We start from the raw sequence: 57,671 nt of genomic DNA, 5'->3' as shown, positions 1-57,671 counted from the left end.
TCCGCTCGGGCTCCCCAGCTTCCCGCGGGCTACGCCACGATGGTTGTGCTGGCCGCGATTCCACCGCTGTGGCGCGCGGTCATGGACCACCGGGTCCTCGCCCACTACAACGGCGACACCACCCTCATCAACACCATGCCCCGCAAACGCCGGCTCGTCGTTCCGATCCGGCAACAGCGAGACGACGAGCAGCCGATCCCGTCCGCGGGTGCCGACGAGGAGCACTTCTCGACCGGCGCGGATCGGTAACTGCCGATCGCCGGGTGGACCGGCAGCGCCCGCCACGGTGGAACTGACGCTTTGATCAGTTATGATTCCCGCACTGATGGCGAAGGCGGGGTAGGTCGATGACTGCGGAACCGGTGGTGCGTACTCGGACTGATCGACGCCGGGAGCGCACCCGCAACGCGCTGGTGGCGGCCGCGCGGAAGTTTCTGGCCGAAGGCCGGTCGGCGGTGAGCATTCAGGAGATCACCGATGCCGCCGACGTCGGTTTCGGCTCGTTCTACAACCACTTCCAGAGCAAAGAGCAGTTGTTCGACGAGGCGGTGCGCTCGGCGCTGGAGATCTACGCCCAGATGCGCGACGAGATCGTGCGGCTCTACGACGACCCGGCCGAGGTGTTCGCGGTCAGTTTCCGCATGACCGGGCGGTTGCAGCGGCAGATCCCGGAAATGGTGCGGGTCGTCCTGAATTCGGGAATGCCGGTGCTCTCGCGGGACGACGGCTTGGCTCCGCGGGCACGCCGCGACATCCTCGCCGCGCAGGAGGCGGGCCGGTTCGAGGAGATGGACGTGGAGATGGCGATGATGGCCGCAGGCGGCGCGCTGCTGGGGTTGTTGCAGATGCTCGACACCCGCCCCGATGCCGACGCCGGGGCGCTGTCGGACGAGATGACCTTTCACGTGCTGCGAATGTTCGGCATGCCGAAGCGGGCGGCCCGGAAACTGGTGGCCGGGCAGCTTCCGCCACAGCCGCAGTTGTGAACGTGGCGGTCGCGGACGCCCGTTCGGCGGCCGCGATCACCGACCGGCGCGGTGGGGACGCCGATGACCAGGCGAAACGGTGTCGTCCCCGAGTTCAACGGGTCTGCTCGTACCGCGACGTTCCTTCACCACCGGTGACGAGCTGACCGACCGGCAGTGTCCCGGGGATGTACGGAAACGCCCAACTGCCGCACGAGTTCGGCGATCAACGGCGCGCCTCGCCCGGCCGCGGCGGTGCCGAAGACGAATCGGTCGGGGCGCAGCACGACGACGCCGCCGGTGCGCAGTCCGGCCTTGCCGAACCACCGGGTCAGCGTGCCGGTGTGGTCTTCGACGTCGATGACGTCGTCGCGTCCCTCGCCCGGCTTGCCCTGTGGGCGTCCGCCCAGCGGGTACACGGTGACGAAAGCGGCGTCGAGATTCCGCAGGATCGCCAGTTCTCCGGCTCCGAAGGCCCGGCGGGGATCGACGCCGTAGCCCAAAATCGCGAAGCCGATACCCAGCGCCTCGTCCAAGCGCCGATGACGTCCGTCGTAGTCGCGCACATCCGGCTGCGGGGCCAGGGTTCCCTCGATGCCGCGCAGCCCGCGGCGGGGCAGGCCGAGGTATGCGCCGCGACGGAAACGCGGCCGTGGCTTCATCTTCGCGCCACGGATCCAGCCGCCGAGCCCTGGCACGCGCAGCGCGGTGGTGAGCCCGATGTCCCGGGCCGCCGCGAACACCTTGTTGTCTATCGAGACGAGCTTCTTGTTCAGCACCGACAGATCGATCATCGCCTTGGCGTGCGGCCTCCGCTCGGACTCGTAACTGTCCAGAATCTCCAGCGCCGCACCGTGTTCGATGATCGCGGTCAGCTTCCAGGACAGGTTGTCCGCGTCGCGCACCCCGGAGTTCATGCCTTGACCGATGAACTGTGGCGTCATGTGCGCGGCATCGCCCGCGATGAGGATCCGGCCGTCCCGCCAGCGGTCGGCGACGACGGCGTTGAAGGTGTAGACGAGCTTGCGCAGCACCTGCACCTCGTCCGGGTCGACGAAACGGGCGATGTGGCGGCGCACGGTGTCGGCGTCCTCCATCTCCTCCTTCGTCTGCGTCGGCGTCAGCATGAACTCGAACCGGTGATGCCGGTCCGGCTGCGGGCAGGACACGATCGGCAGTTCGGGATCGCACACGAAGTCGAAGTACGGCAGATGCCGGAAAGCGTCGACGCCGTCACGGGCTTTCAGATCCACCACCAGCCACCGTTCCGGAAAACTGGTGCCGGACATCTCGATGCCGAGCTCGGTGCGCACCACACTGCGGCCACCGTCGCAGCCGACCAGGAACTTCGCCCGCACCCGCTCGGCAGTGCCCAGGTCGGTGTCCGCCGGGAGTCTGCCGTATCCGGTGCCGCGGCACTCGGCGTGCTCGACGCTCACACCGTCGGCATCCTGATCGAAGCCGACGACCTCGCGACCGCGCCGCACCGTGACGTGCGGGTAGCGGTCGAGGGCCCGTTCGAGGGTGTTCTCCAAGTACGGCTGGTACAGGAAATTGACCACCGGCCAGCCCAGCGGCCGATCGATCCGGTGGAACTGCGCGAGCACCGAGCCGTCCCCACGCACCCACTGCACCGTCGAATCGACGTTCATGTCCGCCGCCAATTCGTCTGCCGCACCGGCGGTCTGGAAGATCCGCATGCCCTCGTCATCGGTGTAGACCGCACGGGCCAACCCGTAGTACTCCGGCTCCCGTTCCAGCACCAGCACCCGCACGCCGCGTCTGCCCAGCAGATTGGCCAAGGTCAAACCGGTCGGGCCGAGGCCGACCACCACGACGTCGACATCGAGAACACTCATCGCGACAGCCCTTCCGCCAGTTCCGGAACAGTCGTCTCCGGTGTCCGCACCGACCACAGCGCTCGTCGGAACTGCGCGAACTTGTCCAGTACCGTCTCCCCTACCGTGGTGTGACCCCAGATGCTGATGCCCTGATAGGTACTCGGCTCCCAGGTCGATTCCAGCTCCGGCCCGATCACCACCGGGTTCCACCCCACCTCCAGCTCGAATCCGGACGGCGTCACGCAATAGAACGACAACTCGCGATCATTGGTGTGCTGGCCGACCGACCACGCCATCCGGAAGCCCAGATCGGTGACCCGCCCGAACGCGGCCAGCATGTCGTCCAGGCTCGCCGATTGAATGTTGATGTGCTGCACCCGGGTTCGAATCGGATCGATCTGCACTCCGCGCAGGTTCGCGATCGCGATCGAGTGGTGCCGTTCGTTCACCCGCAGGAAGCGGATCTTCATCGTCAACCCGGCGACGTTCTCATCGATGTAGTCGGTCAACCGCGCGTCGAACACGGTGTCGTAGTAGCCGCGCATCGATTCCGGCTCACGGGAGACGATCGCGACGTGGCCCATCCCCGCCTCCCCGGTGACCCAGCCGGAACTGATCATCCGCAGCGGCTCCGGTGTGGTCACCGGGGTGGTGAAGATCTCCGTGGCGATGCCCTTCGGGCCGGGAAAACGCCACAGCCGCTCCACACCGCGCGATGCCGCCTGCTCGGCGGTGCCTTCCTCGATCGGCACGCCGCGACCGCCGACCCGCGCGAGGATACGGTCGAAGGTCTCGTGGTCGTCGACCTGCCAGCCCAGCGCCGTGACGTCCTCGGCCGTCCCGCGGCGGATCAGGAAGCGGCAGGCACGGTCGTCCATGCGGAAGCGCAGCGCGTCGGTGCCGAGTTCGTCGACGTGTATGCCGATCGCGAGCGCGCCGAACCGGCGCCAGTCGGCCAGCCGACGCGAATGCACCACGACATAACCCAGGTGCACCGCACCGAACACCGACCCGTCGGTGTCCGGCCGGGCGAACCGGCTCATGCCGTCGCTCCCAGGAACGCACCGGCCAGCTCGTTGAACAGCTCCGCGCGCTCCCACTGCACCCAATGGCCGGTCCTGGCCGCCAGGTACAGGTCGCAGTTCGGCATGGTCTCGGCGAGCATGCGCCCACCGGAGGGACGATTGACCTTGTCTTCGGCGCCCCAGATCACCAGCGTCGGGTTGCGCACCCGGGACAGCCGGGGGTCGCGGGTGAAATCCATCCGCCACAGGGTGCGCAACGCCGACCGGCCCGAGGGGCGGCGCAACGGCGGCTCGGCCACCACGTCCGGGTCGAGACTGGCCCGATAACGGTCGTCGATGATCTCTTCGGTGACGGCGCCGGCGTCGTAGACCAGATACTCGCGGAGGAATTCGGCGAGTTTGGCCCGGCTCGGACCGTCGCCACCGTAATAGGACAGCAGCGACTGCAAGCCTTTGGTCGGCAACGCGCGCGTGGTGCCGACACCGCCGGGACCCATGAGAATCAGCTTCCCCACCTTCTCCGGCCGGTCCATCGCCAACCGCAATGCCGCCGCTCCGCCATAGGAGTTGCCGATCAGGTGCGCCGAGCCGATGTCGAGGGCGTCCAGCAGCCCGCCGACCGCCGCGGCCAGGTCGCCGAACGGGTCGGACTGGTCGATGCGTTTGGTCGAGCGCCCGTAGCCCGGCATATCGGGCACGATCACCCGGAACCGCCGCGCCAACGGCTCGACGTTGCGGGCGTAGTTCGACAGGCCGCCGGCGCCGGGCCCACCCCCGTGCAGGAGCACCACGGCCGGACCGGCACCGGTCTCACTGAAGAAGATCTCCCGATCGCCGACCCGGATCACCCGCCCGGTCTCGGCGGCGTTGTCGATGGTCACAGCTACCTCCAGGTTGCTAAACTGATGTAATCATCAGTTATGGGGAAATACTCTGTCAAGCAGAAAATGATGAAAACATCAGAATTGGTTGCATGGCGAGCCGGGGTGCGCCAGAGTTAGGGTTCGGACCTCTTCGGCGTTCATCGAGGCCGATGCGCCCGGCGGAAGGACTGCCCGCAATGAACCGCATCGATGTGCACCAGCACCTCATCCCGCCGGACTATGCCGAGATGCTGCGCGCTCACGGTGTCACCGCCCCGGGCGGGCGTGAGCTGCCCGAATGGAGTCCCGAGGCGGCGCGTGCGCTACTAACGCAGGCCGGGATCGCCTCGGCGGTGCTGTCGGTCTCGACTCCCGGCACCACCTTCCTGTCCGATTCCGCACAGGCGGCCGCACTGGCACGGTCGCTCAACGACTACTCCGCCGCGCTCGCGGACGCCGAACCCGACCGGTTCGGGTTCTTCGCCACCCTTCCCCTGCCCGACGTCGGGGCGGCCGCCGCCGAGGCCCGGCGCGCCCTCGATGACCTGCACGCCGACGGTGTCGTGCTGCTGGGCAACGCGGCGGGCACCTACCTGGGTGAAGAAGGGCAGGACGAACTCTTCCGCGTCCTGGACCAACGCTCGGCCGTCGCGTTCGTCCACCCGGCCGACCTGCCCGCGCCCGCCGTGCCCGGCGTCCCGCCCTTCGCCGCGGATTTCCTGCTCGACACCACCCGGGCGGCGTTTCTGCTGGTGCGCAACGGCATTCGGCGTCGCTACCCCAACATCCGATTCATCCTCGGCCATGCCGGTGGGTTCGTCCCCTACGCCGCCCACCGCATGGCGCTGGCGATCTTCAACGACACCGGGTACAGCCCGCTGGACGTCCTCGACGACTTCGCCGGGTTCTACTTCGACACCGCGCTTTCGGCGAGCGCGGCCACGCTGCCGACCCTGCTCGCGTTCGCCGAACCCGGGCACGTGCTCTACGGCAGCGACTGGCCGTTCGCGCCCGAACCCGCGGTCCACTACTTCAACGCCGGGCTGAACACCTACCCCGGTTGTGACGACGCCACGCGACGAAACATTCAGCGCGACAACGCCTTAGCACTTTTTCCCGAGTTCGGCGAGGCCACACCCACTCCGGAGCCACCGCTGCTCGCCAGGGCACGAGCGAACCTTCGACGGCGGCTGTTCCGCAGCGCGGCGCGGGCGGTCGCCCGGCACTGAATCCGGCCCGGATGATCAGCCAGCGCCGTGCACCGGTGTCAACGGTGTAGTCGCTCGAACTCCGTCGCGCAGTGGGCGGAGAACACCGTCACCTCGTCACCGTTGTCGCGGACGAGTTCCCGTAGCCGCTGCTGGTTCTCGATCCGGGACTGCCGCTGCGTGTCCACATATCGTTGGAAGACTCGCACCCCCAACGGCATCGACGGCTTCTCCTGCATCTGGCCGTGATAGGTGTAGGCGTCGCCGGCGTGCAACAGCCAGCCGTTCCCGGTGTCCACGACGACACCGACGTGACCGCGCGTGTGTCCGGTCAGCGGAACCATGAGTATCTCCGGTGGCAGGCCGCGCAATTCGCGGACCGCCCGGAAACCGAACCAGCGCTCCGCGCGGCTGTCGGACTCGTCGTAGACCGACCATTTCGGCCCGTGTTCGAACTGCACCGATCGATACCGGAAATTTTCGCGACGGCCGTACGGCCCTTCGACGGTGTCCAGCTCCGCCCGGTGAACGTGCACGGTGGCCCGAGGGAAATCGGCGAGCCCACCCGCGTGATCGAGATCGAGGTGCGTCACGACGATGTCCCGGACGTCGGCGCGGGAGAAGCCCAGCGCCTCGACCTGCCGGGCGATCGGCTGGTCTAGAACCGGGTTCGACTGCCGGATGAGTTGCCGTCCCACCCAAATTTCCGGCCGGGTCACAGCCTGCTCGCCGTAACCGGTGTCGACCAGAATCAACCCGGCGGAGTGCTCGAGCAGCAGGCAGTGACACGCTCCGACGGCCTCGCGCCACACGCCCGGCCTGCCGTCGAACAGACGACCTCCGAAAGGACGAGTCCCCCCGGCATCCAAATGATGGACACGCACCAGTCCGCTCCTATCCGCGCCGTCCGGCCAGCCACGCTACACGCCTACACTGCCGAACGCGACCGATCTCGATTGCCGACTGAATCGCAAATCCGTAGTGCGCGAACGCATTCAACTCCGCGCATTGCGCCGTTTGTCAGATCAGCGCTGTGTGCACCGACGCGGAGTTCCGTGGCCGCGGCTACGCTTCGCGTCTGATCCGTGCGGTCGGCGCGGGCATCCGCACGCGCGGTGAGATACCGTTTTTGCATGCGCTCGCCCACAACACGACAGCGATCAGTCTGTACCAGACGCTGGGATTCACATTGCGGGAGCGTTCGAAGTTGACCATCGTGCAGGCGCCTTCCGCACCCGCGAGGGACCTCCGATGACGCGCACGATCGTGGTCACCGGCGGCAGCCGGGGCATCGGGCGCCACGTCGCGCAGCGGTTCGCCGCGGCCGGTGACTTCGTCGTGCTCACCGGCCGGGATCACGACCAGGTCGAACGAACCGCCGACGAACTCGGTGCGACCGGAATTCGCTGCGACGCCACCGATCCCGCCGACGTGCAGCGGCTGGCCGGGCAACTCGGGCCGACGGTGGACGTGCTGGTCAACATGGCCGGTGGAAACACCGACCTCGGGCGGCCGCCCGTGGAATCGCTCGACCAGATCGCGGCGCAGTGGCGGGCCAACCTCGACGCCAACCTCCTCAGCGCGGTGTTGACGACCACCGCGTTGCGGGATCGCCTGCCGGAGGGTGGGGCGGTCATCAACATCGGTTCGATCGGCGCCGAATACGCCGCGAACTCCTACGGTGCGGCCAAGGCGGCTTTGGCTGCGTGGTCGGCAGGGTTGTCGGCCCAGCTGGCGCCGAACGGCGTCACCGTCAACGTGGTGTCTCCCGGCTACATCGCCGAGACCGACTTCTTCCGCGGCGAGCTCACCGATGAACGCCGAGCGACGTTGATCGCGGCGACCCACAACAAAAGGGCAGGCCTGCCCGAGGACGTCGCCGGACTCGTCGAATTCCTCGCATCGCCCCACGCCCGCCACATCACCGGGCAAACCCTTCATCTCAACGGCGGTGCTCACACCACACGCTGACTCGCACGGGGTGGGGCATGCGCATCGTCGGGGCACCGTCCGCAGGCCCCGACGCCCGCTCAGCACGTTGCAATTCTTCCGGCTCGGCACGCGCAGCCGGTAGCCCCTTTCTTCAGCGGAAATTTGCCGACTGGTAAACGACCGATGACCGCCAGGTGTCGTTGACGGAACTGATATGTGACATCGCCCACCTCATCGTTCGACCGAAAAAGGTTGCCGGACAAAGCCGACACCGGTCGGCAGCGTGATCACCGAACCCGAAAGGCAAATCCGGACGCGTCCGAATCCCGCGAATAATTCGACCGGCGATCAGCGGCCGCGCTGTTCACGGCACAAAAACGCACTGCCGCACATCATCTGACTTCGACCCGGGGTTCAGGCATGCGGCAGTCTCGCGTCAGCGCGGACGGTCGGAGCAGCGCCGTCGTGACCGCCGCGTCCAGGGCGCCGCCGGTCCAAATCTTCGCGCTGCGAACGAAGGCGGGGATGCGTATGCTCGCTCACCGTTAGTCGAATTACGCTGCGGTCGAACACTTTTGGCAGACCGGCCGGTAGGACGGCCTGGTTTCGGCCGTGGCGCCAAATGCCGGCGGCGTAAACAGGGGAGTTCAGAAGTGTCGAGGTCGCACCGGGCACAAGGATCGCCAGGATTCACGACCCGCGCAGCAGGCCGACTATTCTCACCCGTCGCGTGTCAGCGGCCTCCCCTCTGCACCTTACCGCAATAGCCGGACCAGCTAATTCCTGCACGGCCGGATCCGCTTGCGCCAGAGAAGCCGTACGGATCCTGTCGTCGACCCTTGCCTTCGCTTTCAGGAGTCTGTTTCGATGATTTCATCGTCTCTTTCGCATGAAACGAGACAACCGTCTCGCCCGTCCGCTCCGCCGCATCGTTACGGTGCCCGCGGGTGAAGCTGTATTCGGAGGAGTTCGCGGCCGACCCGCACGCCACGTACCAGCGATTGCGGAGCGAGCACGGTCCGCTCGTTCCGGTAGAGGTGGCGCCGGGGATACCGGCGACTTTGGTCGTCGATTATCGCACGGCACTGGACATTCTCACCGATCCCGCGCATTTCCCGGCTGATCCGAGCCAATGGCAGCAGAGCGTGCCGACGGAGTGCCCGGTACCGTTGGCGATGCGCTGGCGACCGGACGCGTCGCGGACCACGGGAGACGAACATTCCCGCTACCGGACCGCCGTCACCGGCAGTCTCGATCGGATCGATCTGCACACGCTGCGCGACACGGTGGAACGCACCGCGGTATCCCTGATCAACGGTTTCTGCGCGGCCGGTTCGGCGGATCTGCTCATCGAGTACGCGATCCCGCTCACCATCGGGGTGCTCGAGGAGGTGCTGGGATTCCCGCCGGAGGTCCGCGAGGACGCGTACGCGGCGATGATGAACCTGCGCAACGCCGTCGACGTGGACGCGGCGGAAGCGAGCCGACGCACGCTCGAAGCGGTGATGCTCGAGGTGATCTCGACCAAACGCGCAGCACCGGCACGCGATGCGGCCTCTTGGCTGGTCCAGCATCCGGCACGGCTCAGCGAGGCCGAACTCGTGCATCAGATGACCATGTTGTACACGACCGGCGCCGAACCCACGTGGAATCTGATCGCGGTCACCGTGCTGTTGCTGGCGACCGATGACCGGTTCGGAGGTGAACTGCTCGGCGGAGCGCTGTCCACCCGGGACGCGATCGACGAAGTGCTGTTCACCGACCCGCCGAAGGCGAATTTCTGCTTCAGGTATCCGAGTCAGCCGCAAGTCGTCGGAGACGTCTGGCTGCCGCAGCATCATCCGGTGCTGATCGGTTTGGCGGCGTGCAACAACGACCCCGCGGCAGCGGCCGGTGAGCGCCAGGGCAACCGTTCGCACCTCGCGTGGGGCGCCGGTCCGCACACCTGCCCCGCCCAGTCGGTCGCCATGGTCATCGTCCAGGAAGCGCTCGACCAATTGCTCGACGCCCTACCGGAAATCCGGCTGGCGATCCCCGCCGACGAGGTGACGTGGCTACCGAACTCCTTCCACCGCGCGCCCGCGACCGTCCCGGTGACGTTCCCCTCGTCACCACCCCTTCCCTTGTTCTGAAACCGGAGCCTTCTCACCCAGCACAGCCCGGTTCCGGCCGACACACCCCCGAACCCACCCTGACCAGTCGATTAGCACCGCCCCACCCTCGTGCGGTAATCTCTTCGAGCGCCCGCACAGCGGACGCAACGGGCTGTGGCGCAGTTTGGTAGCGCACTTGACTGGGGGTCAAGTGGTCGCAGGTTCAAATCCTGTCAGCCCGACATAGAAAAATCCCCTCCGACCTGCATCGGAGGGGATTTTTTCCTACGGTACCGCCCGCAGAGTTGGGGCCAATCTGGGGCCAGACTTGCCCCGCAGGTGCCGCGACAGCTGATTGCCGTCCTCCTGCAATGCCGCGATATCCGGGTGTAGGTACCGCTGCGTGATCCTGGGATCAGTGTGCCCGGCGATCCGCTGAAGCCGATGCAGCGGAACCCCGGCATCCGCGAACCATGTCAGCCCGGTATGCCGGAGATCGTGACGCCGCAGATGCTCATATCCGAGCTTCGTCACAACCTCGTCCCAATGGGTCGCATCCCGCAGCACTCCCGTTTGGATGCGACCTCCCCGAGGCCCGACGAACAGCCGAGCATCCAACAGCGCCTCTCGCCGCTGCTTCTCGCTCGCCTCCTCCTGGCCGCGTTCAACGCGGGCGCGCGCCTCGTTGATCCGCCTGAGGATCAGCGGACGAATCTCCTCGATCAACGGAATCGGACGCGACCGCTTGCCCTTCGTGCCCTTGTCTTGCAATCCACCCGGCCCCGGCGTCGTCTGCCGCCGCAACGTCCACACCCACTGCTCGGTGTCGATATCCCGGACCCTGCAACCCGAAACCTCCCCGATCCGGGTCGCCGTGCAGGCCGCGAACATCACCACATCGCCCCAGCCGCGAAATCGGCCGGCCGATGCTTCCGTGAGCGCCGTCATCAACTGCTCGAGCGTGGCCCAATCCGGCAACGCCAACGCGCGCGGATCGTCGAGCTCGTCCTCGCGCCGCGCCAGCTGCCGACGCCACCCGCTCACGTCGACCCGGTTGCGATCGATCACTTCGTCGCGCACGGCTTGATCCAGGACCCGCGCCAGTGCTGCCAAGGTGTTCTTGATCGTGGACTCTCCGCAGCCGTCCGCGATCCAGCCCGTCACCGCCCGATCGGCCAAACCGGTTGTGATCATGGTGACCGGCAGATGACCCAGTGTCGGCACCACCCGACGCCGCCAGCCCGCCCGATACGGATCGAGCGTCTTCGGCTCCACGCCCCGCATCGCGGTATCCCAGTGCGCATTCCCGTACTCGGCCAGCGTCGCAGTCGCGGTCTTCGGATCTACACCGCGCAGGGCCGCCTGCTCGATCCCCGAAATCCAGTTCTCGGCTTCCTCCTGGGATTCGAACGTCTTCGACCTCGTGTCCCGGGCCTTGGCCACTGGATCGGTCCAGCGGACCCGAGCCCGAACCATCCCGCTTTTGCCTCGGACCTCGATATAGCCTCGGACTGCGACCCCGAGCGGAATGGCGTCGATGCGGTCGCTCATCACGCCGCCTTCGGATCGATGCGCCTGCTCGACAGGTACTCCATCACGTCGGCGCCGCTGTAGCGGATCACACGATCGGAGATGGCTACGAACGGCGGCCCTTGCGGCGCCTGGCCGGTGCGCCAGCGGCGGAGGCTGGAGGCATCCACCTTCAGCAGCGCAGCAACCTCCTCGGTTGTGTACCAGGCTGTCGGGTCCAGGTGCAAGTAACGATCCGTGTCCATATCGAAAGTCCTGTCTGTTCGTTTTTCCAAGATTTGGGGAGCGCGCGGTGCACTATCCCCACCAGTAATGGGGGTGTGTGTCTGGGTTGGGGCTATGCCTGGTGGCCGGATCGCCCGGACATCCGGGTCCATGAACGCTCCGTATCTGCACAGTCGTCAACTACCCTCTCCTCCAACGGGTCTAAGGCCCTGCCGACCGATCCGGTGTGGGTCCGGGCCGACCCCCACTGCTATCGCGGCAGAGGCCTATTCAGGGCGGGTTACGTCCCAGCCGTATGACCGGACACCATCGGGTGGACGGCGGTCGGGGTTGTCCGGTGCGGTGACGCGGCGGGCATATACTCGTTGGGCGGGCAGAGTCGAATGGTTCAGGCTGCGCGGTTCTCAAGCATCACCTCCTCCTGCGCATCGGCATCGGTGTCGCGTTCGCCGCGGGGGGGCCGTGGCTGTCTCGGGATCGTGGGGGTCGGTGAGCGGGGGTCACGGTGCAGCAGCGTCGATTTCAATGTCGGTGTCGCCGTCGTTATCGGCGAGTTCGCCGGGATTGGTGGTGATGAGCGCATTTTCGGCGGGCGCGGCCAGAGACCCGAACACCGCCCGGTCGGTGCCGGTGACCGCGAGCAACCCCGATCCCCGTGCCGCGGAGAGTAGGAACTGTTTCTCGCCGTCGGAGAGCTGGAAGGCGGTGGCGACCTCGTCGATGGCCTGAGGTGCCTGCCGTAGCAGGATTTGGGTCGCGGCGTTGGACACGATCGCGCGCCCCAGCTCCGTCGACAGCACATCAGCGCAATCCTGCGTCGCGACGGTGAGCCCGGCCCAATGCTTGCGGAACGACTTGGCTGCCCGGAACAGGAATTGTGCTCCTGCCTGCTCGCGCAGTAGCAGCCACGCCTCGTCCACGGTTACCATGCGGGGCCGCCGCTGTCCCGGATTCGACACCCGCCGCCACGTAGCATCCAAAACCAACAGGTTGCCAATGGTTTTCAGCTCCTCGGGCAGCTCCCGTAGCGAAAACACGACTAATCCGCCCTCGGGCTCGGTGGTGGTCGGCCCGTCGATCACGCTGGCATAGGCACCCTCGCCGACGTAGGGGTGCAGTCCGGCGGCCAGTTCTGTGGCGGCGGCCGAGCCGATCCGGTCGAGCTGGTCGCGCAACCCGCTCAACGTGGGCGCGGGGCGGGTCCAGGTGGCGGGGTCGTCGGTGATCCCTACGGCGGCGTAGGTGGCGGCCAGCGCGGCGTCCAGGGCGGCCCGCTGTGCGGCGGTCTGTTCCCCCAGCAGCACCTGGATCAGCCTGTGTAGGAACAACTTGCGTCGGGTGAGCGCATCGGCCGGGGCGCTGCGGCGGCCGTCGGGCCGCATGTGGACTTCCAGATCAAACGGGTTGAGCCGGACCCCGGGTGCGCCGAGGCGGATGTGGGTGCCACCCACGGACTCGGCGAGGCGGCGGTATTCGTCTTCGGGGTCGATGACGACCTGCTCGATCCCGCGATAGAGGGCTCGTAGGATCTCGGTTTTGACCAGGTAGGACTTGCCCGCACCGCTGCGCCCGAGGACGACGAGGTTGTGGTTGTGAGCCTCAGGCCCGAACCGGTCCACGAACAACAACCCCGACGCGGCGTCGCGGCCGTAGAGGACGCCCTGGGGCCGGGCGGCTTGGGCGGGGTCGGCGGCAGGGAGTTGGGGTGAGTCGAAGGGGAATGCCGCGGCGAGGGCGGTGGTGTCGAAGGTCCGCTGGACCCGGATCAGGTCGAGCCCGAGGGGCAACGTGGTCACCCAGGCTTGAGCTGCCCGGTAGGACAGGGTGCAGGTGTCCACGAGCAGGCTCGCCGCCAGAGCGCGGACGGCGGCGACCTCTTCGGTCAGTCCGGTCTCCGTCTCGGCGTGCACGGTCAGATACACCCCGACCCGGAACAACCGGGCTTCGGCGCGCGCGACGCGCGCCGACAGGTCGGTGGCATCCTCGACGGCGACGTCGATCTGTGGGTCGGTCAGGCGGCCCCGGCCGAGATCGTGCATCCGGGAGGATTCGAGGCGGGCCTGCTGGCGGCGCAGCCGGGTGGCGGCAGTGGCCGGGTCGATCGGCTCGACGTGCACGGCGACCTCGACTCTGCCCGGGTGAGTCAGCAAGGGCGCGAGCCAGCCGGCCGTGACCTCGCGCGGATAGCCGGTAACCGCAAGGGTCGCACTCCAGTCGGAGCCCATCTCGAGATGGCGGGTACCGATGGTGAGGGACTCCGGCGCGAACCGGTCGAGGCCCTCGGCGAACGGATCCGGTGATCGGCTGTCGGGGTCGGTAGTGATGACCGTGTCTGTGGCGGCGATGTCGGCGGCCGCGGACACCACGCTCTCTGGGTTGGTGCAGCTGGCCAGCACAGCGGTGGCGGCCTCGTTGTCGAGGGCAGTCACCGAGATCCCGAGAGGGGAAAGGACATCGGCGGCCTCGGTCATCCGGCGCAGCAACCGGGACTCGGCCGCCCGCCGCGCACCACCCGACAGCACCCGCCCCGCGCGTCTGCGGCCGGACAACCGAGCCCGCAGTCCGGTCGCGGTCAGGGGCTCGGTCTGTTCGCGCCAGATCAGCAGTACCTGCCGGTGCACCGGGTCCTCGCGGGCAGCCAGTTCGGTGAGGTGATCGGCGTGGTCGAGGGCTGCCGCAGCGAGGTCGGCTGACATCTGGGCGGCGGCAGCGTGCAGGCCGGTGATGTGCTCGGTCAGGTCCAGGCGGGCCGAGCGGATGAGGATTTGCACGGGTTGGCGCAGAGTGTGTAGCCAGCCAGCAAGCTGGCCGACGAGGCTGTCCTGTTCGGTCGGGGTGCGCAAGCTCAGATTGAGGGTGCCTGCGACAGCGATGGCGGCGAGCCCGTCGGCGCCGAGGTCGACCACCCCGACACCACCACTGCCGCTGGCGGTGACCGATTCCGGCAGTCGAGCCGCCTGCGTTGTCAACGCTGCCGGGGCGGGCATGCGGGACCGGGTCGTGGTGGCACGGCGGGAGATCCACTTCGGGGCCACCTGAACGCGAGTCCGGACGAGGTGGCGTGGGCGGAGGCGGTGACGGATGGCGGCCACGAGCAGCAGGTCGGCCGACAAGCCGTCGCGGCGGGTGAGCACCGCGACCGCGACGACGACGAACACCAAGGCAGCGGCGACGGCGAACACCGACAGAGGCAGCAGGGATCGGGTCGCCGCCCAGGTCGAATACAGCAGTACGGCGGTGGTGGCGAGGACAACGAGCTGGCGGGCGGTGAAGGGCCCCAGCAGCCGGTCGGAGCGGTCGACGTCGGCGGGGATGCGCACGATGGTGCTCACTGGAGGGTGCCTCCTCTCGGGGCGCGGGGCGCGCGGCGGCGCACGGGCAGATCGGGCATGGGCAGATGCAGCTGCCGACCTGCCGGACGCGGCGGTGCGGGTGGTTGTGGTGGGTTCGGTGGCGGTGCGACGGGTTTGACCCGGGTGACGGGGAACGGCAGCGGGTACTGGCCGCTGCGTGTCGGGCGAAGGCGCGCGTACGGGTCGGCCGGGGTGGGCTCGGTGAAGTCGAAGGCGAGCTGTTGCGGTGTTGCGCGGCGACCGGGACGCTGCGGCGGCGGCTCGGGAGCCGGTGGTGATGTTCGGATCCGGCGCACCGGGATCGGGAGCGGGTACTGTCCCCCGGCCCCGGGGCGGATGCCCCGGTACGGGTCGGGCTCACGGAAGTCGAAGGCGAGCTGGCGTCCCCGCGCCGACCGGGTGGGACGTGGCGGTGGAGTGCCGGTCGCCTCGGCCGGTGCCGGGCTGGGTTGCCGCGCGACCCGGCGGACTCCTTCCAGGGGCAGCATGAGCTGCCCGTCCCGTGTCGAGCGCACCCGCGCGTACGGATCGGGCAGCCCATTGCTGGCGGCGGTGCGAGGGGCTCGTGGGGCGCGGGCAGGGCGCGGAAGTCGCCGTGCCGATCCCCCCGACGCGGCGGAGCGGGCACTGCTCGAGGTGGCTCCTTTGAGCATGCCGAGGGTCTTGTAGGCGATGAACCCGCGCACGATCGACCCGAGGAAGCTGCGACCTTGCCCGATCTCGAGCACCGACAACAGCCACATCGGCGTCTTGATCAACACGAACATCAACGCCAAAGCGACAGTGAGGTCGGCGATCTCGTTGGCGTCGGGGCCGAATAGATGCCAGCCGCCGGGGGTGAGCAGGACCCGCAGGACGGTCACCAACGTCAGCGATTGCACAACCTGGATCGCCAGGCAGGCGGCGAAGCTGCGCCACCACCAGCGGGCGATGCCGTCGAGGCCGGGCAGCCCGTGACACATCAACGCCAGGGGCGCGCCCACGATCAGCAGGATCGTGATCGTGACCCGCACGACGTAGGAGATGAGCAGCACCAGCAGCATCACCGACAGCGCGAGTTGCAGCAGCACGAACACGCCTCGGCTCTGGTTGCTGGTGATCGCCAGCTCGGTCAGGGCGTCGGCGGCCGAGCCGGAGTCGACGCCGTCTCCGGCCAGCGCACCGGCGAGGGCGTTGGCGAAACCGATTCCGCCGGTGGCGATCATCATGCTCAATCCCCCGGCCCCGAAGCCGATCACCAGGCGGGGTGCGAGTTCGCGGATCGACCATTGGGTTTGGACGCTCTCGCGCATCATCAACAACGCCCCGGCGGCCATCACGACCAGGACGTAGAGCGCGACCACGATCTGCCACGACTGATTCCACAGAGTGCCGATCTCGGGTATCTGCCCGGGTTCGGGTGTGGTGAGCAGGGTTTGCGAGAGCAGTTCCAGTAGCGGGTTGAGCGAGGTCTCCACGATGCGCCGGAAGAACCCGTCGACCGCGTTCTCCACACAACCGTTGATGTTGGTGACCCCGCACTCCGCCGAACCCGAGCCCGAGCCGGGTGTCGGTGCCGTTGTCGTGCCGGGTGCAGTCGTTGTCGGCGGGGCCGGTGTCGGGGCGGTGGTCGAGGGCGGTGTCACCCACCGGCGCGGGGTTGTCGTGGTCGGTGGAGTGGTTGTCGGGGCGGGTGTGGCCGGTGCGGTGGTCACCGGCGGGGCCGGTGTCGGGGTAGCGGGTTGGGCGGCGGCCCCGGCGGAACTGGTGAGCGCGATCAGGACCGCGGCGAGCACCGCCGCTGCGCTGGCGGCAGCGATGCGCGCGACAGGTGAGAACCGGGCGGGTGCCGGGGGTGCCTGGGCCGAGGTGGTCACGGTCAGGCTCCGATGATGGACTTGAGCACGGCGACAACAACCGGTGCCAGCATCGCCAGCGCGTATCCCAGGCACGCGGCGCGGAAGGCGGTTTTGGCCTTCTCGATCTCGCTGGGGTCACCGCCGCCGAGCAGATAGCGGGCTCCGGCGATGGTCAAGAACAATGTCGCCAGCCCGGCCAGGATGCCCACCAACCAGTTGCGGGCGTTGTCGATCACCTCCCCCAACGACGAGGCGATGGCCAGCACCTCGGCGTGCGGTGGTGCCGCCGAAGCAGATCCGGCGATCGGTACCAGCAGGACCACGGTCGTGGCCGCGACCGCAAGCACCCGCAGCCAATGCCGAGCCGACCGTGGCGTCGCGTGGTTGAGATGTCCCTGGTTGGTGTTCATGCCGCCACCTGCCCGTGCTCGGTGCTCGACGGTGCCGGGGCTGGCGAGTTCCGGTTCGGCCGGCGACCTCTCCGCGGTGACCGATCCGGTGGTGCGAGGGCGGTGACCGCCGCCGCCTCGACCGGGCTGGTGCGCTCGGGGTCGACGTCGCGAGCGCGGTCGTTCAGCCATGCGAGCAGAGCGCGTTCGGCGCGGGGCCGCTGCTTGCGCAACTTCCACAGCGACACACCACGTTCAGCGGCCAAGGCGGTCAGCGACCGGCCCTCCCACCGCGACGCGGCGATGAGTTCGGCGGCGTCGGCGGAGATCACTCCAGCGGCCACGGCTTGGGCCAGCACCGTCTCGGGATGCCCCGGCCCGGCCCCGATCGCCCGCACCCGCTCCCCCAGCGGGGCCAGGTCCTGGTCGAGGTCTCCCACCACCGTCACGCTGGTTCGCTGACGGGTTGCCGCCTTGAGGACGGCGCGGTAGGCACCCCAACGCAGCCGATGCCAGACTCCCGGCTCGTCCACGCTGACGCGCGGCAAGTGGACCAGGAACGCGGTCAGGATTTCGGACTCGACGTCGTGGCGGGCGGTGCTGCTCGCGGTCACGTACTCGCTGGCGGTCCGCGACAGCATCGGCGCGGCCAGCCCAGCGCACACCAGCATCGCGCCCTGCTCCTTGGCGCGGACTCGTTGCAGCAGCCACACCCAGATCTCGTCGACCTCTGCCATCGGGGTGGCCGGGTGCCACAGTCGCTCGCGCAACTGCCCCCAGGTCCGCACCGGGGTGGCGGGGTCGGGCTGCGCTGTCGGCATCGGGCGCGGGTGAGCAGGCAGGGTTTCGGCGGCCATCCGGTCGAAGCCCGCCCACACCACTGCCAGCGGCGAGTCCGGCTTTCCGCCCGGTCCTGCATATGTCGCGACGTGTGAATTCGTCACTACAGATCTCCTTGTTCGGTCGAGAACTTCCGACCTCGCAAGGACACCTCGCGCCCATATCCGAAACGCACCCAAACCCTATCCAAACCACCCCCAAAACATATCTGAAACATATCCAAGTCATATCTTGGGTGGGTTGGCGAATATTTCGCTACCGTTCGCCACGCCCCCAGCAGGACGCCGGATATCCGTGCGGATACGAGCATCTACCTGGACTTGTGAAGCTGCGGATACAGTCAGGATATGAACCGAATATGTTTCAGATAGAGTCCGGATACTGCACCTTCCTCCGTCGGCAACCCGGCACGAAAATTCTTCAAAAAAATTCCGAGCCTTCAGGGAACGGATCGCCTTCCCGAGGCTCAATTTTCGACCTCAGGAAATCCTCAGAAAAATATCGGGTAGTCGTGTCCCGATTTCGGCTTTTTGGCGGAAGTAAGCGAGTACACACCGCTCTCTCGCTCAGGAGGCCGCAATGCCCGCCAGCTCCCGCCGTCCACGCTCCACCGCCGCCGTGGCGATTCCCTCGACCTTGTGGGCGCTCGGACCCGAACCGCTCGATCCCACCGACCGCTGGCCCGACCGGGCGCTGGTTCACACGATCACCGAATTCTCCGCGCCCGGTTCGCGAGTAATGCTGCTCGGTTGGCCCGCCCCCGTCACCCGAGGGGCGTTGCGGATCATCGAGCCCGACACCGCCGCCGCACTGTCCACGATCGGTGATCTGGGCCGCCACGGACTCGACGCCCCCACCGACCGAACCTGGCGCGGTGAGCCGGTGGATCTGGTCGTCGCGAGTCTGCTCGCCGATCACCTCGACCCGATCGCCGCCGCCGAGCACATCACCGCGCTCGCGACCGAAGTCCTCGCGATGGGCGGGTTGCTGGTCGTTTTCTCCCGCTGCCGACACAGCGACTCCGGGATCCTGTTCGAGCCGGCCGGTTCGGTGGTGGCTGCTGCGCAGGCCGCCGATCTGCTCTACCTCCAGCACATCATCGCCGCCCCCATCTCCGGGCAGATCGTCACCGCGACTCCCGCCCCGGCTCCCTCGGGCAACGCGCGCCACGCCATCGCGCACACCGACGTCTTCGTCTTCCTCCAGCCCGCCCATGGCTGAGCCCACACGCCCTCTGCCCCACCGGAACTCTCACGCGAAGGACGCCTCGATGACTCTCGAACCGACCGCCACCGCCACCGCCACCGCCACCGCCGACGTGGACTACGGCACCCCCGCACACACCGGCCCGGCCGTCGCACCGGTGTCGGTATGGGCCACGGCCCAGACCGCGCCCACCGCGCAGCGCCGGGGGCGCTATCACCCCGACAGCACCGCCCATCCCGCGAAGATGTTCCCCGCCATCGTCGCCCACGCCGTGAACACCTACACCCAGCCTGGGGACCTCGTGCTGGACCCGATGTGCGGTATCGGCACCACCCTGGTCGAGTCCCTGCATCTAGGTCGCCGCGCGGTCGGGGTGGAGTACGAGGGCCGGTGGGCGGAGCTGGCGCGCACCAACATCGAGCTCGCCCGCGACGCCGGGATCGATCTCGCCGCAGAGGTCTACCACGGCGACGCCCGCAAGCTGGGCGAGCTGATCCCGGCAGAGCTGCGCGGCCAGGCGAAGCTGGTCATCACCTCCCCGCCCTACGGCGACAGCTTGCACGGGCACGTGCGCGCCAACCGCAAAGAGCCGGTGCTGAAGAAGAACCACCGCTACGGCCAGATCCTCGACCGAGGCAATCTCGCCAACGTCGGGCTCGGCAGACTGTTGAGCGGGTTCACCAAGATCCTGGCCGGGGCCGCCGAATACCTCGCTCCGGGCGGGTATGTGGTGATCACCGCGCGGCCGTGGCGGCAGCACGCCGAACTCGTGCCGCTGCCCGCCCACCTCTACACCTGCGGCGAGCTGGCCGGGCTGGAGCCGGTGGAGCGGTGCGTGGCGCTGCTGGGCCGCCTCACCGAGGGCCAGCTCATCGCCCGCAGCTCGTTCTTCCAGCGCGACTTCATCGTCAAGCAGCGCGCGGCCGGGCTGCCGATGCACCTCATCGCCCACGAGGACGTCATCATCCTCCGCAAGCCCGAAAAATGCGGAAGTTCCTTGGAACTCAAGCGATTTCACGCGGAACCCAAGTGTATACCTGGTTCGTCGTCGGGGATGGATGCTTGGGTTCGCGGTGATCACAAGGGTGCGGCGTGAATGTCGTGGAGGAGCTTGAGGGCGTTGGTGGCGTAGCGGATGGCGGTGGTCTCGTCGAGACCGAAGACTGCTGTCAGGTGCAGTGGGTCGCCGCCGCAGGCAAGGGCTTCCTCGAGCTGGCGGTCGATTCGAAGTTTCTCCAGGTTCGCTGGCAGGCCGTTGCGGGTTCGAAGGAATGTGGGGCTGACCGGCCCGGTCTGCAGGGCGGTGTCCTTGCTGAGGAGCAGGTGGAGGTTCGCGGTGTGGGGCCAGCGGCGGCGCCGATGGTCGAGCCATTCGCAAACGATGCGGTGGGTGAGGTCGTCGAGTGGGCGGGTGTGCCTGGCGATGGTGATCTGCCGGTTGATCAGGTCGATGTCGTGGAGTTGCAGGGCGCGGATCTGGCCGGGCCGGGCAGCGTGCACGGCCGCGAGTACGACACACACCTTCGCTTGCGGGGTTCGGGCGGTCTCGAGCGCGGCGGCGATGTCGTCGTCGGACATGGGTTGCCAGATCGGTGGTGGCGGTTTGTGCAGACTGAGACGGGCGCAGGGATTGGCGAATATCACCGATTCGCGTCTGGCCCAGGTGAACAGCGACCGCAACGCGACCAGCGCGACCATTCGCTGGTCGGCGCGCAGGGCCCCGAGATGGGTGCGGACATCCTCTCGGGTGACCTCACGCAGGTGGTCGTAACGCTGCGACCATGCCGCCAGCGCGGGCCGGGTGGCGGAGACGTAGATGTAGACGGTCTGGGGGTGGCGTGGTTTCCGGCGGGGTCCGCCCTTGCGCAATTGGCGTGCCCAGCGTCGGGTGAGGTCGGCGATGGCGGGGGCGAGGTCGGCGAGTTTGGCGTCGAGCCAGAGCTCGAAGGTGTCGGGCCGGTCGTCGACGAGCACGCCCATTCTCGACAGAACGTCGATGACGTGCAGGCGGCTCACGCCGCGATCACGCAGGACACGATCGAAATCGGAGAACCGGACGGTGTCGGTGTCGGCGTGGGTGGCCAGCAGCATCACCAGGTTACGGTTCAAGGCGCGCCGGATCATCGGGCTGAACCCGTGGGTCTCGCTCATCACATCGGCCAGGTGCAGTGCCCACGCCAACCACGGATTGTGCGGTGCTGCACCCGATCTCAGGTCGATCGTGCCGTAGCGGTAGGTGCGCGGCAGATCGTTGAGCAACACCATCTGCGCGCCGATCGGATTCGGCCGACCCGCAGCCGCCGGCGCGGGTTTAAGTGGGCGTCCTTTCACGCCGTGTCGACGTGGTGCGCTACGAGCCGGGGCACGAGGGCGATACAGGTCGGCGAGAAACAGTTGCTGGTAGCGAACCAGCGGAAGATACGGTGCCAGCACCGTTTTAGCCCGCGGGTCGGTCGCGGACACGGCGCGGTCCTCGCGGGCCTGACACCAGCACAACCGGCAGAACCCGTTTTTCAACGGCACCGACCGCCCGCACGCGCCACAGTCGCCGACCGGGTGGCGACGAGCGGGGGCGGCGAACTGATAGCAGGCGTCGCACACGCCTTGGGCGTAGGTGAGACCCCAGGCCAGACATTCGGCACAGCTGGTCACCGAGCGCGGCACCCTGGCCGTCGACCGATCACGGGCGACCATCGGTTAGCGGGGCGGCAGCGAGCGGCCGTCCCGACGGCGCGGGATCACCGGCGGTGGCGCGTTGACCGCCACCGTGTCCGTGTCGGCTTCGTCGGCAGGGCGTGCCGTCGGCAGTGGTTGCGCGATGAGCAGTTCTCCCACCTCGCATCGCAGCACCGCGCACAGGACGTCGAGGTCGCCGAGCTTGATCGAGGCGGGCTGGCCCGACCACAGGTGCGACATCTTGCCCGCCGAGATCACCAGGCCGTGCTCTGCCAGCATCTGCTGCAGCTGGGAGGCTTGCCAGATGCCGCGGTTGGCCGCGGCCAGGCGCAGGTTCCATTGCATTCAGATCAGTCCTTCCAGCCGTGTCGCCGCGCGCTGATGGCCCGCGATCCAGGCGTCCTCGATTCGAGTGCGGTGCACGTGGACATACCGCATGGTGGTGGCCACCCAGGCATGGCCGAACATCTCCTGGATCGCCAGCAGATCCATTCCGTTCAGATACAGCTGCGATGCGCAGAAGTGGCGCAGCACGTGGGGCGTCAGCCTGCCCGCCCACGACGGCAGATGCGTGGCGGTCGCTTCGGCCAGTCCCGCCCGCAACGAGTCGTACCCCACCCGGCCTCGGCCGCCACCGCGACCGGCGCGCTCGGACGGGAACAACGCCGCACCATGTCGCGCGGGATCGTCACCGAGCTGGGCCCACACGTCCTCCACATACCAGCGCAGCGACCGATCGGCCCCGTTGATCAACGGCACCATCCGCTGCCGAGGTCCCGACCCACGCGCACCTTTCCCGACGCGCACGTGCAGCTTGCCGAATCTTCCCAGATCCCAACGGATATCGGCGAGATCGAGGTGGCGGGCCTCGTTGACCCGCACACCGACATCAGCCATCAACCTCGACGCCGCGTAATTCCGTGCGGCCGTCGCGAACTTGCGGCAGGTCGTCAGCTCCTGCGCCCATCCGGAAAACAACGCGGTGATCTCAGCTTCCGACGGCGGGATCCGCAGCCGGGCGTCCTTGCTCCCTCGCGGCCGGTTCATCTCATCGAGCGGGCACGTCACCACCCGTCCGGTCATCGCATGCAACTCGACCTGGTGACGCAACTCCAGGAACTGGAAATACACCGACAAGGCCTGTGCGCGAGCCAATCTCGTGCCGCCCGGCGAACGGCGCAGCTCGCGACCGAAGTATCGGTCCGCGTCCGCGGCTTCCATCTCCCACAGTGGACGCCCGAACCACTCCCGAACCTGCACCAGATTGCTCACATCGCCGCGGATCGTTCCGTCCGACAGCCCCGCCGCCGAACGCGCCAGCACCAACCCTGCCAGCACATCGGTCTCGAACGCCTCAAGTTCTTCCGGCGACGCCGCCGGCCGATACGACCGCAGATCCCGGACCACCGAAACAGCCAACCCACGCACCTTGCCTTCGGACTATGCGAAACGAGATCGGCTTCAATGAAACCTCTTCAGAAATCCCGAAGCAACCTCAAAGTTGCTCTATACCAACCGAACTGCACCAACCCGCTGGCCAGGACCATGGCGAACGCATCAGAGATGCCGAACTCGCGTGATGTCGTACTAGCCGAGGAGGCAACCGAACGCCGCCGCGCGGGCCGTTTCCCGTTCGGCAGGACGGCGACTCTGCCGACCGTCGAGATCACCGGCCCGGGATCGGTGCCCGCGTGAATCCCGAGCAGGGATGGCTGGGCCGGGCGCTTCTCGCGCCCGGCCGGGCCGTGGCCGACCTCCGCCAGACACTCGAACACGCCCTCGTGTCCGCCGATGCCCTGTTCGTGGTCGCGGCCGGTGTCGCGGTGCTCGCCGCGGTACGGCTCACGGTCCGGTGGCGGCGAGGCCGGCTGAGTGCGCGTGCCCGCCAGATCACCGTGCTCACCCCGCCCTCGGTCGACGCCAAAGGCGCACTCACCTTCTGGGCACACCTGATCGGCCAGCTGCGTCCAGCGTGGGCGAGGACGCTGCTGGGGCAGCCTCATCTGGGGTTCGAGTACACCGTCACCCCTGAGGAAGGGGCGGCGATCCGGCTGTGGGTGCCGGGCGCGATTCCACCCGGGTTGATTGAGCGGGCTGTCGCCTCGGCGTGGCCCGGCGCGCATACCGACACTGCCGAACCCGCCCGGCCCCCACTGCCGAACCCGGTCAAAGGGATCCGGCGGGTCGTGGCCGGAGGCGAGCTACGCCTCGGGCGCCACGAGGGACTCCCGCTGAGCACCGATCACTCCGGTGATCTGGTGCGCAACCTGATCACCGCCGCCGACGACCTCGCCCCCGGCCATGCCGTGTGCGTGCAGATTCTCGCCCGTCCGGTCACCGGCCTCCGCGTCGCCCGCGCCACCCGCTCCGCGGCGAGCGCCAGCAGCCGAGCCGGTGTCGTGGCGGGACTGCTGCGGGAGGCCTTCGACCTTCTCACGCCCGGCTCGAGCAGCGCTCGCGTCTCCCGCACCGCCACCGGGGTGGGAAGCGCGCGGGCCACCGACCGGCAGACCTCGCTCGAATACAGCGCCGCCGCGCGAGGGGCAGCGGCCAAAGCGCGAGGGGCGCATTGGGAGACGGTCGTCCGCTATGCCGCCTCGATCCCGGTCTCCATCGACCCCTCCAGGATCGACTCGACAGCCGAAGCGCGGGCGGTGGCGCGCGGGCGAGCCGACGCTCTCGCCACAACGTTCGGGGCATGCACCGATCACAACTTTTACCGGCGTCGCCGTCGGCTTTTCCGCCTCGAGCGGTTGATCCGGGAGCGGCGTCTCGGGCGTGGGGATGTGTTGTCGGTGCCCGAGCTGGCCACGATCGCGCATCTGCCCACCGACGATGGGCTACCGGGCCTGCAGCGCGCCGGGGCTCGCGCGCTGTCCCCGGCCCCGGAGATCCCCGTCGGTGGGGAGTTCACGAAGCCGTTGGGGATGGCCGACACCGGCACTCGCCGCCCGGTCGCGGTCAAAGTCAGCGACGCCCGTCATCACCTGCACATCCTCGGACCTACCGGTGTCGGCAAATCCACGCTGTTGGCGCGCACGATCCTCGATGACGCCGAGGCGGGGCGCGGGGTGATCGTGATCGACCCGAAGGGCGACCTCGTCACCGATGTTCTGTCGAGGCTGCCGTCTCGCATGGGTGAGCGGGTCACGCTCTTCGACGCCGACGCATCCAGTGCTCCGCCGTGTGTGAATCCGCTGGACATCGGCCGGACCGGGGGCGCGGGAATGGATCTCGCGGTCGACAACCTGACCACGGTTTTCCGCCGGATCTTTCATCAGTGGTGGGGGCCGCGCACCGACGACATCATGCGCGCGAGCCTGCTCACCTTGTGCGCGCAGCCCGGGACCGCGACCCTGGCCGACCTGCCCCGCCTGCTCACCGAGGGTGCGTTCCGTTCTCGGGTCACCCGCACCACCGCCGATCCCGTCCTGCGCGGGTTCTGGGAAAGCTACGAACAGCTCTCCGACACCGGCCGCGCCCAGCTCACCGGCCCTCTGCTGAACAAGCTGAGGGCGTTCCTGCTGCGCCCGTTCGTGCGCGCGGCCATCGCCGGTGGCCCCTCGACCGTGGACTTCGGCGACATCCTCGACCACGGCGGCATCTGCCTCGCCAGATTGCCGAAAGGCTCCCTCGGCGAGGAGACCTCCCGTCTGGTCGGGTCACTGCTGGTAGCGCGGACGTGGCAGGCGGTGACCGCGAGAGCCCGGGTGCCCGCCGCCGACCGACCTGACGCCGCCCTCGTGCTCGACGAGGCGCAGAACTTCTTGAACCTGTCCACCCCGATCGAGGACATGCTCGCCGAAGCCCGCGGACTCCGGCTCTCCTTGCTACTGGCGCATCAGAACTTGGGCCAGCTCTCGCGCGAACTGCGCGACGGCATCTCGGCCAACGCGCGAAACAAGATCGTCTTCGCCGTGTCGCCCGACGACGCCCGCGATCTGGCCCGCCACACCGACCCGTGGCTGTCCGAGCACGACCTGTCGCACCTCGACGCCTTCCACGCCGCCGCGCGCCTGTTGGTCGACGGCCGCAACGCTCGCCCTTTCACCCTCACCACCCGCCCCCTGGACCCACCGATCCCCGGGCGCGCCCGTGAGATCGCCGCCGCCGCCCGCACCCGCCTCAGCACCTCCCGCACCGACCGCGACGAGTGACCCGAGCACCGACAGCTCATCCCCGCCAACCGCCCCCGCCCGTTCGTCCTGAGAAAGGTTGTGCCACCGATGCTCTCCCGCCCTGCCCAGCAGGCAGACAACCGCCGACCCCGCCCCGACAACCGGCCCCGCCCCCGACCGCTCGACAGCACCGCACTCGTCTCCCGCCTGACCGAGCGCGACCGCTGGCTCCTGCGCATGCTGCACGAACACCGCGTCCTGACCACCAACCAGCTCACCAGCCTGGCCTTCCCCACCCAGCCCATCGCCCTGCGACGACTGAACCTGCTGCACCGCTACGGCGTCGTGGACCGTTTCCGGCCGTGGCGCACCCAGGGCAGCGCGCCGATGCATTGGGTACTCGCACCAGCCGGGGCCGGCGTCCTCGCCGCCGAAGCCGGAATCACGGTCCGCGAGCTGGGCTACCAGCACCAGCGCGCCCTCGCCATCGGCCACAGCATGCACCTGACCCACACCCTCGGCGTCGCCGAATGGTTCAGCGCCCTGATCGCCCACCCCGCCCTCGACCAGCGCGGCGAACCCGGCCAGCTCGAGGCGTGGTGGTCACAGACCCGCTGCGAGCGCCTGTGGGGAGACCTCGCCCGCCCCGACGCCTTCGGCCGCTACACCCACGCCGACACCGTGCTCGACTTCTACCTCGAGTACGACCTCGAAACCACCACGGCGCTGTCGCGGGTCGCGGCGAAACTCACCGGCTACGCCGAGCTGGCCCGCACCACCGGCGTCATCGCACCCGTACTGCTCTGGGTGCCAAGTATCGCCCGCGAGACCAAAGCCCGCGCGGCGCTGCACCGAACCTGGGAACGGCTGCCCGATCCCGAGGCCGTGCCCGTGGCAACCGCCGCCGCCGAACTCCTCGCCCCCACCCACGAGGCCAGTCCCGCCGACCAGGTCTGGCTTCCCCTGGACGCCTACGCCGCCAACGCCTCTCGCAGGCGACACCTGCACCACCTCGCCACCACGTGGCCTCGGCGCACCCCACCCGACGCCGACATCGAACCCGAACCGACCTGGGCACCGCAGGGCGGCATCGTCACCCTGTCCCCACCACCCCCACAACCACCGACCTACGAGTCCTGGTGAGCTAGCGATGCTGGTCAAGGCACTCGGGGCAGGATTCGGCGCGTTCGTGTTCCTCACGGTCGTCATCGCGACCGTGGTCAGCGCCGTCGTGGTGTTCGACCACGCGCTCACCCCACCCGCCCCGGGAGCCTCGACCGGCACCGGCTCGACCCCGAGCACCGAAGCGGTGCAGGACATCCCGGCCGAGATGCTCGTGCTCTACCAGGCCGCTGCCGGGGACTGCCCCGGCCTGGACTGGAGCGTGCTCGCCGCGGTCGGCAAGGTCGAGACCGACCACGGCCGCTCCACCCTGCCGGGAGTGTCCTCGGGCGAGAACGCCTCCGGAGCCGGTGGGCCGATGCAGTTCCTCGCTCCCACCTTCGACTCCGTCGTCTCGAGGCATCCCCTGCCCGCCGGTGGCGCGAGCCCGCCCTCGCGCTACAACCCCTCCGACGTCATCCACGCCGCCGCGTTCTATCTGTGCGACTCCGGCGCACCCGATGACCTGCGCGCCGCGATCTGGGCTTACAACCACGCCGACTGGTACGTCGACCAGGTCCTCGACCAGGCCGCCCGCTACCGCGCCACCGACACCTCAGGCGGCGACTGCCAGACCGCCTCGCCGACGAACCCTGCTGCTGCACAGGTGGTCTCGTTCGCTTGTGCCCAGCTCGGCTTGCCCTACGTGTGGGGCGGCAACGGGCCTGAGGTGAATGGCGGCTGGGACTGCTCGGGACTCACTCAGGCCGCCTACCGCGTCGCCGGGATCTCGATCCCGCGCACTACCTACGACCAGGTCCACACCGGCACACCGGTCTCCGAAGACCAGCTCGCCCCCGGCGACCTGCTCTTCTACGGCACCGCCGCCGACGTCCACCACGTCGGGATCTACCTCGGCGCAGGCCAGATGGTGCACGCACCCACCTTCAACGAACCCGTCCGAGTCTCGCCCTACCGGTGGAAAGGCGACGACTTCTACGCCGCTAGGAGACCCACACCCACCCACCACGACGACGGCTCCCGCGCCGCCTCCTGACCATCCCCCTCGCAGGAATGGAGAAACCCGATGCACCACAACAACTTCCGCCTCCGCCGCACCGCCCGCGCGGCGCTGTGCGCGGCCATCGCCGCGACCACCGTGACGGCCGGTGTCGCCGCCGCAGAACCCACACCCGACCGCGCCGGTACCCCGTGCCCACGCTGGACCGCACTGCTGGCACCGGGCACCTACGAGACAAACCCCACCACCACCGGAGGGTCGGCACCCGGCATCCTCACCCTGCTCGGGGAGTCCTTGACCGCCCGCTACGGCAGCGACATCGAGATCCGCACGCTCGCGCCCTCCCCTGGTACGGGATCGGTGAGCGGAGCCGACCTCACCGCGGCGGTGTGGGGGCTGTGCTCGGACACGCGAGTCGTTTTGGCCGGCTACGGCCAGGGCGCCGAGGTCACCGGCGACCTCGCCACCACCCTCGGCAATAAGGGAGGCCCGATCCCAGCCTCCCGTGTCCTGGCCGTGGCACTCGTCGCCGATCCGCGCCGCGACGCCACCACCACTCACCTCGGCACCCCGGTCTCTGGGCAGGGTGTCACCGGGCCACGCTCGCAGGGCTTCGGCGTGCTGAGCGACCGGGTCCGCACACTCTGCCTCGAGGGCGACAGCTACTGCTCGACCACCGCCGAGTCGTCTCCGGTCCTCGCCGCGGTGAGCCGCGCCCTCACCACCGCCGCCTCGGCCGCCTCCACCCCGGCCCCGACCAGCACCGCCTTGCCCACTACCACAGCGAAAGCCCGCGCCACCACGACGAACACACCGACCACCAGCATCGGGTCGGCCTCCACCGGGCAGATCAGCGGATCCCAGGTCCTCGCCCAGGTCGTCACCGTCCTCAACGGTCTCGCCAGCTTCACCGCGAATGTGCCCGCGATCGTGGCCGACCTCGCCCAGCTGCCCGGCCTGATCACCGCCGCCGACGTGCGCGGCGTGCACCGCGTCTCGGGGGACCTGAACAACCAGTTCGCCCCGCTGGTCGAGCTGGCCGATGGGCTCGACCTGCGGCTGGTGGAGCGTGCGCTGGCGTTGGCCGCGCCGCTGGACACGACCGGTGTCGCGACGATCGCCGCTGAAATCGTCGGTGTCCTGGCCGGTCTCGACATTTCCCGCATCGCCACCGATGTCGGCCGCGCTCAGGAGATCGCCTGGACCGCCGTGGAATCCCTCGCCGGTGGTGACCCGGTGGCGGCGGTGTTGGCGCTGACCGGGCTGGCACCGGTCGCCGCCGATCTCGTCTCTGCCACCGCCGCAGCGTTCACCGGCCAGCAGTTCCCCACCCTGACCAACACCTACACCGCCTCGACGGCCGGAACGGACACAGCGGGCAGCGCCACCGGCACGGGCACCGCCGTTCCGGCCGCCCAGGATGGCCACACGGCCACGTTCGACGCCACCGGCTACAACACCGCCGCCCCCGTGCTGACCGACTGGATCGAACAGGCCATCGACCGCAGCAAGTAGCCCGCGCCGTCCGGCACGGCGCACAGAAAAACGGCCCGTGGTGCCGAGCGATTGCTCGGCACCACGGGCCGTTTTCAGCGGGTAGGCGGTCAGGAAATGATCGGCGGCACTGCGCGCGTGAAAGCGGGCGGGGCACCCTTGTCGCGGAACCGCCACGACGGCAACGGCGTGGGCGCGGCGTCGATCTGCTCACCGCCGCCGCTGTCGCCGCCGTCGCCGTCGCTGGTGGTGCCCTGGTCGATCAGCTCGTTCAGGGTGGCCACGACCACCTCGCGGGCGGCGGTATCGAGGTCGCGGTACAGGGTGCCGGTCAGCGGGCCGGTCATGATCCGCACCGCACCGGTGTGCGGGAAGAACTCGCCGTCGGTCGTCACCTTCTCGTAGCGCAACGCGATCGGCACCCACGGCACCAGCGACACCAGCACCGGCATTTCCAGCTCACGCATGGCCGTGTCCGCGATGGCGATCCACAGCTCCAGGCTGTCGGGAGCGTGGCTGGAATCGGCGTACACCCGGTACAGGGCCGAGGCGAGGACCTTGGGGGTTGGGGTGGAGTACATAGTCGAGCACCTTTCTCAGAGGTTAGATTGAGAGGGCGGTGTCGGACTCCCCGGAGATAGTCGCTCCGGGGATTCCGGCATCGCCCGTTGTCAGGACGCGAGGGTGAACTTCTTTGGGGCCGTGCTGGTCTGGCGCGCGGTCCCGTGCTTGGTCAGGGTGACCAGGGCGTTGTGGACCGCGCCGCTGGACCGGGCCAGGGCTTTGCCGATCTGGTGTGGGGTGAACTCCTTTCCGGGGTTTTCGCGCAAGTGGTCCTCGACCTGTCCCCGCAGCGCACCAGCGGGCAGGCGTTCCACCGTCGACTCCGGGTCCGCCGCAGCGCCGTCGTCGGCCGCCGCCGGGGGTACCGGGGCCGGGGTGGCGGGATCGTCGCCCGTGGGGGCAGCTACCGCCGTCTCTGGGGTGGTGGCGGGGGCGGGGTCGGCCGGGGCCGCCTGCTCGGCGGGGGTGGCCGGTTCGGGCGCGGTGGGTTCGGCCGCGATAGATTCCGGGGTCGCCGGGTCGGCCGGTGCGGTGGCCGCCGGTTCGGGTACGGCGGGTTCGGGCGCGGCCGGGGCCTGTTCGGGTTTCGCTCCGGCGGTCCAGTTCTTCCCGGCCCCGGGCTTGCCCGGATCGGTGACCGCCCACACTGCCCCGGCGAGTTCCCATTCCGTCAGCAGATGCCGCGCGGGGATGGTCCCGATGGCTGCCATTTCCGCCAGCTCGGCGGTGGTGCTGCCGGGATGGGTTTCCAGGGCCTCCCACAGCGCGCGTGCTTCGGCATTGTGCAGCGCGGGCACCTCCGCCGCCGACACGGTGGCGGGTTCGGTTGCGGGCCCGGCGGTGTCGGGGTCCGGTTCGGCCGATGTGAGTGTCTCGGGCGAAACCGGTTCCGGCGTGGCGAGTTCGGCGGGGCCCGGGTCGGCGGGCGCGGCGGGGGCCGGGTCCGGTTCGATGGCAGCGGGTGCGCCCGCGCCCTGGGCCCAGGTCTTGGCGGCCCGAGGCGAATCGGGGTCGGCGTGCGACTGTGCACACCCGGCGGTTTCCCACTGCGACAGCAACCGCCGCGCGGTGGACAGTCCGATCCCGGCGATGTCTGCCAGCGCGGCGGTGGTGCTGCCGGGATGGGCCCGCAGCGCCGCCCACAACGCGCTGTCGCTGTCGCGGCGCAACACCGGCACCACACCCGACCGCGAACCACGTTCCGGGGCAGGCGCGGCCGTTTTCGTAGGGGCGCTGGAGGCGTTCTTCTTTTTGGACATGGGGGTTCCTTCCAAACAATGGGTTTCGGTGAATTCGGTGATGTCCCGGTCGGGACGGAATCCGCACCGATCGGGGCGATTCCCAGGGGGTCGGTGCCGTTTCCGGTTCCATGACCGCTCGATAGGGCGTGTGATGTCAAGCGCAATGTGGAAAATAGTTCCGGCCCCGGATTCCTCTCTTCCATTTCTGGAATGCGAACGGCACGAGAGGAATTCGACCCGCCACTATTCATTTGCGCGAGACCAGGTGACTCACGCCGGCGACCTCGCCGCAGTGCCGCAGCGGACGAGGACACACTCCGGAGCACGCGGCCGGTTGCGGGTCGCGCCCGCTACCGCGTTGCCACTGAGTTTGGCTCCAGGTTTGGATGACGCCGTCCTCGTCGTGACCTTGGGTGTTCTTCATCAGGCGCATGAGGGTTTCCTGTTCGTGGGCTGAGTTGGGGTCGGTTGTGTCGCTAGCGGGCTCATCGGGTGAGGCGCTCGCGCAGGGGGCCGGTGGTGCGGTCGAGCCACACACTCGCCCCGTGCCCGCGCCCGCTCCGGCGCACCAGGTCGGCGGCACCGGTGGCGTAGGCGGCGATGTCGTCGGGGTGCACGAGGTGAATACGCGGGGCGGCGTAACCGCCCGTACCGCCGGTCACGTGCGCCACGGTGTACATGCCGCGCACGTCGTGGGGGCCGGGGGCGTAGATGATGAATTGATCGCCGGTGATGGCGTTGGCGATCACGTAGATCGGCTCGAGGGCGGCGGTGGTGGGGATCGCGGGGTCGGTCATGGTTTGCCTCCTGTCGTTGCCGCCCCGGTCGGGGCGGGGTGGGGTTGGTGGTGGTTGGGCCGCGCCGGTGGCCCGGTGGCGGCCCCGGTCCGGGTGCCCCGGGCGCGGTGTGCGCCCGGGACACCCGAGGGGTTAGGCGGCGCGTACGGCGGCGGCGGCGGCGCGGCCGATGGCGGCGGCGGTGGCGGCCGGGTCGGTAACCAAGTGCAGGGTCACTCCGTCCAGCGGCTCCGGCTCGCTGTCGGCTGGTGCCAGCCACAGCACCGCGCATCCGGCCGCGCGCAGCGCGTTCACGCGGGCCTGGGCACGGTTACGGTTGCGGCCTTTGTATTGGCCGTCGGAGATGATCACCAACAGCCGGGTCGCGCCGGGCCGGGCCAGGTCGAGGGCACCGTCGAGGGCCTCGACAGCGGCATCGATGGCGTGGAGGTAGTCCGGGCAACTGAATTCGGTCACCCTCACCGGGGCGGTGCCCGGGTAGGTGATCGGTTTGACCGAGGCCCCGAACGTCACGGTCGCGGTCTGGGCGGGCATGGTGGCCAGCTCGGCCGCGCGGGCGATTATCCACGCGGCCGAGGCCGCCGGGGCGGCGTAGTTGCCCATCGAGGAGGACACGTCACACGCGACACCGACTCGCAACGGCGGCACCGGAGGGGTTTTGCGGGTGGTGCGGGTGAACGGTTCGGCGGTCGGAATCGCCCCGGCGGCGCGTTGGGCCTCCCGGGCCAGCGCGCCGCGCATCCGCAACCGGCCCGGCGGCAGTGCGGAGGTCGTTTTCACGGTGGTCCGTTCGCGGGTGGCGGCGGTGTTGAGGGCGCGGGCCAGCACCCGCGCGGCGGTGTGCTCCTCTGGGCGGGCGGTGCGTGTGCGTCGCGTGCTTGCCGTCCGGCCCCGGCTCGACCCGTCACCGAACACCTTTCGTGCTTGCAAGGCAGCGTCTTTCGCGGCGCGTTCGGCAGCCTCCCGGGCGGCGGAGGCGATCTCGGCGGGGTCGGGGTCCACCGGCGAGGCGGCGACCGCGTTGCCGATGTTGGTCACGGTGTCGCCGATCGCGGCCCCCAGCGGCGAGGACGGCACGGGGTCGGTGTGGGGGTCGGGGCCGACGATATCGAGCCAGCGTTGCCCGAGCTCGAGCATGGCGGCGGCGTCGGTGTCGGCCACGGTGTGGGCCTCGCGCCAGATGGCGCGCAACTGGTCGAGGGTGTCGGTGCCGAGGATGGCCTCGATCGCGGTGGCGGCGGGCGCGACCTCGGCGGCCTCCAGGATGCCGCCGTCGAGGCGGGCCAGGATGAGCGCGGCGTTGCGGGCGGCGTTGTAGCGGGTTGGGGGGATCTGGGCGGCGGCGATCGCGCCGCCGTTGTCCCCGATCACGATCTCGGTGGTGCTGGCGCGCAACCAGTGCCGGTCGTCGGGGCGGCGGCAGACCTGGGCGGCCTCGATCCGTGATTCCTCGAGCAGCATGGCGGCCTCGACCACCCCCGGGTGGGCCACCGGCGGCGGGTTCCACGCCGAATGTTTGGCGTGCGCGCACTCGTGCACCAGCGCGCCCCACACCGCCGGGTAGCGGTTGCGGTCACTGTAGCGGGCCGGGTTGGCATCTGCCGGGTCGATCTTGAGGCGGGAACCGTCGAGTTCGATGGCCGCGAGCCCCGGCACGAACACCGCCGGGTTCCCGAACGCGGCACCGAGGGCGATGCTCACGGTCAAATCGTCACGGTCCGCGATCGGCGGAACCTCGGCGGTCATCGCAGCGGAGAGGGTGGCCCATCCCCCGGTCACCGGCACCGACGCCGGGGCGGGGATGGCAGGCGCGGCGGGGGCCGCCCCCGCCCCGGCGGCAGCCGGGGCGGAAGCGGTGCCGGTGCCCGGGGTAGCGGGCGCGGCGGGGGCGGGGGCGGTGATCACGTGGCCGGTCATGGCGGGCAATGCCTTTCGTGTGTGCGGATGGGGTGTCAGAGGCGGGGGCCGAGAGCGAGGGGCGTGTGGGTGGTGCCGCACACGGTCCGCACCACGGCGGCCACCACCTCGCGGTCCTCTTCCGGGGCGGCCCCGAGGAGGTTGGCCATGGCGGTGTCGGGGTCGGTGGCGGCGGCGATCTTGCGGAATGCCAACAGTTCGCGCAGCTGCGGGGCCCACTCGACCTCGCCCTTGGCCTGCCGGGCGGCCAGCTCGCGCGCCACCTTGACCGCGCGCCGTTCCACCCCGAGCTGGGTGGCCAGGTCGAGGTCGCTGACCACCCGCACCTGGAACGCGAACCGCGAACTCAGCGCGTCGGACAGGATGGCCCCGTGCACGCCGGGGTTGTGCCCGGCCACCACGAAGAAACCGGGCTCGGCCTTGACCACCTCGCCGGTAGCTTTGACCACCAGCTCTTTTCGCCCATCCATCGCGGGATACACCGCCGCCAGCACGGTCGGGGAGATGAGGGTCGCGTCGTCGATGAACAGCACCCGGCCCTCTTTCATCGCCCGCACCAGCGGGCCGTCCATGAAAACGAAACGCCCGTCCGGGGTTTGGGTGTACTCGCCCACGAAATCGGCGACCGTGGTGTCCCCGTCGCCCTGCACCGTCAACAGGTCCCCGTAGGCGGCCTCGATGAGCGAGGTCTTGCCGGTGCCGGGCGGCCCGTACAGCAGCACCGGCACCTCGGCCGCCCGCATGGTCCGCAACACATCCACATCGGCACGCCCGGCGAGCTTGCGCACGTGGTAGTCCTGCCCGTTCGGCCGGGCCACCGTGTTACCCGTGCGGGCCGCAGCCGCCGGGGTGTTGGCAGGCGCGGCCGAGGCGGGGGTAGCGGCCGAGGTGGTGTTCTTCTTGGGGCGGCGGCGGGCCGGTTTCGCCGCCTTACTGGCGGCCGGGGCTGCCGGGGTGGCAGGCGCGGCCGGTGCCGGGGCGGCGGCGGTGGCCGTGGTGGCGGTGGCGCGGTAGCGGCGCGGGGCCGCCGAGGTGCGTTCGGCGTGCCCGGCGGCGGTCAGCGATTCCAGCGCGTTGCCGACCGCGCCGGACGACCGGCCGAGCCCGTTGGCAATCTCACGCGGGGACTGTTCGCGGGCCGGGTCGGCGGCCAGCGCGGCAGCAACCATGCGGCGGAGTTCGCCGTTGGGCAGGCGACCGGCGGCCGGTGCAGCGGTAGCGGTGGTGGCGGTAGCGGGTGTGGTGGGCATTGCGACTCCTGCAATTCCGTTCCGAATTCGCGCCGGTTTTCGGCATACGTGCGGCGTGGCCGCCATTCGGATTTTGCGTGAATTTCCCGGTGAATTCCGGGAACGGGGTCGACGCTAGCTCGATCTCGAACAGCCTCACAACTCCGAAAAGGGCTCAATTTTCCGGAATTTTTCCGGACAACAGCGAATCCGCCTAGGCAATACGGAAACGCGGCGCGCACATGCACTCGCCAGCCAGGCCACACCTCGTCCAGCAAAGCCCGGGAAGAATGGATAGATAATGATCAATAGAAAAGGAGAAGGAGGTGAGATGAGGAGACAGGCGAGCGGGTAGTCAGACACAAGAGGTCACAGAGAACGGCGGTCAGACACCGCCCGAGCATGTCTATACATCTTTGTGTATAGACAATCCCCGCTGATATCCGCCCGGATATTTGCCCGCTGACCTGCCGTTTCACGCTGCCGTGGTGCGTCGTTCCAATCCTCGCACCGAATCATGCAGCGAATCTCGCCATGGAACATCGCACGGATATTTTATCATCGAGCCACTCAGGCAGACAGGGACTACACCCTCGAGAAAAGCTACGAGTGCCCGGCGTATGAAACCCGATCCCTCCAGCAATTATCGAATAATAGCGGAATGACACGAAAGCACGAACGACCGTTTCGTAAACCGCCGGAAAAACTGATTTCTACACTAATCGACAATCGACGCGAGCGGTAATATCAGACCGCATTCGACTCATTGTTGGGCGCGGCGGAGCGTTTCGAGAAGCTGTCGGGTTTCCTGACTCGGGGACTGGCCGATTTCGGCGAGTCTCCGGGTCAGGAGAGTATAGGTGCGGGTGAGTGCGGCGGTTTCGCCGAGGCGGGCGTGCAGGCGCAGGAGGTCGTGCCAGACTGCTTCGTTGTACGGGTCGTTCTCGACGGTGGTTTCGAGCATTCCCAGGGTCGCGCGAGGGTCGTCGGTGGTTCGGGTGGCCAGCCAGCTCAAGGCATTCAGCGAGGTGCGTCGCGCCGATTCACGAATGGATTGGACCCAGGTGTCGGTGAGGTCGCTGGCCAGCTCGCTCGTCGCCAGGGCCGCGATGCGGCGGGCGGCGTCGGCTTGTGCAGCGTCGCTGCGGGCGTGGCGGCGTTGCGCTACCGCCGCGTTGAAATCCCAGTAGTCGACGCCGAGGTGGCCCGAGAGCCGGACCTGGGTGCGATCTTCGGCGAGTACGTCGGTGATCTGCCCGCCGGTGGCGGTGCTGAGCGCGGCGCGCAAGCGGCTCAACGTGTTCGCCAGCGCACTACCGCCCCGATGTCCGGGCCGCTGGCCCCACAACAGCTCGATGAGCTGCTGGCGTGGCAGCCCTTCGGGATGCAGGGCGAGCACGGCCACGAGTTCGCGAGCACGCGGCTGCAGCTGTGTCGTGATCTCCACGCTTTCCCCGGAGCCGGGGTCGTGCCAGAAGATCCGGGTAGGCCCGAATACCCGCACCGTCAGCGCGGGCGCGCCGCCTACCGGTGTCGGCACCGGCGCAGTATCGATGGAGGCGGTCTCGGGGTGTGAGCTCGGCTCAGGCGCCGCGGTGAGGTCGCCCTCCGCGAGCTGGCCGGCGTCCTCGGCATCGACAGCGAGCACCGGCTCGGAAGGCGGTGCGGCGATGGTCTCACCGGCGTCCACCATTACAGGCTCACGTAGGCGAGGACGCGGGCTGGGCACGGTGGCGGGGTCGATGCTGTAGATCCTCGGCCCGTCCTCGCCGCGGCGTCTGCGGCGGTCCTGGCGGGCCGCAGGGCCCGCGCGAGGTGGGTCGAACTGGCCGGAGCGTTCGTAGCGGCGCAGCTGGATCTCCACATCGATGATGGTGCCGCGAGCGGGCGGGATCAGGTGCTGGCGTGAGCGGCGGCCGGTCAGCAGGGCACGGGCACCGGCGCGGGAGGCGGGCAACTCTCCCACGACCGGGAACCCGATCGCGTCGATGTAGGCGCGGCTGCCGCCGATGACCACGATGCCCCGGGGGCGTCGACGCCGGGTGAGATCCAGGAGCCGCTCGGCGGCGGGCTCGGGATCGATGTGCTCGGCGCGCACCACGAACAGGGCGGCGTCGGCGGCGGCGATGACCGGATGCGCGGGCGAGCCCGGTTCGGGGACACCGCAATCGGCGAACACGGTCGCTCCGAGCCCGCGCCAGCCCCGGTTCGGATCGGTCAGCAGTGCAGCGGCCGGGACAGGATGGGCGGGGTCGTATTCGGGAGGCGCGGCCAAGAACGCCTCCCCGCCGGGCAGATGCTGAACGTGCTGGGCCAGCAGCTCAGGGGTGATGGGATGGCCGACGGCGCTTCGGCGGGCGAGGCTTGCCAGGCCGAGATGCGGGTCCGCGCCGACTATTTCGGCGAGCTGGCCGCCTGCGGGGTCGGCTTCCACGACGAGAGCGGTTTCCGGGCCGGGCCAGGTGTGGGCGAGCGCGACGGTGGTCGTGGTGGTCCCGGCTCGCGAGCTCAGTCCGGCGACGGCGATCAGATACGGCGCCTGCGGCCTCATCGATGGGTTCCTATCCCTGCTTCTGGACGTTGGAGATCACCAACGCGCCCCCGGTTTCGGCGGGGCGGGTGTTGATCAGCTGGAGGTAGTCGATGCGCGTACGGTCCGGGCGAATCTCGGCGATATGGACGTTCGCGGTCGTCGGGGAGACCGGGGTGATCGCCACGCAGTGCCGGGTAGCTGGCGGGATGGTGGCGATGCCCGCGGCGAGGCCCTCGAAGAGGATCCCGCTCTCGGGCGCGAGCAGCGGCATCGCTTTGGCCGCATCACGGTCGATGTAGTACGCGGCTTCGAAGGAAGCGATCACCCCCGTGAGCGTTGTGGGGTCACCGGCGCGGTCGGTGACCACCTCACCCGAGAGCCCGGTGCACGGGCCCTGCGCTGTGGTGGTCGGGCTGGGCGGGGCGGCGGTGGCCTGTAGCTGCTGGCCGGTGTCGGCGGTGTCGTCGGTCGAGACCACCAGTACACCGGCCAGGACGGCGACAGTGGCCGCCAGGGCGGCCCAGGCACTGCGCGGAAGCCGTTCGGCGATGTCGACCCGCCATCGGGGTACCCGGCCGCTGTCGGGGGTGGCAGGAGTGGCGCGTATCCGGCTGAGCCAGAACTCCTCAGGAGGGGGCGACTCGTCGGGCTTGTCGACGTCATGGCCGAAGCTGGTATCGGCGACGATCCGCAGGTCCGGAAGAGCCTCAGGCAGGTCGACCCAGGCTTCGTCGTCGTCATCATCTGGGGTGTGGGGGTACCTCGCCATTCATCTCGCCTCGCCTGGATCGGGTTGTCTCCGGGCCTGCCCGCACCCCCGCGAGAGGGAAGGTGAGAGGGTCGCGGGGTGCGGGCAGGGTTCCCGGAGAGGTCAGGGGTGGATCACGTGCTCGGCCTCACTTCGGCCTCGGCCCGTGCCGGGATCGGCTGAGACACGGGGCCGTTGGCGATGTCCTCGGTGAGCCGGGCCAGGACGTCGGAGATCGCCCAGTGTGCGGTGCTGCGGTGGTCGCCGTCGTACTCGCGCCAGTCGACACGGGTGCCGCGCTGCCGGTAGGCAATCAGAGCCTTTCGTCCGGCGCGGACAGGCACGATCAGATCGAGTTCCCCGTGGTAGAGATGCAGGGGCACATCGGATTTCACGTGTGCGAGGTTCTCCAGGGCGAGGACTCGACGCCACCAGTGGTCGTTCCACGGGTCGGGTTCGCGGCACCAGTGCGCGAGAGGTTGCGGGAAGCGTTCCAGTAGTTCGACGACGGTGAGGTGGCGGGCCTCGGCGGCAGCGACGAGACCGTCCTCGTTGAGCACGTGCCGCAGGGGCAGTTGGTCGTAGGCGCGAGCCAGGCCGATCAGCCCGGCGAACGCGAGCCCCGCGAGACCGGTGCCGGTGCCCCGGCTGACCAGCGGAGCCAGGACCGCCAGGTCGGAGGCGACTGCTCCGGCCGCGACGCCGCGCAGGTCGATCTCGGGGGCATACCAGGGCTGCAGCTCGCCCGCCACCGCCGCGACACGGCCACCGTCGGCGTATCCCCAGGCCACCACCGGCGCGACCGCGACACCGAGGTCCGCGCCCCGATAGACCGCTCGCGCGAGGTCCAGCACGATCCGGGCTCCGGCGCGGGCGGCGAGGAAGGTGTGCGGGCCGCCTCCGGTGATGCCCAGGCCCTCCCCGTCGGGGATCGCCACCACCCAGCCTCGCGCGAGGGCGGCCTCGATACCGGTGGTGTCGGGTTCGGCACCGATCGCCAGCAGTTGCGACGGCGCGCAGACACCGCCCAGGCCGCGAAACTCCGGGCAGTACACCAGGATCGCGGTCGCGCCCGGGGCTGCGATGGTCTCGGGGATCAGCACGATCCCCGAGGCCGCAATGGTTTCGGAGCGGGCGTTGGCCGTGGCGTAGACGACCTGCCACGCCCCCCGCGCCTCGCTCAGCTGCGCGACGAACACCGGCCGGGTGCGCACCAAGTCCCCGGGGCGGTAGCCATCGAGGGTCGTGACGTTGTAGAAGTCGTTGCCGCTGATGGTCATTGGTGGCTCCCGGCGAGGTCGTAGGCGAGTGCGGTCATCCACGCGACGCCGCTGGCGAGTTGCCCGGCGGCGGCGTAGCCGGTGTGGCGGCCGTGTATGTCGGCATAGCGAAGCCACACGCCCGGATTCGTCAGATCGGCGTTGTCGCCGACCAGCTGGCCCCACGCAGCGGACAACTGCCCGGCCAGCTTCGGCAACTGCCCGACCGGGTCGGAGGCCACGACCCCGGTGATCTGCCCCCAGCGGGCCGTCGCGGCAGCTGTCTCGTCCGGACCGGGTCGTGGGGTGCGAGGGTCGGAGGCGTCGGTGAGCCGGTCGGCCAGGCTCGCCGCGGGTACGTAATCGACGACGCCGGGCCCGATGCGGAAGTCGTTGTTCACCACGGTGGTCCAGGCGTCACCGAGCACACCCGACAACAGCGCCTGGATCGAGCCGAGCGCGGCCACCGGATCACGCAGATCCGCCTGGGCAGCGACCTGGGCGGCCACCCGCAACAGAGCGGCGCGATCGGGTGCCGAGCAACTCAAGTCACCCTCCACGCAGATATCGGCCACACGGCCGGTCAACGCCCCGTACTCGACGGCCTCGCCGGTGGCGATGCCGCCGCCGGAGGCGGGCGCGGTGGTGATCGCCACTCCTGACACCGCCGCCCCCGTGGTGCCGGGGGCCGGGTCGGGGGTGAGTTGGCCGGGGCGGCCGGGGATCACCGGCGATCCGGGGGCGCGATCGGGATCGGAGTACAGCGCGATACCTGCCACCCGCCCGGCCGGGACGGGTCCCTCGCCCGCGCCGACAGCGCGCGCGAACTGCGACACCACCTGCGCGCCTTGGGAATACCCGACCACCGCCAGGGCGGTGCCGGGACAGTCGGCCGCGATCCTTTCCGCGGTGGCCTCAAGCGCGGTCAAACCTCCTTGTACCGAAACCGCGTAAGAATCGGGGCCGCCGCCGGTGCCCACCGCGCCCCCGAACCCGGCGGGATAGGCGATGTAGGTGCGCTGCACCAGATCCGGGACAGCGGCCACCACCGGGCCGAGCAGGAATCCGAGCATCCCGGTGTCGGCGGTCTCGGAGGCCCCCGGCGAGGACTCGCCGGTGCCTTGTACCCCGAGGACCCACAGCACGGGGCAGCCCGGCCCGGTGGCGGGCGGTTGCGCGGACCCGGAGCCGGGCGTGCACAGCGCGCTCGTGCAGGCCGCCAGGACGGTGGCGGTGAGGATTCGGAGACCGGTCACGGCTGGCCCACCCCCACCCCGGCACCGAAGCCCGCGCCGACCGTGCCACCGGCCAGCGCGCCGACCACGGCGGCGGGAACCCCGGCCACGATCGCGCCCGCGACAGCGCCCGCCGCCGCGCCCAGCGCGGTACCGGCCACACCGGAGGTGACCGTGCCGATGACCGGCACAGTCACCACCGTGCCCAGAGCGGCACCGGCGATCCCGCCGATCGTGCCCCCGGCAAGCCCGCCCGCGACCGCGCCCGCTGCCGCCGCTGGCGCACCCGCCAGCGCGCCTCCGATCGCACCACCGGCACCCGCCCCGGCGATCGTGGCACCGGCCACCCGATCCGAGCGCCCGGCCGGGATCCCGATCGAGTCGAGGAATGTCGCGGCTTGAGCTTCGGCGTTCGCGGCGGTGGTGTTGATGCCGTCGCGGATCTCCGGGGGCAGCCAGTCCGGTGATGGGGTCTCCCACTGGCCGACGCGGATCGTGTCCGGCGGCGGCTGGATCGGCGCGACCGGAGGCACTGGTTCCGGTGAGTGCAGCTCGATCACCTGCACCGGCGGCGCGGGAGCGGGCGGAGGCGCTGGGCGCGGGGCCGGGCCGTTGCGGACCTCGGGCGGCTGTTGCGGATACACCGCAGGCGCGGGCTCCGGTGGTGGTGGGGGCGGGGCCGGGGCAGCGGTGCCGGGCTGGACCGGGGCAGTGACTCCGGGCTGATCAGCGATCGGATCCAGCGTCACAGCACTGGCTTCCGGCGTGGCCAGCATCATCACCACCGGCACAGCGCCGACAGCCAACACGCGGCCACCCCACAGCAGCCGACCCCCGTACGCGAGGGATGTATTCCCGTTTTCGGGCACGACAAATAACCCTTTCGATCAAATGAGAAAGGAGAGGAAAAGGATCAGAAAATGCGCACGACAACGCGCGAGAAAGGCTGATACTCCCGGCTGCCCGACCACAGCCGGGAGACCCGTCGGCGCATCCCTCGAATCAGAGGAATGGCCCGACGATCAGACGAACGACAGGACCAGACTCAATGCCTGCGAGGCGACCGACAGCACATTCGAGACCAGCGACGCGCCTGCGTCGAGTAGCGCCAGAATGTTGTATATGTCCACGGTTTCCCTTTCTGAGGAGGTGTGATGCTCCACCATCACAGCCCCGAAAGCCGCTGCTGCGCCACCCCTTCGAGAGGTAAGGATTGTGCTAACAAAACCATTACCCCTCCAACCACATGTAGTGGTCTGCGTCGATGCAAGAAAGGGGTAACGCGAGTGTCAGTAGAGAAACTTCCCGAACGCGCGATCCCGGTGCGCGGGTACGTCAAATACGCCGCGCCCGTCGCGCGACTACCTATGGCTAATTGTCGGCTAGCTCACAGAATACTTGTTTGCCGGGGATGATCTTTCTCTGGTAGGAACGAATCAGCTCGGGGGAGAGAACCCTTCAACGTACCCCACGTGGAAGGAAGTACGGAAGACCGTAGTAGGAGGGGCTTTACGTGACCCGGACAACGAATCCGGCCGACCACCATCCACGACGCCGCCGGGGCCGAGCCAGTTCCTCTTGTTCGGAGATACCCGATCTCGGTGGCTGGGCGCGCCGGATCCGCGAGCGCCGCAGGCTCCCGCGCCCGCGCGCCGCCGATAGCCTTCACATCAGCAAGGAGATGCTCAAGAAGATCGAGAACAGTGACGCCTCGTGCTCGCCAGCGGTTTTGAACCACCTCGTTACCGCCTACGACCTCGATCGTGCGCAGGAACGCTACACCCGCGACCTCGCCCGGCCCGCGGTCGCTCTGCCTCCGATCGCGGAACTACGCAGCCGCACCGACACTCCCGAGCACCGGGCGACACTGACCTACCTCGACCGCCGCGAGATCGCCGGCGCCTACATCGATCCGCTGTGGAATGTGGTCCTCGCCAACGAACGGTTCACCGCGGGCCTGCCCGGCATCCAACAGTTCCGCGACAACGTCGCCTTGTGGTTCTTCCACCCCGGCTCCACCACGCCCACCGCCGAACCCATCGTCGTGCACTGGGACAGCGCCGCCGCCTACCTGGTCGCGACCCTGCGCGGCGCGCTCGGACGCCACCGCGACACCCCGCACGCGCTCACCCTCTTCCGCGACCTGTGCGGCACGGCCAGCTTCCGTGAGGCGTGGGACACCAGCTACGCGGTCGCCTACGGCCGCCGCCCCGAGGAACCCGTCCACCTGCGCGACCCCACCACCGGCGAGCCGTACTCCGCACGCATCCACCTCGGCTACGCCTCGAGTTCCCACGACGTCCGATTCTGCGTGTGCTACTGCGAGCCCTACAACGGAGCAGGTCTGACCGACAGTGTTAGCCGACACGGAAGATGCCGATGAACCGCAGCTCACTGTGCCAACCCCCGAATCCCCGCACCACCGAACAGGAGTACCGAATGACAGGCAATCCCCCCACCCGCCACCACGACGCCGAGTCGACACCTCGTCGTTCGCACGCCGGGGACATCGCGCACGCGCTACCCCCGCACAGACGGGCAAGATGAAATGCGGAAAGCCCCGGCACTCGACGGGATGCCCGACTTCCACGACTCGCTGGAATGGCTGCGCCACCGCCATCATCTGTCCCGTGAGTCCGCCGCCCAGCAGGCCGGTTTCAGCAGCTCCTACCTCCACCAGCTCATCCGGGATCGGACCTACCCCGGCCCTCGTGTCTTCACCAAACTGGCCGACGCCTTCGATCTCGACTCCTCACAGCGACGACATCTGCACGAACTGTGGCAACCCTCCCTCGACCTGCCACCCGCCCAGGAGCTACGCCAGCGCCTCACGGTCCTGGGCATCCAAGCCCACCTCGACCACCTCGATACCCGCGACACCCTCGCCGTCTACCTCGATCCCCTCCGAACCGTGCTGCACGGCAACCGGATATTCCACCGCATAGTGCCCGGCCTCGCCGAGGCCGACAACAACTACTTCCAGTGGATGTTCTCCCCCTCCGCCCGCGACCACATTCACGACTGGGACAACGAAGCCCGCTACACCGTCACCATCCTGCGCGGAACCCTCGGTCGATACCGCGAGCTCCCTCGAGCACGAACCCTGCTCCAGAGACTGCGAACCACCCCCGAATTCCCCAGCATCTGGGAATCCACACCCATGCAAGTCACCTACGACCGCCCCCGCCCGACACCAATCCATGTACGCACACCCGGCGCCGACAAGCCCCTCCCACTCAACCTCGAGATCAGCGACTACCCCGACTGCCCCCACGTCCTCCTCGCCTACGGCCTCTACGACACGTCGGCCATCGCGCGCTAACGGCGGTCCTGTACGGCGGTGTGGGTGTCCACGATGCTCGCCGCCTGCTGCGATCAATCAAATGGTCAGTCGAACAGTCGCCCCAGCAGTGCGCCCTGACCAGATTGCAAGATGTGCGCGGCCTCCAGCGGTACCCAGAAGCATTCGAAGTGGGTAGGCTCGCCTTGACCGTCATGGTCTTCCTGACTGCTCCAGCGGTCGGGCGCGGCCTCGCACAACTCCAGCTGGAATACGTGCCTCTGCTGCAACTCCCACCGATACGGCGAGATGTCGTAAGCGTATTCGCCCAGCTTCCGGACAACTCTGAACTCGGTCAGTCCCGTCTCCTCGCGGGCCTCGCGCAGCGCGGCGTCCTCCGGCGATTCACCGGGACGGATACTGCCCGCAGGGACCTGGATACCGACCTCCTCGTAGGAGAACTCAGTATGACGGAAAACCAGCAGCTTGCCGTCGCGCACGATGTAGACCAGCACTTTATCCTTGCTGACCTTTTCGGGCATCGAAGTAGTCCTCTCGGGAGAGTAGGTGGGGTGAAACAGGTGACATGCACAGGCGATGAAGCCGACCAGCCCAGTTGTCGGCTTGCGCGTAAACTGGTCGAAGTCTCTCACGTCGCTTCGAGGCGACGTTACGATTCCGTGTGATTACTCAGCCTCAATCTCGTTGCACTGCAACGTATTCAAGATCGGCGCAGTGCGACTCATCACGCGCCGGAGCCGGGCTGGTCGGTTCGCGCCCGAGCAGGGCCGGGAGCCGTTCGCGAAGAAGTACACTTCTGCGATCCTGTGGGCGTCGACCTTTGCGGGAAGCGCCACGCGCGATTCGTCTAATGAATCGCGGCGGCCAGTTGGTGTGGCATAAGCCGGGATTCGCCTCCGGAGAGGTGTGAGCGAAGTGGTGGTTGATGGTTACCCCGACTGAGATTCCTGGTGCATCGACTCGCCGGGCAGGGATACCTCTACCTGTGTGGCACGAGCGGGTCATAGCTGAAATTCCGTCGCCGACGAGCGTCTCGCTGGGTACGGTTCGGACATGTCACCTGACTCCGGGACTTCGATTGTTCTCGATGCAGTGCGCCTGCGGCCGTTGCGCGCATCGGACGAGCAGGTGATCCGCGCGGCGCATGAGGCCATGGCCGACAGCGACGGATTCCCCTTCGCATTGGGCCTCACCCCGGCCATGCCCTGGCGGCAGTACCTATCGGCGCTGGAGGACTACCGCCAGGGGATCAACTTGCCCGACGGAATCGTGGCAGCCACCTACCTGGTCGCCACGGTCGATGACCAGGTCGTCGGCCGCACGTCCATCCGGCACACCCTCAACGACGGATTGCGTCAACGAGGCGGTCACATCGGCTACGGCGTCCTTACACCATTTCGGCACCGTGGCTACGGCACCGCCATCCTCCGCCACAGCCTCACCGTCGCCCGTGCGATCGGCCTCGATCGGATACTTATCACCTGCGACGACAGCAACCTCGCCTCTCGGCGCATCATCGAAGCATGCGGCGGCATGGTCGAATCGGTCGTACCATGCAGCGACGGAACCCTGAGTCGCCGGTACTGGATCGACTGAGCTGCCGATCCGACGCGATCAGGTCAGGGGCAGTTCGTACACCGCCCGGCTGCGGCCGGGCCCTTTGAAGTCGCTGATGATCGAGATGCCGTTGATCTCGTGGTCGCCGGGCACGTTGACGAATCCGAGAGCAGTCCAACTGGCGTGTGCTGCATGGTTCTCCGGTTCGGATGTCAGATACAAACGCTCGCAGCCCCACTTCTCCGCCTGTGACCGCACGCTGCGCAGAAGCGCTCGTGCGATGCCGCATTGCCGATACTGAGGATGGGTCATGACGTCCTGGACGTACACGTCTGCGGGATCGTCTTGGCTTCGGAATGCGATGACCGCTCCGGTGATGGTGTTGTCCTCGCCGATCGTGATGGGGCAGGTCGAGGAGAACAGCTTGGCGTAGAGCCAGTAGTCGGACCGGGTGCGAGCACTGATAGATGGCGCCCCGAGCCCCATGAGTTCGCGGACTTCGCTGATGTGTTCGGGCTGAAGTGGCGTGACGATCACAGACACTCCTCGGTGTGGATCTTTCGGACAATGCTGGTCAACTGCTGGGCCATGTCGGCGGGGGCAACGGCGTCGGCGATGCTCCGGCCGACGATAGCGATGTCCCAGTCATCGCTGCTGGGGCACGGTGTCATCGGCCGTGCTAAAGCCGCCAGAGACCGCGGCTGGCAGTTGACTACACGTGCGGATGGTTTTGCGGTCGCGAGGGGGTGGTTGCCACCAACGCCGAGGTCGATGTTCGTAGTGACGACGAAGCCGTCAATACCGGTGCGTGCCATATCGCGGAGCCAGGCAGCGTTGAGGTACGCGGGCGGAGCATCGAGGGTGAGTGCGACCCCGAGACGGCGTGCGGCTGCTACCGCGGCGGGCACGCTGGCAGTGGACGCCGGCCCCATGAGGAGGACGACATCGGCTCCGGCTTCTGCGGCGAGTTCGACCTGGTCCCGGACTCAGTCTGCAGACATCATTTCGGCGACCACGGCCGTGTTCGATGCAAAGCGCTTGATCGTCTCGATCGCTCCGACACCTACTCTTTTGATCAATAGGTCGTTGATCAATAGGTCGCCCACCTCGATGAAGTCGACTCCAGCGTCGACTGCGGCCCCGGTGATCTCGAGAGCGCGATCGAGCGTATGAACGTCGAGAGCCACCTGGAGGGAATGTTGGCCGCGGCGGCGTCGGTACTGTTCGCGCACACTGATCGCGCCTGATTGAAGCGTATGTCGTTCCTTGACTGCTTTGGCTTGCCGCGCGGTAAGCCAGGGCGAGCGCGCTGGCGAGTCGGTCGTCTAGTGCGCACTCGACCAACAACCAGCAAGCCAGCTGGCGGTGGTCTCACGCGCAGCAATCAACAGCGCCAGCAGATGCTCCACCACGCCTCCGCCCAAGTCCGGTCCAGCCGCAATCAACTTCGAGGTCACCGACTCGGTCATGCCCTCTGGGCAGCATGTGTGCGCTTCCAGCAAGGCTCGCAGTTCGATAGCCGCGTCGAGAGCGGCCGTGTAGACCGCGTCCTCGTCAGCGCTGCGGATCGGCGGATGTTCGGTCCCGGCGACAGAACGGTCGAACAGCTCTGGAACCTGAAGGGCGATCGGGCCGTCGGCGGCCAGGCCGAGGATCGCCGCCAAGCACACCTCCATCGTGTAGTCGCGCGCCGCCTCATAAAACGTCTAACGATGACGTCGTGATCCGCTATGGTCCCGACCGCTTGCGCGGCACAAAGCTGGCGAACGTTACTCATCTTGCTTTTGCAGCACCTGGTGAACTTCTCGCCAGTCGATTCCGGCGGGAGCTTTCGCCAGGATCGTGGCCAACAGTCCCAGCCGTGCTATGCGGTCGGCGGGGTCGTCGGCCATGACGAGGACGTCATCGAAGAATGTGGTGAGTGGTTCGATCAGGGTGTGGCCGTGGGGGAGCCATTCGGTCAGCGGCCTGCCGTCGGCGGCGGGCACCGATCCCGTCGTAGTGAGGAGCTGCTGCTCGGCGGGGCCGGTCAGCCTGGCAGGGTCGTACGTGGTGGGTGCGGTGGGAGGCAGGATTCGCATGATCCGTTGCAGTCCTTCCGCGAGATCGGCGAATCGGTCGTCGGCGCTGGCTTCACTGATCTGGTCGATCAGCACGTCGGCCCGGCGGGGGGCCTCGACGGAAGGACGGACAGCGGCGATGAGTCCCGGACCGACTGCTTCGTCGCGGAGCCGCTGCTCGTAGCGGGTGGTAATGAGTTCCTCGGCGGCGGACAGGACTGTGGGGTCGACGGTGAGGCCCTGGCCGCGGAGTTGGTCGGCAGCGACCGCGAGACCGACGGGGATGGTGATGTCATCGAGTTCGGGGTGGCTACGCAGGATTGCCAGGATTCCGGCTGCCGCGCGGCGCAGCCCGTAGGGGTCGGCACTGCCGGTGAGTTTGGCGTCGACGGCGAGCATCGCGACCAGCAGGTCGAAGCGGTCAGCCAGTCCGAGCAGCGCACCGGGTGACGTGGTGGGGAGGTCGTCTCCGGCACTGCGGGGCAGCTCCATTTCCCACAGGGCCGTGGCCACCGGTTCGGGTTCGCCAGCCTTGGTCGCGTATTCGCGGGCCATAGCGCCTGCGAGGGAGGTCATTTCGATCACCATCTGGGTGGCGAGGTCGAATTTCGCGAGGGCACCTGCGCGGGTCAGAGTGGCCGCGTCAGCAGTGGAGAGTCCGATGCGGGTGCCGAGCCTGGTGGCGGCTGCGGCAATGCGGTCGGCGCGGTCGGCCATGGTGCCGACCTTCTCGTGGAACATCAGCGCCGCGAGCCGGGACCGGAACTCGTCGGGGGCGATGGTCAGGTCGGCGTTCCAAAAGAACGCGGCATCCTCAAAGCGGGCGCGGAGCACGCTTTCGTTGCCGCTACGGACGACGTCGGGGTCGCAGTGGCCGTTGGCCATTGTCACGAATACCGGCAGCAGGTCACCAGCACCCGAGCGGACCGGCAGGTAGCGCTGATGCTTGCGCATCACGGTGATGAGGATTTGTTCTGTCAGGTCAAGATATTTGGGGTCGAAGTGGCCGAGGATGCCGGTCGGGGATTCGATGAGGTTGGTGATCTCATCGATCAGGTCGGCGTCGCCGTCGAGGTCGATTCGGCCATCCTCGGCCTCGGCCAGAGCCGTAGCCGCGGATACGACGCGTGCGCGGCGGTCGACCGGGTCGACGACGATTCCAGCGGCCTCGAGTACTGGGAGATAGTGGTCGGCGGCGGGGATGTCGATTGTCGGTGTGGCGGATTGGCGGTGGCCTCGGGTGCTGCGGCCGGCTGCCAATGTGCCGGCGGTGATCGGGAGGATCTGGTCGCCGAGCAGCGCGGTGAGCCATCGGATCGGGCGGGAGAAACTCAATTCAGGATCGCGCCAGCGCATGTTCTTGTCCGCCCGCAGCGCCATGGTGAGCTGGGACAGGACATCGGTGAGCACCACCGCCGCCGATCGGCCAGCGCGTGTGCTCTCGACCGCGACGTGCTCGGCACCGCCGACTTCGATGCGCCGCAGATCATCGGCCGAGACGCCCTGCGAACGCAGAAAACCAGCGAGCGCCGGAGTGGGGTTTCCGTCGGTGTCGTAGGCGGCGGCGACCTTCGGGCCTCGACGCACATTCACGCTGTCGGGTTCCCGATCGGCGATGCCCTCGACTCGCACACCGATCCGGCGTGGGGTCGCCTGCACGGTGATCTCACCGTAGGGCAGTGCGGTGGCGTCCAGGAGTTCGGTGAGCATGGCTTGCACGCTGGAGATGCTTGCGGTCACGACATGCGGCGGAAGTTCCTCGGTACCGATCTCGAACAGCAGCACCGATCCGGGTACGGAAGTGATCGTGGCGGGGTCGACGGGAGGCGTGGCCAGCGGCAGCGGGACGTGTACTCCGCGCGGGTGCCCGGCCTGGTCGCGCAAGTCGGTCCACAGGGCGGCGATCTCGCGGGATTGCTTGCGCATCACCGCGAACCACTTCGCCCGCTCGGCCGTGCTCACCGCACCGCGCGAATCCAGAATGTTGAACGCATGGCTGGACTTCAGGACATGCACGTGCGCGGGCACCGGCAGCCGGGCGGTGATCATCCGGTCGGCTTCTGTCGAGTATGCGGCGAGCAGGCCGCGGGTGGTGTCGATGTCGGCGTCGTCGAGGTAGTACCGCGACATCTCGTATTCGGACTGGCCGAACACTTCGCCGTAGCTGACCCCGGGCGCGTAGGCGATGTCTTTGAAGTGGGTCACGCCCTGGATCGCCATCAGGATCCGCTCAAGGCCGTAGGTGATCTCGACCGGTATCGGGTCGAGGTTCTGTCCGGCGACCTGCTGGAAGTAGGTGAACTGGGTGATCTCCATGCCGTCGAGCCAGACTTCCCAGCCCAGGCCCCAGGCTCCGATCGCCGGCTGCGCCCAGTTGTCCTCCACGAATCGCACATCGTGGGCGTCGAGGTCGATACCGAGCGCGGCCAGCGAACCCAGGTACAGCTCCTGCGGATTACCCGGTTCGGGTTTGAGGATGACCTGGAACTGCGTGTGGGTTTGCAGGCGGTTCGGGTTCTTGCCGTACCGGGAGTCGTCGGGACGGACCGATGGCTCGACGTAGGCGACGTTCCAGGTTTCCGGCCCCAGGACGCTCAGCAGCGTGGCGGGGTTCATCGTGCCGGCACCGACCTCGGTGTTGAACGGCTGACCCAGCAGGCAACCTCGCTGCGACCAGTACGCCTGCAGACGGAGGATCGCTTCCTGCATCGATACGGGGGCGGTGAGGTTGTCGTTGTGGGCAGTCGCCGGGGTCATCCGGAAATCCTATCGGTGGCGAGGGCGGGCATTCCGAGCGCTACTCCGGTCGCCGGAGCGAAGAAACTGGGCAGGTGGCAGCCGCCGCGGCAGGCGTCGGCGACGGCGCAACCGGCGCAGGTTGGCCTGGTGGCGACCGCTGCGTGCACGGCGTCGGTCAAGGCGGGCCATGCTCCGGCGAGGGGGCCGGTGTGCAGGGAGCCGAAGTAGACGTTGGAGTGCGGGCAGTTCCGCAACCGGCCGTCGTAGGAGACGCTGCCCCACACCATTCCCGACTCGCAGTGCCCGGATATCTGCGACAGCCGCAATCCCAAGGTGGGGTCGTCGGACCGCAACGGGGTGTCGGTGTCGCTCGTGCACACCTTCTGCGCGCAGGGCCACGCGACCGTCATCGTGGGGCATTCGGTGGCAACGAGTTCGTCGATGCGAGTGATCAGCGGCATGGTGACCGACACCGGGATGCCGTAGCGGTCGTCGTGGCGGCCGGTCGGGACGTAGCGCATGACACCGAACTCGCGTACGCCGAGCGCGTACACGTCGCGGATGACGTCCAGCGCGCCGTCGATGTTGCCTTTGACCAGTGTCATTTCTGCGACCACGGTGATACCCGCGTCGATCAGCAGCCGCATTGCGTCGATTGCGCGGTCGTATGCGCGGGGATGACCGGTCAGTTCGTTGTGGGTATTGCGGTCGCCGTGGATCGAGACGAGGACACATCGCACGTTCGCTGCTGCCAGACGCTTCGCCCGTTCGGCGTTGAGGAAGTGGCCGTTGGTGAACACCACCTGGTACAGGCCGCGGCGACCACCGTGCTCGAAGATCTCCATGGCATCGGGGTGCAGCAGTGTCTCCCCGCCGCTGTAGCGGATGACGAAACAGCCACGGTCGGCGCATTCGTCGAGGATCGAGCATGCCAGCTCGGTCGAAATATGCTTTTCCGGCAATGCTTTTACCGCGCGCCGGACATCGGCGTCGCTCATGTCCGGGTCGATCTTCCACACGTTGTAGCAGAATCCGCACGCCCAGTTACACACAGCGGTGAGTTCGATTTCGAGCCGCAACGGGAAGTCCAGCTTCGAGTCGAACCGCTTGTCGACGCCCAGCAACGACCCGTGGCTGTCGTCGTGGACGGCTGTTGGCGGCGGGGAGGTCAGGGTGGCGACCAGGTGGGCGGCGTCGGCGGCGACGCGTGAGGGCGCGGCGTTGTAGCGATGCGCGATATCGCCGATGACGGTGTCGTCATCGGCGCCGGAGAACATGAGTGACACCATCGATTCGGCGACCGCGTTGCGGAGTCGATGGAAGGTGCCGGTGTGTGGGTCGAACAGCAGGCCGAGGTCGGCACGGAATTTCAGCTGCTGGGTCAGGGCACGGGACAGGGTGGCGGGCATCGCGATGCTCCTCGAATCGGGGACGGTCAGACGGGTGAGAGCCGCGCGAACAACGTGGTGACGTCGTCGGCAACGCGCTCCAGCGGCACCTTGTAGATCCGGGCGAGCGCCTGCGTGATCTGCTCGAGGTCGAGCCCCTGATAGGCCAGCTGTACTGCCTCCACGGCGGTGGTGTTGACCAGTCGTTCGCAGCGGTCGCGTTGCCAGTTGTGCAGCAATTGCTTGCCCGGGTGATAGCGGTAGTGGCGCAGGATCCACTGCGGCGACCCGGTCGGGGCCTCGTCGATGGCCCGATAGATCGCGCGAGCCTGGTCGAGGTGTTCAGCGACCGACGGGCGCTCCAGCAGTCGACGCGCATAGTCGCGCACGGCAGAGTCGTCGATGCCGATATGCCAGCCGCGGAGCTGCTGGAAGTAGGTCGACACCATCACATCCGCGAGACCGAAGTCCCCGACGAGGAACGGACCACCCGAACGGCGCACCAACCCGGACACGACGTCGCACAGCCACCGTGCCTGTTCCACCGCTCCGGGCCCAGGAATGCCCGGGGCGGCACGGAGCGAGCGTGCGTAGGACGCGCCCTCGCGCAGGTACGGCAGGTCGTGACTCGCCCAGGCGCATATAGAGCGGACCAACGCCCGTTGACGTCGCGTGGCGCCCATGAGGCTGACACCGGATTCCGGTGCGATCTCGTCAAGGTACTCGGCGATCGAGACCACATCCCCGGCGACGGCTCCGGTCTCGGTGTCGGCCAGAATCGGGACCCGAGGCAGCAGCGACATCGCGGAGTCCTCCAGGATGCCTTCGACATCGGCTTCCGCGAGATCGTCGGCGTCGCAAGCGCAGCCGATGCCGGCCGCACGTTCGTCGGTGCCGTCGCCAGCAAACAGCACCCCGTCCGGACTTTCCCGGATCGGCCAATCCAGCTCCACGATCCTTTCGGTCACTGGAAGGCTCTTCTCGGCCACCGCGACTCGACCGCGCATCGACCATCCTGAAAAGTGGAGATCACCCACGTACAAGGTCAGCATTCGACCACCCCATGTTGTTGCCGCCGGTCCCTGGCCGACCAAACCGCGGCCGACCAGGGGTTGTCATCTCAGTCGCACTGGCGGCTGATCATCGTTTTCGTCTCCACCTTGGGGGCTTCGTACTCCCCACGCTCGGCCGTGGTGGCGGTTTGCTCCGACATGACTTTTCCCTTCCGTCGGTCTCCTGGACGGTGGCTGGAGTGCACGAAACCTGTTGCTTTCAAATGGATTTCGATCAGCCACGATTCGAGTGTCTGTCGACTTCGCTGTATGTGCTATCCCTGCTGCATCCCGAGTTTCTGGACACCCTCGACTGGAGTGGACATTTTCTGGACACAGGTAGTACGGCCACTCGGGAAACCCGATGTCGCATTCGCCTTCGCTGGACATAAGGTGGACAGATGCTGGCGCCGCCCTCTATCGACCAGGTGAAGGACAGCTTGAGACGGGTGCGCCGCGGACTCGGATTGGCGCGGCCCACAGCACTGCTCACCATCATCGACGAACCCGTGCAGGCATATCTTTGCCGCGACTCCGAAATCGAGCCGGGCTCGGCCGAACACATCGAACATCTCGCCGCAATCCTGCGTCAGGCAATTGGTCAGCTCACCGCGAGCGAGCGGGTCTACGCCGAAGTGGATTTCAACGTTCGACCTGACCACGGTTACCCAACGCTCACCGACAGGCAAGAATCCCTTGCCCAACACCTCAAATGCGCGGTCAAGACCGTGCGCCGCCGTTCCGACCAGGCACTCGACACACTGGCCTATCTCCTGGTCACACTCCCATCGCCTACCGACGACGCACAGACGCAATCGACACACCGCGGCCCGAGCCACCACGGCCGGGCCGGTGAACGCGACCCCGCCGATGCTGTGCGCCGATTCTGGGGCTTACGTCCCGGTGGTGGCGTCGACATCGTCTGCTCTGAAATCCCGCCGAGCGAACGTCCCGACTATGCGTCACCACGGGATCGGAACTACCTCCGGTACGCCAAATTCGCCGATCTGGACACATTGATCTTCGTCCGTACCCAACTGGCACAACTTGCTCCGACAACAGTTGTGCGCGACTTCGCACCCTCGGAATACTTCGACACCCAGGTCGAGGTTCTCGTCGTGATCGGCGGCCCACCCTGGAACGCCAAGTACCGAGAGTTCCTCCCACAGCTGCCCTTCCACTTCGACGCGAATCCGCTCGGTGAGGACGATCCTCTCGTCGTACCCGAATTGGACAATCTCTCGATGGCTCCACGGTGGACACCCGGTGGCGAGCTGATCGAAGACCTCGCCGTGCTCACCCGGCTCACCGTGCAGGGAACCACCGCATTGCTGCTGGGCGGCTGCCTCACCCTCGGGGTCCTCGGGGCGGCCCGCGCACTACTCGATCCACGAAGAGGACCCACCAATGTCGAATACCTCTCCGACTACGTCGGGCAGGATGACTTCGTCGTGGTCACCGAAGCCCGCCGCGTCGGCGGCATCACCGACGTCGCCGACCTCACCGTCGTGGAGCCCCTATTGCTCATGTCCCGCTCCCACGGCGCGAACTGGGGAGTCGTGATCGACAACACCAAACGCTTCACTTGCCATCACCGCTGCTCCCCCGGGCATACGACGTGACCGATCTGGACGACATCGCCACCTACATCGTGAATCTGCCACGCAGGAAAGACCGCCGAGCGTGGATTAACGCCCGTGTACCTGCTGCCATGTCGGTCACCTACACCTCGGACCTCGACGTGGTCATCGACGGCCGGCAACTGGCCACCAGCGACCTCCAGGCGCTTGGAATCAAGCTGTTCGACTGGCAGATCGACTCCGACAACCCGTGGTGGAATCGACCGCTCAAATACGGCGAAATAGGCTGCACTATCGCTCATCTCGCATGCTGGCACCACGCCGAGGAGCACAGCACAGCCCCGTACATCCTGATCCTCGAAGACGACGCGACACTCACACCGGAATTCGCACCACGCCTTCTCCAGACCCTGAACCTGATCACCGAAGTCGATATCGCATTCGACATGCTGTACCTCGGGCGCGACCCGCTCCGGCCGGACACCCCCACGCCGGCTCCCGGGATCGTCCACCCCGGCTACAGCCACTGCAGCTACGCCTATCTGCTCACTCGCAGTGGCCTGCGTGCCGCACTATCCACCGAACTCACCGACGCCATCGTGCCGGTCGACGAGTTCCTGCCCGCCCTCTACACACCACACCCACGACCCGACCTGCGGGCACGGTTCGCACCGCGACTCACCGCGCTTGCGTTCGATCCGCCGCTGGTCACACAACGCCCGAAGGACGACGCCGGAAGCGACACCGAGGATTCCGACTTCGTTCAGTGGTGATGCGCGGCTTCGATCACCGCATTGGTCGCGGTGCCGTCCAGTATTCGATCAGCGCCGCAAGACGTTTACCGGGCCACTCGCCGATCGGCGTGTGGACATTGACGCCGGTGACTACGTGCTCACTCGGCACGTTCTTGGTCACGACCGCCCCGGCCGCGACGTAGCTGCGAGGCCCGATCCGGACGCCGCCGACCACTCGTGCACCGAACCCGACCACCGAATCCGCCTCGACCACGGGCGGTTCTTCGTCCACTCCCCACCAGCCCAGATGCGGACTCGTGTACTCGTGGACCAGCTCGCCCATGACGGTCGCCCGATCCCCGATCACCGTCGCATCGCAAACGAACCCAGCGACACACGCGTCCGTGCCGATCGTGACGCGATCACAGATGTAGGCGCCGTGGACGACCCGGGTCCGGTCGCCGATCACACACCCATATCCGATCCGTGCCCGGTCTTCTACCACGCAATCGGCACCGAGCAGAGTGCCTTCATGGACGACAACCTGGTTGAACAGCAGAACCCGGTCTCCGAGCACGACAGGAGCGCCCGCCGAACGCCGCTCACTTTGGGCTTCTCGGATACGCACTTCTTTCGGGTATCCGAGAACGCAGTGCTCGCCGATTGTGACGTCATCACCGAGCCGAATCGGCCCGTACAGGTCCCTGGGAGTCACGAGGCGGGCGTAACCTGGCCGACCAGCCAGTCAACCGTCTCTGAGATCGCCTGATCTTCGCGCTCCCGCGAGTCGAAGCCGTGATCCGAGCCAGCGATGGTACGCAGCGTCGTGTTCAGCCGCGACATCGCAGCCCGAGCGGAAATCTCGTAGGAGACCGCGGTGTCACGGTCTCCGTGCACGATCAGTGACGGCACGGTGCTGTCGAGGAACCGCGCCAGCGGGTCGTAGTGGGCGAACTCGCAGAACAACACGCGACCGAGTTCGAATTCCCCGTCGACGACCAGGACTCCGGTGTCATGCAAGAGCCTGCGCTGCGACGCACCGAAGTTTTCTTCCCCCCAGGCCAACTCCGGCTCCAGGAACGTATGCCGCAGGTCGAGAACCGGATTCCACAGCACCAGCCGATCGAGCCTGTCAGCCAGCCACGGCAGCGACAGCACCGTGGACACGGCTCCGAAACTGGCCGCAACGATCGAAAACCTGCCCGGGAACCGATCCCGGAGAAACCGCACCGCTGCCTCCAGGTCCAGGCACTCTCCGGCAACAGTCACTCCGCGTTGCGTTCCGCCGCTGTTTCCATGCCCCCGGAAGGAGAACCGCACAACGTCGAATCCCACCGCGGTCAGTCGCTCGGCCAAGCGGACGAACATCCCGCCGCCCTCGTCCATGTCCACAGTGATTCCGTGCACCAACAGCACGGCTCCCCGGGCCGGACCGGATACCGTATGGACTGCGGCGTCGAGCCGGACACCGTCTACCGACTCCAACGTGATGTTCTCCACCGGCACATTTCCTCCGCTCAATGCCCAGGCCCGGACCACAGTGCGTCCATCGTCTCGTGCGACACCGGCCTACACAATTCATCCTCCGACGCGAACGCCATGTTCACGATCGTCCTGCGGCCCCGCCGAATCGGGTGCACCCGATGCAACGTCGTACTCGCCCGCATGAGATACACCTGACCCGGACCTGCCTCCAGCCGGTGCACCGCGCGATCACGAAGTACCTGCTCGATACCCGGCCGACGCTTATCCCACACCGTGCCGGGGACACACTCGACGAATCCGCCATCGAGGGGGCTCGGGCATTCCGCCACCCACACCAGCGCGAAACTGTAATCGTCCCAATGCCATCCATGCGTGTCGCCCGGACGAGCCAGCTGGGTGACCACGAACTGCTCCGGCTCATAAGGGCATGAATACACAGACTGGCCCGCCACAGCAGCCACAACTGTGGTGAGCTCGGGTGACTCATAAGCCTCCCGGATGGCAACCCCATTCGCCACGATCTGCGCCCGTCTA

Annotated in this window: 52 protein-coding genes, 1 tRNA gene and 1 pseudogene (2 of these 54 cut by a window edge); 20 read left to right on the top strand and 34 right to left on the bottom strand. The window is 68.0% G+C overall.

Going from position 1 to position 57,671, the window contains the following annotated elements:
• Together ON19_RS37270 and ON19_RS37265 are read left to right on the top strand one after the other, a co-directional pair.
• Nucleotides 1-249, top strand: the final stretch of a protein-coding gene (locus ON19_RS37270) for an alkane 1-monooxygenase (protein ID WP_086006793.1). It extends 975 nt beyond the left edge of the window; only the last 249 of its 1,224 coding nucleotides appear in the window; its start codon lies off the left edge, out of view; it ends in the stop codon at nt 247-249.
• A 116-nt stretch (nt 250-365) separates the two neighbouring features.
• Entirely contained in the window at nt 366-986 is a 621-nt protein-coding gene (locus ON19_RS37265) for a TetR/AcrR family transcriptional regulator (protein WP_255218461.1), read from the top strand.
• A 125-nt stretch (nt 987-1,111) separates the two neighbouring features.
• On the opposite strand, the gene mhpA is transcribed toward ON19_RS37265, so the two are convergent.
• From mhpA to ON19_RS37250, 3 genes are read right to left on the bottom strand one after another with little or no spacing between them, the layout of a single operon-like run.
• Nucleotides 1,112-2,824, bottom strand: a complete 1,713-nt coding sequence (mhpA, locus tag ON19_RS37260; protein ID WP_043704117.1) for a bifunctional 3-(3-hydroxy-phenyl)propionate/3-hydroxycinnamic acid hydroxylase MhpA — start codon at nt 2,822-2,824, stop codon at nt 1,112-1,114.
• Complete coding sequence (locus ON19_RS37255) at nt 2,821-3,849, bottom strand: VOC family protein (protein ID WP_043704115.1); 1,029 nt, start codon at nt 3,847-3,849, stop codon at nt 2,821-2,823. Before ON19_RS37255 ends, mhpA begins: the two co-directional genes overlap by 4 nt.
• Nucleotides 3,846-4,712, bottom strand: coding sequence for an alpha/beta fold hydrolase (locus tag ON19_RS37250; RefSeq protein WP_051169744.1), 867 nt, complete (start codon nt 4,710-4,712; stop codon nt 3,846-3,848). The genes ON19_RS37255 and ON19_RS37250 overlap by 4 nt, the downstream gene beginning before the upstream one ends.
• A gap of 179 nt (nt 4,713-4,891) precedes the next feature.
• Here ON19_RS37250 and ON19_RS37245 point away from each other — a divergent pair, with 179 nt between their 5' ends.
• On the top strand, nt 4,892-5,923 hold the full coding sequence (locus ON19_RS37245) for an amidohydrolase family protein (RefSeq protein WP_043704113.1): 1,032 nt from the start codon (nt 4,892-4,894) through the stop codon (nt 5,921-5,923).
• A gap of 38 nt (nt 5,924-5,961) precedes the next feature.
• Here ON19_RS37245 and ON19_RS37240 read toward each other — a convergent pair whose 3' ends face one another.
• Nucleotides 5,962-6,786 carry an MBL fold metallo-hydrolase gene (locus ON19_RS37240; RefSeq protein ID WP_043704109.1) on the bottom strand — a complete coding sequence of 275 codons (825 nt, stop codon included), beginning with the start codon at nt 6,784-6,786 and terminating at the stop codon, nt 5,962-5,964.
• A gap of 137 nt (nt 6,787-6,923) precedes the next feature.
• On the opposite strand from ON19_RS37240, the pseudogene ON19_RS37235 reads away from it, so the two are divergent.
• From ON19_RS37235 to ON19_RS37220, 4 genes and pseudogenes are all read left to right on the top strand, one after another.
• Nucleotides 6,924-7,157, top strand: a pseudogene (locus ON19_RS37235) (GNAT family N-acetyltransferase); the annotation flags it as partial.
• The gene (locus tag ON19_RS37230) at nt 7,154-7,873 is read left to right on the top strand and encodes an SDR family NAD(P)-dependent oxidoreductase (RefSeq protein ID WP_043704105.1); all 720 of its coding nucleotides are present in this window, start codon (nt 7,154-7,156) and stop codon (nt 7,871-7,873) included. The pseudogene ON19_RS37235 and the gene ON19_RS37230, both read left to right, overlap by 4 nt.
• 908 nt (nt 7,874-8,781) lie before the next feature.
• Nucleotides 8,782-9,966 (top strand): cytochrome P450 family protein, encoded by a 1,185-nt coding sequence (locus tag ON19_RS37225; protein ID WP_051169743.1) that lies wholly within the window; start codon nt 8,782-8,784, stop codon nt 9,964-9,966.
• Between the two features lie 129 nt (nt 9,967-10,095).
• Nucleotides 10,096-10,169 (top strand) — tRNA-Pro (locus ON19_RS37220).
• Nucleotides 10,170-10,212: 43 nt separating this feature from the next.
• Here the strand turns inward: ON19_RS37220 and ON19_RS37215 are convergent.
• The 4 genes from ON19_RS37215 to ON19_RS43085 form a co-directional block, all read right to left on the bottom strand.
• The gene (locus ON19_RS37215) at nt 10,213-11,478 is read right to left on the bottom strand and encodes a site-specific integrase (RefSeq protein ID WP_043704103.1); all 1,266 of its coding nucleotides are present in this window, start codon (nt 11,476-11,478) and stop codon (nt 10,213-10,215) included.
• Nucleotides 11,478-11,702, bottom strand: a complete 225-nt coding sequence (locus ON19_RS37210; protein ID WP_043704100.1) for a helix-turn-helix transcriptional regulator — start codon at nt 11,700-11,702, stop codon at nt 11,478-11,480. Before ON19_RS37210 ends, ON19_RS37215 begins: the two co-directional genes overlap by 1 nt.
• A 480-nt stretch (nt 11,703-12,182) precedes the next feature.
• On the bottom strand, nt 12,183-15,014 hold the full coding sequence (locus ON19_RS43090) for a PrgI family protein (RefSeq protein ID WP_083899968.1): 2,832 nt from the start codon (nt 15,012-15,014) through the stop codon (nt 12,183-12,185).
• Nucleotides 15,011-16,528, bottom strand: a complete 1,518-nt coding sequence (locus ON19_RS43085; RefSeq protein WP_051169742.1) for a TrbL/VirB6 family protein — start codon at nt 16,526-16,528, stop codon at nt 15,011-15,013. Before ON19_RS43085 ends, ON19_RS43090 begins: the two co-directional genes overlap by 4 nt.
• Before the next feature lie 10 nt (nt 16,529-16,538).
• On the opposite strand from ON19_RS43085, the gene ON19_RS39605 reads away from it, so the two are divergent.
• A complete protein-coding gene (locus ON19_RS39605) occupies nt 16,539-16,907 on the top strand; it encodes a hypothetical protein (RefSeq protein WP_051169741.1) in 369 nt (122 codons plus the stop codon).
• Here the strand turns inward: ON19_RS39605 and ON19_RS37190 are convergent.
• Both ON19_RS37190 and ON19_RS41545 read right to left on the bottom strand, forming a co-directional pair.
• Complete coding sequence (locus tag ON19_RS37190; protein WP_043704098.1) at nt 16,894-17,283, bottom strand: pilin; 390 nt, start codon at nt 17,281-17,283, stop codon at nt 16,894-16,896. The genes ON19_RS39605 and ON19_RS37190 overlap by 14 nt on opposite strands.
• Nucleotides 17,280-18,206 (bottom strand): hypothetical protein, encoded by a 927-nt coding sequence (locus ON19_RS41545; RefSeq protein ID WP_157230071.1) that lies wholly within the window; start codon nt 18,204-18,206, stop codon nt 17,280-17,282. Before ON19_RS41545 ends, ON19_RS37190 begins: the two co-directional genes overlap by 4 nt.
• A 475-nt stretch (nt 18,207-18,681) precedes the next feature.
• Between ON19_RS41545 and ON19_RS39595 the strand changes: the two genes are divergently transcribed.
• Both ON19_RS39595 and ON19_RS37175 read left to right on the top strand, forming a co-directional pair.
• Nucleotides 18,682-19,323, top strand: coding sequence for a hypothetical protein (locus ON19_RS39595; protein ID WP_051169739.1), 642 nt, complete (start codon nt 18,682-18,684; stop codon nt 19,321-19,323).
• Between the two features lie 49 nt (nt 19,324-19,372).
• Nucleotides 19,373-20,404, top strand: coding sequence for a TRM11 family SAM-dependent methyltransferase (locus tag ON19_RS37175; protein ID WP_051169738.1), 1,032 nt, complete (start codon nt 19,373-19,375; stop codon nt 20,402-20,404).
• Here the strand turns inward: ON19_RS37175 and ON19_RS37170 are convergent.
• The 3 genes from ON19_RS37170 to ON19_RS37160 form a co-directional block, all read right to left on the bottom strand.
• Nucleotides 20,386-21,573: a site-specific integrase gene (locus ON19_RS37170; protein WP_218006552.1), complete on the bottom strand. Its 1,188-nt coding sequence runs from the start codon at nt 21,571-21,573 to the stop codon at nt 20,386-20,388. The two genes, ON19_RS37175 and ON19_RS37170, sit on opposite strands and share 19 nt — an antisense overlap.
• A 432-nt stretch (nt 21,574-22,005) precedes the next feature.
• Nucleotides 22,006-22,329, bottom strand: coding sequence for a helix-turn-helix domain-containing protein (locus ON19_RS37165; protein WP_043704096.1), 324 nt, complete (start codon nt 22,327-22,329; stop codon nt 22,006-22,008).
• Nucleotides 22,330-23,403, bottom strand: a complete 1,074-nt coding sequence (locus ON19_RS37160) for a tyrosine-type recombinase/integrase (protein ID WP_043704092.1) — start codon at nt 23,401-23,403, stop codon at nt 22,330-22,332. It abuts the gene before it with no gap.
• A gap of 144 nt (nt 23,404-23,547) precedes the next feature.
• Between ON19_RS37160 and ON19_RS44360 the strand changes: the two genes are divergently transcribed.
• From ON19_RS44360 to ON19_RS37140, 5 genes are all read left to right on the top strand, one after another.
• Nucleotides 23,548-23,679, top strand: a complete 132-nt coding sequence (locus ON19_RS44360; protein ID WP_255218460.1) for a hypothetical protein — start codon at nt 23,548-23,550, stop codon at nt 23,677-23,679.
• Complete coding sequence (locus ON19_RS37155) at nt 23,676-26,141, top strand: type IV secretory system conjugative DNA transfer family protein (protein ID WP_051169737.1); 2,466 nt, start codon at nt 23,676-23,678, stop codon at nt 26,139-26,141. Before ON19_RS44360 ends, ON19_RS37155 begins: the two co-directional genes overlap by 4 nt.
• A 69-nt stretch (nt 26,142-26,210) precedes the next feature.
• Nucleotides 26,211-27,245: a replication-relaxation family protein gene (locus tag ON19_RS37150; RefSeq protein WP_043704089.1), complete on the top strand. Its 1,035-nt coding sequence runs from the start codon at nt 26,211-26,213 to the stop codon at nt 27,243-27,245.
• A 7-nt stretch (nt 27,246-27,252) separates the two neighbouring features.
• Nucleotides 27,253-28,260, top strand: coding sequence for a C40 family peptidase (locus tag ON19_RS37145; protein ID WP_043704086.1), 1,008 nt, complete (start codon nt 27,253-27,255; stop codon nt 28,258-28,260).
• A gap of 30 nt (nt 28,261-28,290) precedes the next feature.
• The gene (locus tag ON19_RS37140) at nt 28,291-29,739 is read left to right on the top strand and encodes a cutinase family protein (RefSeq protein WP_043704083.1); all 1,449 of its coding nucleotides are present in this window, start codon (nt 28,291-28,293) and stop codon (nt 29,737-29,739) included.
• A gap of 89 nt (nt 29,740-29,828) precedes the next feature.
• On the opposite strand, the gene ON19_RS37135 is transcribed toward ON19_RS37140, so the two are convergent.
• From ON19_RS37135 to ON19_RS37090, 10 genes are all read right to left on the bottom strand, one after another.
• Nucleotides 29,829-30,299 carry a hypothetical protein gene (locus tag ON19_RS37135; RefSeq protein WP_043704081.1) on the bottom strand — a complete coding sequence of 157 codons (471 nt, stop codon included), beginning with the start codon at nt 30,297-30,299 and terminating at the stop codon, nt 29,829-29,831.
• A gap of 90 nt (nt 30,300-30,389) precedes the next feature.
• Nucleotides 30,390-31,541, bottom strand: a complete 1,152-nt coding sequence (locus ON19_RS37130) for a hypothetical protein (RefSeq protein ID WP_157230070.1) — start codon at nt 31,539-31,541, stop codon at nt 30,390-30,392.
• A gap of 467 nt (nt 31,542-32,008) precedes the next feature.
• A complete protein-coding gene (locus ON19_RS37125) occupies nt 32,009-32,320 on the bottom strand; it encodes a hypothetical protein (protein ID WP_043704076.1) in 312 nt (103 codons plus the stop codon).
• 132 nt (nt 32,321-32,452) lie between these two features.
• The gene (locus ON19_RS44455; RefSeq protein ID WP_265336399.1) at nt 32,453-34,237 is read right to left on the bottom strand and encodes a VWA domain-containing protein; all 1,785 of its coding nucleotides are present in this window, start codon (nt 34,235-34,237) and stop codon (nt 32,453-32,455) included.
• 35 nt (nt 34,238-34,272) lie between these two features.
• Complete coding sequence (locus ON19_RS37115; protein WP_043704073.1) at nt 34,273-35,487, bottom strand: AAA family ATPase; 1,215 nt, start codon at nt 35,485-35,487, stop codon at nt 34,273-34,275.
• 742 nt (nt 35,488-36,229) lie between these two features.
• Nucleotides 36,230-38,017 carry an AfsR/SARP family transcriptional regulator gene (locus ON19_RS37110; protein ID WP_043704071.1) on the bottom strand — a complete coding sequence of 596 codons (1,788 nt, stop codon included), beginning with the start codon at nt 38,015-38,017 and terminating at the stop codon, nt 36,230-36,232.
• A 10-nt stretch (nt 38,018-38,027) separates the two neighbouring features.
• Nucleotides 38,028-38,768 (bottom strand): DUF8176 domain-containing protein, encoded by a 741-nt coding sequence (locus ON19_RS37105; RefSeq protein WP_043704068.1) that lies wholly within the window; start codon nt 38,766-38,768, stop codon nt 38,028-38,030.
• A gap of 113 nt (nt 38,769-38,881) precedes the next feature.
• Nucleotides 38,882-40,027, bottom strand: a complete 1,146-nt coding sequence (locus tag ON19_RS39590; RefSeq protein WP_051169736.1) for a lipase family protein — start codon at nt 40,025-40,027, stop codon at nt 38,882-38,884.
• Complete coding sequence (locus tag ON19_RS37095) at nt 40,024-41,262, bottom strand: cutinase family protein (protein ID WP_043704067.1); 1,239 nt, start codon at nt 41,260-41,262, stop codon at nt 40,024-40,026. Before ON19_RS37095 ends, ON19_RS39590 begins: the two co-directional genes overlap by 4 nt.
• The gene (locus ON19_RS37090) at nt 41,259-42,110 is read right to left on the bottom strand and encodes a hypothetical protein (protein ID WP_051169735.1); all 852 of its coding nucleotides are present in this window, start codon (nt 42,108-42,110) and stop codon (nt 41,259-41,261) included. Before ON19_RS37090 ends, ON19_RS37095 begins: the two co-directional genes overlap by 4 nt.
• A gap of 644 nt (nt 42,111-42,754) precedes the next feature.
• Here ON19_RS37090 and ON19_RS37085 point away from each other — a divergent pair.
• Nucleotides 42,755-43,624: an MmyB family transcriptional regulator gene (locus ON19_RS37085; protein WP_083899960.1), complete on the top strand. Its 870-nt coding sequence runs from the start codon at nt 42,755-42,757 to the stop codon at nt 43,622-43,624.
• A gap of 165 nt (nt 43,625-43,789) precedes the next feature.
• Nucleotides 43,790-44,563: a helix-turn-helix domain-containing protein gene (locus ON19_RS37080; protein WP_083899958.1), complete on the top strand. Its 774-nt coding sequence runs from the start codon at nt 43,790-43,792 to the stop codon at nt 44,561-44,563.
• A gap of 65 nt (nt 44,564-44,628) precedes the next feature.
• Here ON19_RS37080 and ON19_RS37075 read toward each other — a convergent pair whose 3' ends face one another.
• Nucleotides 44,629-45,063, bottom strand: coding sequence for an NUDIX hydrolase (locus ON19_RS37075; RefSeq protein ID WP_043704559.1), 435 nt, complete (start codon nt 45,061-45,063; stop codon nt 44,629-44,631).
• A 532-nt stretch (nt 45,064-45,595) separates the two neighbouring features.
• Between ON19_RS37075 and ON19_RS37070 the strand changes: the two genes are divergently transcribed.
• Nucleotides 45,596-46,138, top strand: coding sequence for a GNAT family N-acetyltransferase (locus tag ON19_RS37070; RefSeq protein ID WP_063709550.1), 543 nt, complete (start codon nt 45,596-45,598; stop codon nt 46,136-46,138).
• Between the two features lie 18 nt (nt 46,139-46,156).
• Here the strand turns inward: ON19_RS37070 and ON19_RS37065 are convergent, their stop codons facing one another.
• The 7 genes from ON19_RS37065 to ON19_RS37035 all read right to left on the bottom strand — a co-directional run bounded on the left by ON19_RS37065 (nt 46,157) and on the right by ON19_RS37035 (nt 53,338).
• Nucleotides 46,157-46,636 carry a GNAT family N-acetyltransferase gene (locus tag ON19_RS37065; RefSeq protein WP_043704061.1) on the bottom strand — a complete coding sequence of 160 codons (480 nt, stop codon included), beginning with the start codon at nt 46,634-46,636 and terminating at the stop codon, nt 46,157-46,159.
• Entirely contained in the window at nt 46,633-47,007 is a 375-nt protein-coding gene (locus ON19_RS37060; RefSeq protein ID WP_157230069.1) for a hypothetical protein, read from the bottom strand. The genes ON19_RS37065 and ON19_RS37060 overlap by 4 nt, the downstream gene beginning before the upstream one ends.
• A gap of 78 nt (nt 47,008-47,085) precedes the next feature.
• The gene (locus ON19_RS37055; protein ID WP_218006551.1) at nt 47,086-47,331 is read right to left on the bottom strand and encodes a hypothetical protein; all 246 of its coding nucleotides are present in this window, start codon (nt 47,329-47,331) and stop codon (nt 47,086-47,088) included.
• A 93-nt stretch (nt 47,332-47,424) separates the two neighbouring features.
• On the bottom strand, nt 47,425-47,763 hold the full coding sequence (locus ON19_RS37050) for a hypothetical protein (RefSeq protein ID WP_157230068.1): 339 nt from the start codon (nt 47,761-47,763) through the stop codon (nt 47,425-47,427).
• A 105-nt stretch (nt 47,764-47,868) separates the two neighbouring features.
• On the bottom strand, nt 47,869-50,916 hold the full coding sequence (locus ON19_RS37045) for a glycine--tRNA ligase (RefSeq protein ID WP_051169734.1): 3,048 nt from the start codon (nt 50,914-50,916) through the stop codon (nt 47,869-47,871).
• A complete protein-coding gene (locus ON19_RS37040; RefSeq protein ID WP_051169733.1) occupies nt 50,913-52,307 on the bottom strand; it encodes a radical SAM protein in 1,395 nt (464 codons plus the stop codon). The genes ON19_RS37045 and ON19_RS37040 overlap by 4 nt, the downstream gene beginning before the upstream one ends.
• Before the next feature lie 26 nt (nt 52,308-52,333).
• Nucleotides 52,334-53,338 carry a hypothetical protein gene (locus tag ON19_RS37035; RefSeq protein WP_043704055.1) on the bottom strand — a complete coding sequence of 335 codons (1,005 nt, stop codon included), beginning with the start codon at nt 53,336-53,338 and terminating at the stop codon, nt 52,334-52,336.
• 401 nt (nt 53,339-53,739) lie between these two features.
• Here ON19_RS37035 and ON19_RS37030 point away from each other — a divergent pair, with 401 nt between their 5' ends.
• Nucleotides 53,740-54,960: a hypothetical protein gene (locus tag ON19_RS37030; RefSeq protein WP_051169732.1), complete on the top strand. Its 1,221-nt coding sequence runs from the start codon at nt 53,740-53,742 to the stop codon at nt 54,958-54,960.
• Nucleotides 54,957-55,691: a glycosyltransferase family 25 protein gene (locus tag ON19_RS37025; RefSeq protein WP_043704053.1), complete on the top strand. Its 735-nt coding sequence runs from the start codon at nt 54,957-54,959 to the stop codon at nt 55,689-55,691. The genes ON19_RS37030 and ON19_RS37025 overlap by 4 nt, the downstream gene beginning before the upstream one ends.
• A gap of 13 nt (nt 55,692-55,704) precedes the next feature.
• Here the strand turns inward: ON19_RS37025 and ON19_RS37020 are convergent, their stop codons facing one another.
• The 3 genes in view from ON19_RS37020 to ON19_RS37010 are tightly spaced (at most 17 nt apart) and all read right to left on the bottom strand, a layout consistent with a single transcriptional unit that may run on beyond the window.
• The gene (locus ON19_RS37020) at nt 55,705-56,367 is read right to left on the bottom strand and encodes a DapH/DapD/GlmU-related protein (RefSeq protein ID WP_043704051.1); all 663 of its coding nucleotides are present in this window, start codon (nt 56,365-56,367) and stop codon (nt 55,705-55,707) included.
• On the bottom strand, nt 56,364-57,152 hold the full coding sequence (locus ON19_RS37015) for an alpha/beta hydrolase (protein ID WP_043704050.1): 789 nt from the start codon (nt 57,150-57,152) through the stop codon (nt 56,364-56,366). The genes ON19_RS37020 and ON19_RS37015 overlap by 4 nt, the downstream gene beginning before the upstream one ends.
• A 17-nt stretch (nt 57,153-57,169) precedes the next feature.
• Nucleotides 57,170-57,671 carry the 3' portion of a HalD/BesD family halogenase gene (locus ON19_RS37010; RefSeq protein ID WP_051169731.1) on the bottom strand. The gene runs 215 nt beyond the window's last position, so only the last 502 of its 717 coding nucleotides appear in the window; the start codon falls outside the window, past its right edge; it ends in the stop codon at nt 57,170-57,172.

The organism is Nocardia abscessus NBRC 100374, assembly GCF_000308455.1.
Taxonomy (GTDB): Bacteria; Actinomycetota; Actinomycetes; order Mycobacteriales; family Mycobacteriaceae; genus Nocardia; species Nocardia abscessus.
Note: the sequence above shows the minus strand (reverse complement) of the source record. Positions and strands in the feature narration are given on the sequence as shown.

Coding starts and splice junctions, on each gene's coding strand:
- mhpA (WP_043704117.1), bottom strand. CDS start 2,824: ATGAGTGTTCTCGATGTCGACGTCGTGGTGGTCGGCCTCGGCCCGACC.
- ON19_RS37255 (WP_043704115.1), bottom strand. CDS start 3,849: ATGAGCCGGTTCGCCCGGCCGGACACCGACGGGTCGGTGTTCGGTGCG.
- ON19_RS37245 (WP_043704113.1), top strand. CDS start 4,892: ATGAACCGCATCGATGTGCACCAGCACCTCATCCCGCCGGACTATGCC.
- ON19_RS37230 (WP_043704105.1), top strand. CDS start 7,154: ATGACGCGCACGATCGTGGTCACCGGCGGCAGCCGGGGCATCGGGCGC.
- ON19_RS37215 (WP_043704103.1), bottom strand. CDS start 11,478: ATGAGCGACCGCATCGACGCCATTCCGCTCGGGGTCGCAGTCCGAGGC.
- ON19_RS37210 (WP_043704100.1), bottom strand. CDS start 11,702: ATGGACACGGATCGTTACTTGCACCTGGACCCGACAGCCTGGTACACA.
- ON19_RS39605 (WP_051169741.1), top strand. CDS start 16,539: ATGTTGGTGACCCCGCACTCCGCCGAACCCGAGCCCGAGCCGGGTGTC.
- ON19_RS37190 (WP_043704098.1), bottom strand. CDS start 17,283: ATGAACACCAACCAGGGACATCTCAACCACGCGACGCCACGGTCGGCT.
- ON19_RS39595 (WP_051169739.1), top strand. CDS start 18,682: ATGCCCGCCAGCTCCCGCCGTCCACGCTCCACCGCCGCCGTGGCGATT.
- ON19_RS37175 (WP_051169738.1), top strand. CDS start 19,373: ATGACTCTCGAACCGACCGCCACCGCCACCGCCACCGCCACCGCCGAC.
- ON19_RS37170 (WP_218006552.1), bottom strand. CDS start 21,573: ATGGTGTTGCTCAACGATCTGCCGCGCACCTACCGCTACGGCACGATC.
- ON19_RS37165 (WP_043704096.1), bottom strand. CDS start 22,329: ATGCAATGGAACCTGCGCCTGGCCGCGGCCAACCGCGGCATCTGGCAA.
- ON19_RS44360 (WP_255218460.1), top strand. CDS start 23,548: ATGCCGAACTCGCGTGATGTCGTACTAGCCGAGGAGGCAACCGAACGC.
- ON19_RS37150 (WP_043704089.1), top strand. CDS start 26,211: ATGCTCTCCCGCCCTGCCCAGCAGGCAGACAACCGCCGACCCCGCCCC.
- ON19_RS37145 (WP_043704086.1), top strand. CDS start 27,253: ATGCTGGTCAAGGCACTCGGGGCAGGATTCGGCGCGTTCGTGTTCCTC.
- ON19_RS37140 (WP_043704083.1), top strand. CDS start 28,291: ATGCACCACAACAACTTCCGCCTCCGCCGCACCGCCCGCGCGGCGCTG.
- ON19_RS37135 (WP_043704081.1), bottom strand. CDS start 30,299: ATGTACTCCACCCCAACCCCCAAGGTCCTCGCCTCGGCCCTGTACCGG.
- ON19_RS37130 (WP_157230070.1), bottom strand. CDS start 31,541: ATGTCCAAAAAGAAGAACGCCTCCAGCGCCCCTACGAAAACGGCCGCG.
- ON19_RS37125 (WP_043704076.1), bottom strand. CDS start 32,320: ATGACCGACCCCGCGATCCCCACCACCGCCGCCCTCGAGCCGATCTAC.
- ON19_RS44455 (WP_265336399.1), bottom strand. CDS start 34,237: ATGACCGGCCACGTGATCACCGCCCCCGCCCCCGCCGCGCCCGCTACC.
- ON19_RS37115 (WP_043704073.1), bottom strand. CDS start 35,487: ATGCCCACCACACCCGCTACCGCCACCACCGCTACCGCTGCACCGGCC.
- ON19_RS37110 (WP_043704071.1), bottom strand. CDS start 38,017: ATGAGGCCGCAGGCGCCGTATCTGATCGCCGTCGCCGGACTGAGCTCG.
- ON19_RS37105 (WP_043704068.1), bottom strand. CDS start 38,768: ATGGCGAGGTACCCCCACACCCCAGATGATGACGACGACGAAGCCTGG.
- ON19_RS39590 (WP_051169736.1), bottom strand. CDS start 40,027: ATGACCATCAGCGGCAACGACTTCTACAACGTCACGACCCTCGATGGC.
- ON19_RS37080 (WP_083899958.1), top strand. CDS start 43,790: ATGCGGAAAGCCCCGGCACTCGACGGGATGCCCGACTTCCACGACTCG.
- ON19_RS37075 (WP_043704559.1), bottom strand. CDS start 45,063: ATGCCCGAAAAGGTCAGCAAGGATAAAGTGCTGGTCTACATCGTGCGC.
- ON19_RS37070 (WP_063709550.1), top strand. CDS start 45,596: ATGTCACCTGACTCCGGGACTTCGATTGTTCTCGATGCAGTGCGCCTG.
- ON19_RS37045 (WP_051169734.1), bottom strand. CDS start 50,916: ATGACCCCGGCGACTGCCCACAACGACAACCTCACCGCCCCCGTATCG.
- ON19_RS37040 (WP_051169733.1), bottom strand. CDS start 52,307: ATGCCCGCCACCCTGTCCCGTGCCCTGACCCAGCAGCTGAAATTCCGT.
- ON19_RS37035 (WP_043704055.1), bottom strand. CDS start 53,338: ATGCTGACCTTGTACGTGGGTGATCTCCACTTTTCAGGATGGTCGATG.
- ON19_RS37030 (WP_051169732.1), top strand. CDS start 53,740: ATGCTGGCGCCGCCCTCTATCGACCAGGTGAAGGACAGCTTGAGACGG.